This window comes from Kaistella treverensis, from assembly GCF_900114045.1.
Taxonomy (GTDB): Bacteria; Bacteroidota; Bacteroidia; order Flavobacteriales; family Weeksellaceae; genus Kaistella; species Kaistella treverensis.
Genome location: NZ_FORQ01000005.1, coordinates 1 through 57,671 on the forward strand (window position 1 = coordinate 1; position 57,671 = coordinate 57,671).

Genomic DNA, 57,671 nt, shown 5'->3' on the forward strand with positions numbered 1-57,671 from the left:
AAGTAAATTCCATCGTTTGGTTTCCATAATTTTCATTTATGGAAATGTTATTATTAGATTTCATTTGTTTGAGGCGTTTTTTTTAAAATGTCGTATAACGTCGGGGCATTGCCGAAGGATCGGCAAATAGCTCAGGCCTAAGCCCTGGAGCCGATCTTTTGGCAATGCCTTGTTATCTGATTTTTTGTTTTTTATTCACTCTCCTAATCTACAAAAAATTTCCAGTTTTGATTCCGAAAATGTAGGTTTTAATTCATTTTAATATTTTGCAAAATACAGCTTTGCGAGGTTTAAAAATGAAAACGGAAAATAAAAAAGGTCAAAAATGTTCTGAGTGAAATCACCCAAAATTTGCCTAATCATTGCCTTTCTGAAAATTTTCGGGTAACTTAGCCAAACTTAACAGCGAGTATTCGCTTTGAAAGTGAAACTTTCAGACAAAGTCCTCTTTGTAAGTTTGCCAGCGAAATCATTCTTATTTTGCTTTCACTCCGAACATTTTTACCCTTAAAATTCAATTAAATTTTCCGTTTAAAACCACATTTTTGAGATAAAAATTGCAGATAACTCTCAAATATACGCAACTTTTCCATTCCACAAAAATTAATAATTAGGGTGAAAATCACGTATACAGCGGTTTCTTTTTATTCTAAGTTTGCAGTTATGTAAAATGCGCATCTCCAACTATTTTAAATACGCAACCTAATTATGGCAACGCTCCCACTCGTTTTCGATAAAAAATATTTTACTCCACGCGAAGGTTCTCATCGCAATAAAAATGTCATCTTCCTCCAATTTTATAACGACATTGATATGGTCCGAATGCTTAAAAGCACGACAAAATGCCAATGGTCGCAAACCCAAAAATCCTGGCATGTTCCTGATAACACCGCGAACCGGGAACTTTTCGGCCTGCCGCCAAAAATGGTGGGCAAAGAAGTGCTTCAAAAAATTCATCCTGTTAATCTTGCTGAATTTCAAAAATACCAGGACCAGCTCGTGCTCAAAGGTTTCAGCTACAACACCCTGCGTGTCTACTCGTTGGAATTCGCGCAACTTCTTTATGTGCTGAAATCTTTTCCCATAAAAGACCTTTCCAAAGAAAAACTTCAAAGCTATTTCCTTTATTGTCACAAAGAGTTGCACCTCTCTGAAAACCAAATTCATAGCCGCATGAACGCGGTGAAATTCTATTTCGAAAAAGTGCTGCACCAGGAAAAAATATTTTTCGATATTCCGCGCCCGAAAAAGCCTCACTTGCTTCCTAAAGCACTCAACACCTCCGAAATAAAAAAAATTCTGCACGTCACAGAAAACCCAAAGCATAAACTGATTTTACAACTCTGCTACGGCATGGGATTGCGCGTGAGCGAAATCGTAAACCTCAAAATTGCACATGTTGATTCCCACAGCATGAAAGTGCTTATCGCTGCGGCGAAAGGAAAAAAAGACCGCTATGTGAACTTGCCACAAACTGTGCTGGATGATTTGAGGCTTTATTACCGCGCTTTTAAACCCGAAATATATTTGTTCGAGGGCCATGGCGGCGGACAATACTCGGTGCGGAGCGCACAGGCAGTTTTCAAAAATGCCATGAATAAAGCGCGGATAAGAAAAACTGTCGGCATCCACAGTTTGCGCCATTCCTACGCCACGCACCTGCTGGAATACGGCACTGACATCTCGCTGATTCAGAAACTCCTCGGCCACAACGACATTAAGACGACGCTAAGCTATACGCAGGTCAGTAACCGTAGCGTGGCAAAAGTACAGTCGCCTTTGGATCAACTTTAAAAAAAGGCTGTTTTAGGACCGAATTTTTTTTAGGAGCTAATCACGGTTTTGCATCCTTTGAAGATTTCGACCTGCTCTACGTTACAATTCCTCATTTCGGCACTCGCCGCTGCCGCGGCTCGCGCCTCATTCCGGGATTTCCACTGCGATCAGGGCTAGAGAAAGGTTGGTCATCTTTTCACCGGCAACGCAAAAAAATTAGCCGCTAAAAGAGGCAATTTTTGAAAAATGCAAAAAAAGAAAAAAAGGGCTTTTTAGCGGCGAAAAAACAAAGTTCAAGAAGAAGTATGATCCAAAATAAGCCTCCTAACTTCATTATTAAAAATTACCGCTTCAAATGGCAATTTTTTTCAAAATCTAAAAGCAAAAAAAACATGTGTTTAACTCCATATTTTTTCTAAATCAAAAAACGTAAAAAAATGCTCATTTAGCAGCATATTTTTTTAAAACGATTTGCCTACAGAATTTTACAAGAACTACGCTACAACTAGTCTTTTCGACGCTCGCTTCGCTCGCGCACCTCCCACTTCAAAACCGAAAAAAACAATGTATTAACAACAAAAAAATCTCCACCAAAGGCAGAGATTTATTTTTAATTCGGAGCGTTTTGCTTCCGGATGTCGGTTTTAAAAGTGCAGTCTTTATATCGGTCGTTGATGGAAATAAAAATGCTCGGCAGTTTTTCTTTCACCCATTTTTCTACCATCTCGTTTTTCTTTTTATTCAGCGCCATTTGCTTAATCCGGTCGTAATCCGTGGCGATATCCAGCTGGTGCGCTGCGATCACGTCATCCACTTTTACAATGCTGACGGTCTTGCGCTCCTGCGCTGCAGTGTCCTGGAAAACATCGGTGATGTCACCTTTGTTCAAACCTGCAATCTGGTAAGAAATGGTCGGTGGCAGATTCAATTTTTCAATTTTATCAGATCCGTCTTCCGGCGAGGTCATGATTCCTGCATTAAATTTCGTTTGCTTGTCATCAGAAAAACGGAACGCCGCGTCTTTAAAGCTTAATTTCCCTTCTATAATTAAAGTTCGGATGCTGTCCAGCTCTTTTTTCGCTGCCGCGATTTCTTCCTCGTTTGGTTCGGCTTTCAAAAGAATGTGGCGCGCGTCGTAATTTTTACCGCTTTTTTTCACAAGCTGAATCAGGTGATACCCAAAATCTGATTCTACAGGCTCGGAAATTTCACCTTCCGCCAAATTCAGCGCTGCAGCTTCAAACTGTTTTACCATTTTCCCTTTCGAAATATTGGTGTACAAACCACCTTTCGAAGCAGAGCCCGGATCATCGGAATAAATTCTTGCCTGACTTTCAAAAGATTCACCTGCAAGAATGTCCTGTTTGATTTTATTCAGCTTTCCGATGATTTCATCTTTATGAGCAGTCGTAAGTTTCGGATACATGGTGATTTGCGAAAGCGAAACCTCATCTTTTACCGCCGGCAGCTGAAATTTGAACGTGTTGTAGAAGTCGGTTACCTCATTTGGAGTAACGTCGGCTTTTTCGGTAATTCTCGCAAATTTGCTCTGTCCGTAATAATTGTCAGTATCAATTTTTTCGATGGCATTTTTCATCTCGTACGAGGTACGGAATTTATATTGCGCCAACATTGTTTTTTCGTCCGGAAACTGCCCTAAAATCTGGTTGTATTTCTGGTTCGCATTTTCTTTCAGCATTGCAGAACGGTTTTCAATCAAGGTATCGCGTTTTGCTTCGTAGATCAAAAGTTTGTTGTTTACAATACTTTCCACGAAATCGCAGCGATTCGGCACCGCGCCACCCTGCAGTTTTGCATAGTTCGCCTGCTCTGCGATATCAGATTCCAAAATAATTTCGTCACCAACCACCACAGCGATTCCGTCGACCAAATCACCCGCTTTCAACGTAGATTGCGCCTGGATTGTGATGCCGAAAAACACCATCAGTACGGTGAGTAGAAAAATATTTTTAATGTTCTTGTTCATATCTAATTTTTAGGGACTTGCAAAATTATCATTCTAATCGAAATAATCTGCATTTTTTATTATAATTATTTCTTAAAGTTCTTCTCCAAATCCTTCATAAATTCGGGCTGAACGGTGATTTTCGTCTTCGCTTTCTGCGTTGCAATAATCTCATTCATCTTCTGCTCGTTCACCGCATCTTTTATTTCTTCAATGGCGTCCTGCTGAGACATTTGCTCCGGCGCCAAAATTTTATCAATTGCAATGACCAAAGTTCTTACGCCAACTTCAGCTTTAAAAACTCCGGTTTTAAACGGCACTTTATATTTCGTGAAAACTTCGGCTTCTTTTGACATTTCACCCGTTTCGAAAGCCACCAAAACCTGCTTCTGATCGTTCAGTTTTCCGGCATATTTGGTTTTTAAGGCTTCCCAGCCTTTTAAGGTTTTAATCTCTTTCGAAATTTCTTTAACCAACTTCGGATCGGCAACAATGGCCACGCGGCCGTCTGCCCTTTCGCCCCACATAAATTTGCTCTTGTTCTGGTTGTAATATTCGGTGAGCCATTCCGGGTGTTTCGCGATTTCTTCGGAAAGATATTTGGTTAAAATAAAATCCGAATACAATCCTTTTTTAAATTCAGCCAGCTGCGCTTTTACTTCTTTTATTTCAGTAAAATTCTGGCTGTAAATACGCAGTAAATCCTGAGAATTTACATTGGTTAAAGCTTCAGACCACATGGTGGGCGAAAGTTTTGCAGCTTCCGCTTTTTTGTCGCCAAGCATTTTGCGCAAATCTCCAACTGTGATTTTCTGCCCCTTATATTGGTATAAAATTTCAGAATCTTTAGCTGCGGCAAAGTTCGCATACGATTTTTTTACCTGCTGAAAGGCCGGAAATTCTTTAAATGTCGCATCGCTTTTCAGGTATTCAATCATTTTATCCTGCACCAGTTCCGCATACAGCGTACTGTTCATTTCGCGCAGTAAAAAATCGCGATTCTTTTCATTTAAAACATAAGGATCTACGCTGTACAGATTGAAAACGTAATAATTGTCGTTGTACAAAACCGGTTCCGGCGTATAATAACCTGCTTTCTGACCTTTGAAAAGTTCGTAAACTTCATTAGGTAAAGTTGGTGAACCCAGGATTACACCGCCGTTTTGCTTTTCATTTTCGTTCGCACCGTATAATTTAGCGACTTCCTGAAAACTTTTTCCGGCTTTTAAATCCGCATAAATTTTTTGCTGCAATTCGGATGCATTTTCATTTTTTGGAAAAGTAATCGTGCCGAAAACCAAATAACCCAAACTTGGCCGCGAGTTCAGAACTTTAGCAAAACCAACATAAGACGGCGTATCGAAAAACTTCGTGTACGTATTGTTCGGGGCGGTTTTCACCTCGTTGTACATCAGATTGTCCAGACTTCCGGGTTTGATGTAAAGCGCTTTTCCACTGCCCTGCGTGTATTTGGTAATGGCCTCTTCCATCGTCAGCTTTCCGGCTTTCACATCGTTGTAAACCTGCTGATAATTATTGGTGTCGCCAGCTTTTTTCTCTAAGATAAAAACCTGGACTTCCTTTTCGGTTTGGTTGTCTTTGATATAACCATTCAAAATCGGATCGATGACCTGAGATGGAAAGAAAAATTTGCTGCGTAATTCTGCCTCCTTTTCGGCCATTTTTTCCCGGAAACTTGCCAAAGTATCAGCTTTTTTCTCCGCTGCAAACTGCTGGAACAAATGGAAATTCTGGGTAGAAGCGATGGTTTTTTCAATTCCGGCATTTTCCAGGCCATATTTGTATTCGGTTTTAAATTGGTTCAGCGAAATACTGTCGTTCCCGATGATCATATATTGCGCAGAAAGCGTGCTGGCAAGACCAAACAGTGCAACGAAGCCAAAAAATTTATTCATATATTCTTTCTTAATTAAATTTAAAACAGAAAAAATGCTGTTTTAGCAGGTAAAATTTATCTTTTAAAGATGCAGATTGTTGCGGAAGGTTAAACTTCAACTTCAAAAGCGGTTAATTCTTTAAAATCCTGGATTCTAGTTGTCATTTCACTTTGCGTAACTTCCTGCAGTCTGTCCGTCCCGAATTTTTCCACCGCGAATGACGCCATTGCAGAACCAACAATCAGTGCAGATTTCATGGTTTCAAAACTGAAGTTTTCTTTTTTCGCCAGATAAGCTGCAAAGCCGCCCGCGAAAGTGTCGCCCGCGCCGGTCGGGTCGAAAACTTCTTCCAGTGGCAAAGCCGGAATGGCGAAAATTTTGTCGTCACCGAAAAGCAAAGCACCGTGTTCTCCTTTTTTAATGATGACAAACTGCGGTCCCATTTTGTGGATTTTTTTCGCAGCTTTAACCAGAGAATATTCTCCAGTCAGCTGGCGCGCTTCTTCATCATTAATGGTAATAACGTCGGTTTTACCGATGATTTTCACCAAAAGATCCCAGGCGGTATCCATCCAGAAATTCATGGTGTCTAAAATCACCAATTTCGGTCGCGCTTCCATTTTTTCCAAAACTGAAAGTTGCACTCCGGGATGCAGATTTCCCAAAAGTAAAATCTCTGCGTCCTGCATCGATTCGGGAATTTTCGGTTCGAAATTTTCCAGCACGTTAACTTCGGTAACCAAAGTGTCGCGGGAATTCAAATCGTTGTGATATTTTCCGCTCCAAAAGAAGGTTTTTCCGTCTTTTACAATTTCCAGTCCTTCAATGTTGATGCCGCGGTCGGTCAGCATATCAAGGTCTTTTTGCGGAAAATCGCCACCGACTACAGAAACAATGCCGGATTCTACATTTAAAATGGAGGAAGTTAAACTGATATAGGTAGCGGCACCGCCCAGAATTTTGTCGGTTTTCCCAAATGGAGTTTCGATCGCATCGAAGGCAACAGAGCCCACAACTAATAATTTCATATAATTTCTTTTATTCTATTTTATTTCCACTCGAAAGTATCGATCAAGTGAAGTAAGTCTTTTTTAATATAATCTACCGCCGGCGCCAGAGAATCTGGTTTTGGCCGCGAATTGAAATAGAGATTTGCCGTAACGTAATGACGCGTAGAATCTGTCACGAAAAACTGCAGATTGCTCGCCGTAGGACCTTTCAGCTCATAAAAATTGCCGTACACCTTACGTTCCGGATAGCTGAAAGATTTGGTATCGATGGCGCTGGCTTTTATGGTATGTTCGTAAACCATTTTCTCGGATTCCTTCACGTGACGGTCGAAATCGTTTTTTATGGGAAAATAGGTCACAAAAACTTTGGCTTTCATCGCCGGATATTCTATGTAATACCAGCACGGCTGTTTCGCGTCGCGCACTGTTGCAAAAGTCGAATAATCGAAAGAAAAATTGCACGGGGAGATGAAAGTCTGGTATTTAGCTTCCGGATATTCCAGCCGAAGTTCACCTGAAGGTTTTGGTTTTGGGTCTTCCGCACAGGAAAACAAAACGAATCCTAAAAAAGTGAAAATGAGTTTTTTAAACATTGCGCAAAAATACGAATTACTTTTAAATTTAAAGTACCAATATATGGAGTGATTTCGGGAAAATTTAAACCATTTCGGTTTGCTGAAATATCCCCTCTAAAAAATTCTGTAAAGGTTTCGGGAAAGATTTTTGCTGCGCTTCTTCAGCTGAAATTAAAAAATATCCTTCTTTAGCGGCAAATTTTTGTAAAATCTGCAAAGACGGAAGTTGAATATGATCGAAAGTGATTGTCAGGTTTTTATGTGTGAGCTTATGAAAAACCGTTTTCTGAGAAATGAGAAATTCTGCCCATTCAGCGGGGATTTTTTCCGGAAATTCATACAGTTTTTTCCAGATGAAATCTTCTGCTCTCTGGCGGACTAAAAATGTTCCTTCGAATTCGACAAAGAAATATTTCAATTCCAAATCTGTAGCTTTTGTCTTTTTGGTTTTCACCGGAAAATCCTGAACTTTCGCCAGCTGAAATGCGAGACAGTCATCATTTAAAGGACAGCTTTCACAGAGCGGATTTTTCGGTTTGCAGATGGCGGAACCGAGATCCATCATCGCTTCATTAAAATGGCCGGCTTCGCCTGCGGGCATCATTTGCAAAGCCAATTGCGAAAAATAATCAAAAGCTTTCGAGCTGGAAACATCGAAATCATCGGCGAAAATCCGGGATAAAACGCGGTAAAAATTGCCATCTACAGCCGGAATATTTTCACCGAAACAAATACTGGAAATAGCGGCTGCGGTGTACTTTCCCACTCCTTTCAGGCTTAAAATATCTTCATATTTTTCGGGAAAATTGCCCTGAAAAGCGGTTAAAATTTGCTGCGCCGCGTGGTGTAAATTCAAAGCGCGTGAATAGTAACCTAAACCTTTCCAATACAATAGCACTTCATCGGTGGAAGCTTGCGCTAAAGTCTGCACATCGGGAAATCTTTGGATGAAACGGTTGTAGTGATTTAAACCCTGTTCGATGCGGGTTTGCTGAAAAATGATTTCACAGATCCAGATTTTGTATGGATCGTTGGTTTTTCGAAATGGCAAATCGCGTCCGTGGATGTGATACCACCCGAGCAGCTTGCGACCAACGTGAAGAAAATCAGCATTTTGTTTTTTTGTTTTCAAAAATAGTTATTATATTTGCACACCAAAAATATAAATAAATAAAGGAATGACAAAGGCAGAATTGGTGAATACCATATCAAATAAATTGGGGACTGAAAAGAATGAAACACAGAAGGTTATAGAAGCTTTTATGCAGGAGATCAGAACATCAATGTACAATGGGGACAATGTTTATTTAAGAGGTTTTGGATCATTCATCATCAAAACTAGAGCTGCGAAGACCGGAAGAAACATTTCTAAGAACACAGCAATCGAAATTCCTGCACACAATATACCGGCTTTCAAACCTTCAAAAACCTTTGTAGAGAAAGTAAAAACGAAAGTTGCAGTAAAATAGTCTTTATAATACGAATTCAACAATTAACAAAAGAAATATACGTTACAAACCTAAAAAATTAAATTATGCCAAGCGGAAAGAAAAGAAAAAGACATAAGGTTGCGACCCACAAAAGAAAGAAAAGAAGAAGAGCAAACAGACACAAGAAAAAATAATCTCTTTGCGATTTACAATATATTAATATAGTTGGTGTTTTTATTCGTATAAATTTCACCGACTATATTTTTGTTTTTATCCAGCGGTAAACGGCGAATATTTAGTATTTTTACGACGGATTTTTGCTTTTCCTTACCCAAAAACAAAAGAAAACACATCTATTAAAAAAATTGAGTGATTTTGTTTTGAATTTTCGAAATGAAAGTTATCCTCAATTATTTTAATCACTACCAAACAGAATGAAAAAAGAACTGATAATATCACATGAAGGTACGCAGTCCAAAATAGCTCTGCTCGAAGACGGCCGCCTCTTTGAACTTCACGAAGAGGAAGACAAAAGAGATTTCGTGGTGGGCGACCTGTTTATCGGTAAAGTAAAAAAACTGGCTCCGAACCTTAATTCGGCCTTCGTAAGCATCGGTTATGAAAAAGATGCCTTTCTGCACTATCAGGATCTCGGCCCACAATTTCTGACCTATAAAAAATTTCTGCAGGATACCGTTTCGAAAAAACAGCAGACTTCTTCGCTGAAAAATTTCGAAGTTCAAAAGGAAATTCCTAAAAACGGAATTATCGAAAAAGTTCTGGCTAAAGACGACAGCGTAATCCTGCAAATCACCAAAGAACCAATTTCCACTAAAGGTCCGCGGATTTCAACACAAATTTCCCTTACCGGAAGATTTCTGGTTTTAATTCCGTTCGACAAAAGTGTTTCTATTTCGAAAAAAATAGGAAGCGGCGAAGAAAAAGAAAGACTCCGTACGCTGATTGAAAGCATTAAACCCGAAGGTTTTGGTGTTATTATCCGAACCGTAGCCGAAGGCAAAAAAGTAGCAGAACTCCACAACGACATGAATCAGCTGATTCAGAAATGGGAAACTGCTTTTATAAATCTGCAGAAAAACAAGGTTCCAAGCAAGGTTTTAAGCGAAGAAGATAAAGCTTCATCGATTTTGCGTGATAATTTTAACGCAGATTTCGTCAATATTTATTGCGATGATGAGCAGATGGTGGACGATATGCGCAATTATCTTGAAGTCATTGCACCGGAACGCAAGAATATCGTGCAGTTTTACGATAAACCAATTCCTTTGATGGAATATTATAACGTGGAAAAACAGCTGAAACAGAGTTTCGGTAAACACGTAAATATTCCGAGCTCCAAAGGCGCTTATTTGGTTATTGAACATACCGAAGCTTTGCACGTCATCGATGTAAATTCCGGAAATAACCTTTCCGGCGGCGGCGCATCTAGCAAAGAACACGCACTGAACGTCAATAAAATGGCGGCGACAGAAATCGCGCGTCAGCTGCGTTTACGCGACATGGGCGGAATTATCGTCGTAGATTTTATCGACATGATTAACCCGGATCACCGCCGCGACCTCTACGAACATTTTAAAACCGAAATGCAGCGCGATAAAGCAAGACACAAAATCTTGCCTCCGAGCAAATTTGGTCTCATTCAACTTACTCGCCAACGTACACGCCCAGAAAAGCAGATTAAAACCAAGGAAGACAACCCGAACATCGACGGTGAAATCCTGGCACCAATTGTAGTTGTAGAAAGAATGGAAGAAGTGATCAGAAACCTCATTCAAACCGAAAAAGGCAAAGTTTTCCTTCATGTTCACCCGTTTGTGGAAGCTTATTTAACCAAAGGCATGATGAGCATCCAGATGAAATGGTACCTGAAATACAAAAAATGGGTCACTATCATCCCCCGCGATTCATTTAAATATTTAGAATACAAAATGGTGAATTCTAAAAAAGAAGAACTGATGAGCTATTCCAACTAAAATAGCAAATCACAATAAAGCACAGCTTCCGAATTACGTTCGGAAGTTTTTTTTGGCCTTATTTGGGCAAATTTTTGTTACATTTATAAATCACAAAAATTACCTGCTATGAAGACCAAATTTTCCATTTTGCTGTTTCTATTTTCATTCATGATGATCAATGCGCAAAGTTTTGAAAAACTTCTGTTTTCGAAAAAAGATATTCCAACAGTTATTATCAATGGAAATATTATAGCGAGTTCTGAAATTGTTAAAGAAATTCCTTCGGATAAAGTTAAATTTGTTGCCATGAAAGAGCCAACGGCGAAAGTGACTGAAACGTATAAAAGCTTCAGCAATTTAAGCGAATATGGTTTTATGCTCTGGAATATTGAAAATGTTGATATTAACACGAAAACTCAGGACGAAATCCGCAATTTTTTAGCGGCCGATGCAAAAACAAAAATTTATGTCGATGGATATTTGCTTTCCGACGGCAACTTGAACATCGCCACAAAAGCCATCAAGGAACTGGAAATCATCAGCCCGAATGAGCGCGACCTTCTCGCTGAAAAAATTATCAATATCTGGACTTTGGAAAAAGACAGCCGTATAGCGGGCATACAATCCGGCGGAGTAAATATTATTAAATAGTTGGCATAAAATTTCATGACTTCTTTCCTTGACCAAACTTTTACCAAAATCAATTTTGCGGAAAATCCTTTAATTAAAGGTGATTACGAAAACTGTATTTTCCAGAACTGTAATTTCAGCGACGCCAATCTTTCGGAATTTAAATTCCATGATTGCGAGTTTCTGGACTGTAATTTAAGTTTAGCACAACTGAACGGTACGGTTTTCCGCGGAATTCAATTTAAAGATTGCAAAATGCTCGGTCTGCAATTCGAGCGCTGCAATGATTTCGGCCTTGCTTTTTTCTTTGAAAATTGCCAGCTGAACCACTCCTCTTTTTTCCAGCTGAAAATCCGGAAAACGGTCTTTAGAAAATGCCAGCTTCGAGAAGTCGATTTTTCTGAAGCGGATTTATCTTCATCAACATTTGAAGATTGTGATTTGGCGCAAGCCATTTTCGACCAAACTATTTTAGAAAAAGCAGATTTCCGCACTGCTTTTAATTATACTTTAGATCCGGAAAAAAACCGCCTTAAAGCAGCAAAATTTTCCGCCGCGGGAATTTCCGGGCTTCTACAGAAATATCGGATTATAATCGAAGATTAGTTTAATTCATTAAAAAAATTCCGAGCTATTTCGCCCTTTTTTTTGATTTTTAAAATTCCACATTTTTCTTATCGTTTTTTGCTTTCATCGTGATTTAAAAATGGAATTGATTAGCCATTTTCTTGGACTTATATTTGCTGCTATGGAACAGGTTTTAAATGGTGAAAACGGAAAAATTCCTGCCTAAAACGGCATATTTTTCCGGTTTAGCTTTAAAACCGTTTTATGATACATTTCGTATTTATAAAAAAACAGAAAGTGAGAGAAAATGGAAAAGAGGAAACACAGCGATTTTAATTTCGAGAAAGGTTTTACGTTCAGTAAGCACGTACCGGAAGAAATTTCGCATTTCGACCGGGTTTTTGATGTTTTTAAGGATCTTCTCACGCATACTTCCGGTGATATAGAAGAAGCTTTTGAATGGCTGGACATGCTCGATAAAGAATACGATATTTTCACCGATGAATATACGCTGGAAGATTTTGAAGAAGACCTGAAAAAACGCGGCTACATCAAAGAGGAAACCGACGATAAAGACGGAAATACCGGCACAGGAAAAGGTAAAAACATTTTAACTGCGAAACTGGAAGCGGCTTTGCGTGAATTTGCTTTAGACCAAATTTTCGGCAAGCTGAAAAAGTCCGGCATCGGAAATCACACCACCAAAAAATCGGGTATCGGCGACGAGCGCGACGGCGAAAACCGAAATTTTCAATATGGCGACGACCTGAACGCCATCAACATGACCGAAAGTTTGAAAAATGTGCAAATCAACAACGGAATTTCAGATTTGCGCCTGACGGAAGATGACCTCATCGTAGAGGAAACCAAACACAAAGCACAAATGAGCACCGTGCTGATGATCGACATCAGCCATTCCATGATTTTATACGGCGAGGACCGGATTACGCCAGCGAAAAAAGTCGCCATGGCGCTTGTGGAGCTCATCAACCGAAAATATCCGAAAGATTCTATCGACATTATTGTTTTCGGAAATGAAGCCTGGCCGATAAAGGTGAAAGATTTGCCGTATTTGCAGGTCGGTCCGTATCACACGAATACCGTGGCTGGTTTGGAACTCGCAATGGATATTTTGCGCCGAAAAAGAAACACGAACAAGCAGATTTTCATGATCACGGACGGAAAACCGAGCTGCATCACTTTGCCGACCGGCGAATTTTATATGAACAGCGTTGGTCTTGACGAAAAAATTGTGGCGCAATGTTTAACCAAAGCTGCGCAGGCAAGAAAACTGAAAATCCCGATTACGACTTTTATGATTGCGCAAGACCCGTATTTGCGGAAATTTGTAGAAGCCTTTACGGCAATGAATAAAGGCAAAGCTTTTCTCACCGGACTGTCAGGCTTAGGACAAATGATTTTTGAAGATTACGAAAAAAACAGAATTAAACGTATTTAAAGGGAAGATGAAGGATGATGGTTAATTGTTAATTGTTAATTATTCCCTGACCACTAACATCTGATTACTGATTACTGACAACTAAATTTATGAACGATACAACATTTAAAGAATTAAAAGAATCCGGATACCGTCAGAAGACGATTACCCAGGAACTCCAGGAGAATTTAATAGCTAGAATTAAAGCAAAAGTACCGGTTTTTGAAGGACTATGGGGCTACGAAGACACCGTGATTCCGCAGCTTAAAAAAGCGATTTTGGCCGGACATCATATCAATTTACTTGGACTTCGCGGTCAGGCAAAAACAAAAATCGCGCGCAGCATGGTAAATCTCCTCGATGAATTTATGCCGATTATAAAAGGATCGGAAATAAATGACAGTCCTTTTGAACCGATTTCAAAATTTGCGCGCGATCTGATTGAAGAAAAAGGTGATGATACGCCGATTTCCTGGGTGCACCGCGACAACCGTTTTTTTGAAAAACTGGCGACGCCGGACGTAAATGTTGCGGATTTAATTGGCGACATCGATCCGATAAAAGCCGCAACTTTGAAACTTCCCTACTCCGATGAGCGCGTTTTGCATTACGGAATGATTCCGCGTGCAAACCGCTGTATTTTCGTGTTGAATGAATTACCGGATTTACAGGCGAGAATTCAGGTTTCGTTATTCAATATTCTTCAGGAAGGCGATGTGCAGATCCGTGGTTTTCAGCTTCGGATGCCGTTGGATATTCAGTTTATTTTCACCGCGAATCCGGAAGATTACACGAACCGCGGAAGTATCGTAACACCGCTGAAAGACAGAATTGGATCTCAGATTTTTACGCATTATCCAAAAACCATTGCCTTGGCGCGGGAAATTACGGAACAGGAAGCCCGGATTTCTGCTGAAGACAAAGAAAAAATCCAAATCCCCGACCTTGCTAAAGATTTGCTGGAAGAAGTTGCATTTGCCGCACGTAATAGCGAATATGTAGATGCAAAAAGCGGCGTAAGTGCACGGCTTACCATCAGCGCGATGGAAAATCTGGTCGCTGCAGCAAAACTTCGCCTTATCGAATCTGGTGAAAACAAAACTTCAATTCGCTTGATGGATTTCATGTCTATAATTCCATCGATCACCGGGAAAATTGAGTTGGTGTACGAAGGCGAACAGGAAGGCGCTGACCACGTTGCAAAACTATTGATTGATCAGGCGGTGATGACGCAGTTTGAAATGATCTTCCCTAGAATACCTAAACTGGAAAAAGATGGCGTGAAAACCGCGTATACGGATTTGATACAGTGGTTTAATCAAAAATCTATTCAGCTGAATTACAGCGATTCGGACGATGAGCTGAACCGAAAACTGGACAGCATTAAGCCTTTAAATGAAATTATTTCGGAATATGCCAAAGAACTGGAAACCGAAGACCAGAACTTCTGCAAAGAGTTGATTTTATGGGCTTTAACCATCAGCAAAAAACTCGATAAATCTGAAAGTGAAAACACTTTCACTTTTGATGGCGCGGGCATCGGGCAATACTTCCGGAATTAAGCAGCTCTCAATTTAGTTATTAAAAATACCCGGAAAAAGCAGGCAAAATTTGACTTTTAAAATTTTAAATGCAAGCCTGAATTGATGATTGCTAAAATCAAAAAAAAGGCAAGAAAAGAAGCTAAAAAATATTTTTGTAATTTTAAGTTAATCTTTTAAACACACTATTATGAAAAATCAGAGTTTAATTAATGCTTTAAATGAATGTGTGGCAGCCTGCAACGATTGCGCAAGCGCCTGCTTAGCCGAAGATGATGTAAAGATGATGGCGCGTTGCATTCAGACGGATATTGTTTGTGCCGAAATATGTAGTGCAACCGCAAAAGTGGTCGCTTTCGAATCATCTGTTTCGAAAGAAATGGTCGATTTATGCCGGAAAATCTGTGGAGAGTGCGCGGCAGAATGTGAAAAACACGATATGGAACATTGCCGCTATTGTGCTGAGATTTGTCGCAAATGTGAAGAAGCCTGCGGCGCTTATGCGGCGTAAGCAATCAAGACAAAACAGAAAAAAGCCTTATTTCAGGCGGAAAAAATAATATAGGATAAATTTATCCTAATTAATTGCCCAAAAGTTTTTATCTTCAAAACAATATTTCTAACTTTGCTTAAAATTAAAATAAATGAAACGTTTACCATTAAAAACAATGTTTGTTGCCGTCGCTTTAAGCGGGGCTTTGTTTACCTCTTGTAGTGATAAAAAGGATACTGCGGTAACCACAGATACTACTGCAGAAACTACAGCTGCACCGGAAGCGGCTGTTGAAGACGAAGCTGCAAAGCAGGACACTATTAAAATTACTTTAAATGCCAATGACAAAATGCAGTTCGACCAAACTGAACTTAATGTTTACGCTGGACAAACTGTAGAATTAACATTGAACCACACGGGTACAATGCCGAAAGAAGCAATGGGTCACAACTTTACCCTTTTGGCAAACGGCACTGATATGGCAAAATTTGGAGAAGAGGCTGCTAAGAATAAAGAGAACGACTATTTGCCAACAGACATGAGTTCTGTGCTTGCACACACCGATTTGATTGGTGGCGGAGAATCGACAACAATCACTTTTGCGGCTCCGGAAAAAGGTACTTATGATTTCCTTTGTTCTTTCCCAGGTCACTACTCTATTATGAAAGGTAAGTTTAACGTGAAATAAAAAAGTTCACATCATCTGAATAATAAAAAAAAACGGCACTAAAGTGCCGTTTTTTTCATTTAATTCAACTTAAAAAATACTATTTAAAATCTTCAGGTTTTGATTTGTTAAGCTCGTAAGATTTTACATCCAGCTGCATGTCCTGCCCCATTTGGTTTACTTTGATGGTAAACGGCAACTTCACGCCGTCAACCTCTTTGTAATTAGAATAGTATGTAGGGACTTCAACTTCTTTACCCTGCATTTTCTGCTTTTTGATTTCAGCTACTTTTAAACCGGTTTTAACGTCGTAATAGTAAGTTGCATCTGCGGTTTTCACTGCATACGCATCTTCACCACTAATTTTCTCAATACCGGCTAAAGTGTAATCTTTCGAAGTTCCAAAAGTCAATTCCGGGAAAAGATTTTTCTCTTTTGCGTAAGTTGCCGCCATTTCTGCTGGCATATCCATTTTATTTCCCTGTGCCGACATGCTGCCTTTCGTTCCGTCGAAAGTAATTTTCTGCACGGTGTTTCCCATCATAGAAACTTCCATATTCATTTTTCCGCCAAGTGCCTGGGTATTTTTAATTCCCAATTCCATTCCCTGCATTTTGGTTGAAGAATTTGAAGAGATAGAAGTCACTTTTGAAACTTTGTCTTTACCGCCGATTGCTGTTAAATATTTATCAGCAACGCTGGCAACCGTTACATTTGCGTCAGCTTTTTTTACTTCAGGTTTTGATGTGGGATTTCCGTATTTATCGAAATATTTCACCGGATAACCCAAAGTATCTAACTGATCTGCAAACTGGCTCGCTTTTCCTGCCACAAATATTCTCATATTATTTGGCTTGATGAAGCTGTCTGAAGCTTTTTGAACCTGCTCAACGGTCAATGCGTCGACGGATTTCAAATAATTGGTATAAAAATCTTTCGGTAAATCCTGAGTAATCAGGTTTAAGGCAAAACGCGCCACGGTTTCCGGTCTTTCAAGGGAAAGAATGAAAGAACCTTTCAGTTTTTCTTTTGCGTTGCGCAATTCTTCCGGTTTAATGGTTTTAATTCCGTTAATTTCCGTCATGAATTCTTTAATGGCTTTGTCGGTAACTTCACCACGCACGTTGGCTGTTCCACCAAAACTGGAATCATATTTCGACGTATCCAAAGAAGTATAGGCGCCGTAGGTAAATCCATTTTTCTCGCGGAGATTCATATTTACGCGGGTTTCCAAACTTCCGCCACCCAAAATATAATTCGCTGTTGTAGCGGCAAAATATTGTGGATCTTTCATTTTCAAGTTATGCAGATCACCTAAAAGCACAACAGATTGCGCCGCAGTCGGCACATCTACGACATCAATTTCTGTTTTCGCAACATTAGCAAAAGTGGGCATCGCCGGATATTTATAATCCGATTTTTTCCAGCTGCTGAAGGCATTTTCTATCATTTTCTTTACCTCAGCATATTTCACATCGCCGATGACAACTAAATAAGCATTGTTTGGCGCGTAAGATTTTTTGTAATAATCCTGAACATCAGCCAAAGTGATTGCGTTCAAGGTTTCTTCAGTTTCAAACTCGCCTTTCGCGGTATTTTTTCCGTAAGTTAAAACATTGAAAACGCGGTTTCCGATCGCCTGTGCGCTCAGCTCACTGGATTTCAAACCTGCAATTCCTCTTTCTTTGGACTTACTTAATTCTTCAGCAGAAAATTTTGGGTCAATGACTCCAGACGCAAAAAGCGACAAGATTTCCGGGTAATATTTTGAAAGCGTGTTTGCGCTCGCACCGTTTGGTCCATAATTAATGGAAGCACCTAAGAAATCTACTTTTTTGTTGAAGTCGTCTTTGGAAATTTTTGAAGTTCCGCTTCCCAACAAATCCGCCATAATTCCGCTTACACCGGCTTTATTTCCTTCTACCATCGGTGGATGATCGAAAGTTAAAGTCGTGTTCACGCGTGGCAGCTTGTGATCTTCCACCACCATCACCGTTAAACCGTTTTTCAGTTTAAAGGATTGTGGTTTTGCGATATTTACAGTCGGAGTGGGTCCCGGCGTCGGCATTTTGTTCAGGTCGATCGTCTGTGCGCTCAGAAAGCCAGAAACAAAAAATACGGCCGCAATACTATATAATGATTTTTTCATTTTCGTTTATTTTTTTTCTGGTAAATAGTTAATAATAACGCGCTGGTTGCTGTTCAGGTATTTTTTTGCCGCTTCGCGAATGTCTTCACGCGTAATATTTCGGTAAATATCAATTTCTTTGTTGATAAGGTTCGTGTCGCCTTTTAATACGTGCGCTGTGGCGAGTGAGCTCGCTATTCCCTGAATACTTGAATTTGCATTTACAAACTGATTTTCAAACTGATTCTGAAGTTTCTGGAAATCTTCTTCGCTGATAAGCGTCGTCTGTAATTTTTTCACTTCTGCATCAATGTCAGCGCGCAAAGCAGCTTCAGTAGTGTTTCCTAACGGAATGGCAAAAAATGCAAAAACGCTGTAATCTTCCTGACCAAGATTTATTGCCTGCACCTGCAGCGCTTTTTTATCCTGATCAACAAGTTTTTTGTAAAGTACAGAGGATTTCCCGTTGCTTAAATAAGAAGAGATCATATCTAAAACTTTAGAATCGCGCGTTTTATCACCCGGTGTTCTGTATGTGTACAGGTAAGCCGGCAGCTGAATATTCGGATCGGTGTAAGTCATTACCGTTTCCTGCGTAATCGGATCTTCTTTCGGCAAATTTCTTACAACCGGCGCACCTTTCGGAATTCCCGCAAAATAAGCGTCAATTAATTTCTTCGCTTCAGCGGTTTTAAAATCTCCGGCAACGACCAAAGTGGCGTTGTTCGGCACGTAATATTTTTTGAAGAAAGTCAAAAATTCTTCCAGTTTAGCAGAATCCAGATCTTCCATTTCACCAATCGTGGTGTTTTTGTACGGGTGATTTTTAAACAAACCGGTTTTTATGGCTTTCATGATATTCCCGTACGGCTGGTTGTCCACACGCATTCTTTTTTCCTCTTTCACCACTTCGTTTTGTGTATCAACGCCAATTTGGTTAATTACCGGATGTCTCAACCTTTCAGATTCCATCCACAAACCGAGTTGAAGGTTGTTAGACGGGAAAGTTTCGTAGTAATACGTTCGGTCATCGGTCGTGTTCGCGTTGTTAGAACCGCCGTTTGCGCCCACGATTTTCATCCATTCACCGCGCTTGATGTTCGGCGTGCCTTCAAAAAGCAAATGCTCAAAAAAGTGCGCAAAACCCGTACGGTTTGCAATTTCATCTTTGGCACCCACGTGATACATCACCGCGGTGGTAACTACAGGCGCTTTGTTGTCCTGGTGCAGAATCACATGCATGCCGTTGGGCAAATCATATTCTTCAAACTTAATTTCCTGAGCCTGTGACAAAACTCCCAAAAGCAGGAGGCCAAAAGCTGAAAAAGATTTTTTTATCATAATATTATATTAATTCTATCATTAATAAGTAGTGCATTTGTCGTAATCGTTACACAATTTATAAAGATTTCTGCAAGCTGCCGCGAGGTTTGCAGAAAAAGTTGCTAAAAGGGAAAAATTTGCGCTTTTAGCAGCATATTTTTCTGGGTGCCTTTTTCCGTCTTCCAGTCCCTCCCGATTTTACATCGGGCTCCGTTCAAGCCGGGGAGCAGATTCCGCAACAATCCAAACTGATTTTTCAAAAAAAAAGACTTTATATTTGTTAAAATTTACATTTTATGCAGCTGGTAAAAGTGGGGCTTTGCGCCTTCGGGATGAGTGGAAAAATCTTCCACGCGCCGTTTATTAAAGAACATCCGGGATTTTTTCTTTCCGCAATTGTGGAACGCACCAAAAACGACTCGAAAGCAGATTATCCCGACGCTGAAATCTTTCGTTCCGTTGAACAAATGCTCGCAAACGCCGACATCGATTTGGTTGTGGTAAATACGCCGGTGCAGACGCATTTCGAATACGTAAAATTAGCCCTTGAAGCAGGTAAAAATGTAATCGTAGAAAAACCGTTTACCGTAAATTCCGCAGAATCCGAAAAATTGGTCGAAATAGCGGCAAATAAAAATCTATTTCTCAGCGTGTACCAAAACCGCCGCTTCGACCGCGATTTCCTTCAGGTAAAAAACGTTCTGGACTCCGGAAAATTAGGAAACTTAAAAGAAGCTGAAATCCGTTTTGACCGTTTCCGTCCGGAGCCAAGTTCTAAGGAACACAAAGAAAATCCCGACTTGCCGGGTTCCGGTGCGCTACACGATTTGGGTTCCCACCTCATCGATCAGGCGACGCAGCTTTTCGGTTTTCCGGAAAAACTTTTCGCGGACGTTTTCTCCATGAAAGGTTCCAAGTTTGCAAATGACTATTTTGAGATCATTCTGTATTACAAAAAGAATTTGCGCGTGCGCCTAAAATCCTCCGTTTTCAGCAAAGAAGCACACAACGCTTATATTTTTCACGGTGAAAAGGGCAGTTTTTTGCAGGAAAGAACCGATTCTCAGGAAGCGGAACTGGTAGCTGGCGCGCGACCGATATTCAATGAAATCTGGACAAAATCTTTATTTGAACCCGATGGAATTCTGACTTTCATTAATGAAAATTCCGACACGGAAAGAATCCTGACTTCCAGCGAAGCGGGCGATTATATGCAGTATTACGATGAAATTTATGAACATATTGTTTTTGGCGCTGCACTTCCTTCACCCGGAACGCAAATCATTCAAAACATGAAAATTATCGATGCAGCTTTAGAAAGCGCTGAGAAAGAAAAAGTAATCGATTTAAAAAACTTTTAAATTGAAAAAAATGCCACTTTAATGGCGTTTTTTTTGTTTTAACTTCAAAAATAAAAACCGAAGAAAAACCACAATTTCCTGCTGGAAATTGTGCATTTCAATTTTATAAATCGAAAGGAACGGATATTGTTGCAAAACCCATTAATTAAAATAAGTATATATGAAATGTCCAAATTGTAATGTCAGTTTAGTGATGACTGACCGCAGTGGTATCGAAATAGATTATTGCCCAGATTGTAGAGGCGTGTGGCTGGATCGCGGCGAACTCGATAAAATTATTGAACGTGCGACCCCTGAAACTCCAGCACCGCAACAGCAACAATACCAACAGCCAACACAAAGTTATACCGACCGTCGCGACTATTCCAGAAACGACGATTATCGTTATAAAAAGAAAAAAGGCTTGTTAGGAGATCTTTTTGATTTTTAAATTGAGACTCAATTTGTCTGGTGTGGGATGATTTATCAAAAAATGGTTCTTATTATACCGCTCTAAAATTTACCCGCTATTTCAAAAAAAGCACAATTTCCTGTCGGAAATTGTGCTTTCATTTAATATAATATGAAAAATTAATCGGTCATTACCTCACCGCTTTTGCGGTAGGTGTAATTACCGTAGATATGTCGGCGCGCAAAACGGCTCGGCGAATCAGAATTCACCATTTTATTGTAGGTATTTCGAGGAACGCCAATGTATTCGTACATTTTCCCGTTAAAATGCTGCACTTTAAGAATGGATTTTTCCAGATAAAAATCCTGAATTATCGAATTTTTAATGGTTTCGGTATATTCTTCCTTATATTTTTCCTGAGTTTCCGGATTGATGCTCACCAAAAAATGATACGCTTCAATCACCGATTTACTCACTTCTTCCGCTTCCAGTTTTGCCGCTTCATCATTCACAAATTTATCAGGATGCGAATCTTTCATCGTATTCCGGTAAATTGTTTTGAGTTCTTTTAAAGTTGCTGTTTTGTCAACGCCCAAAAGTTTTCTGTGTTCTCCGATTTTTTTCATAACCTGTGCGTGTTTTTTGCGCGTGCAAAAGTAAGCAATTAAAATTTAACAGGTTACAGTAATTTTTATAAAAATTTTTAAAATCAATTTTGCATTTTTCGGCTTTCGGTGTTCATCCATTTATCCCAAAAAGTAAAAAATAAGCCGTAATTGGTATTGAATTCTTTGTGGTGATAATGATGATGTGTGGCGTCAATCCACAATTTACCAAAGGAACTTTTCCGAAAAAATTCAGGATAAATTTCAATATCCAAATGATTTACAAAACTGCTGAAGGTCATAAACAGCAGGTAAAAAAGCAAAACATAAACATTTAATGGAATGATTAAAAGCAGAATTGGTAAAATTAAAGCTTCCAGAATACTTTCCCACGGATGAAACGAAAACGCCGTCCACGGCGTGGAACTCAAGCTGTCATGATGTACTTTGTGTACCACTTTGTAGATTTTCGGAACGTGCATCGCGCGGTGAATCCAATAATAATAAGTTTCGTGCAAAAGCAAAATTATAATTAAACTTACGGGCAAATACCAGTATCCAAATTTAGCCGGATCGAGGTAAATTGCCGTAAAATCATTGAGCCAAAGCCAATACGTAATAGCGCCAAAAAAGGCAAAAATGCCCGAAGAAATTACGCTCCAGTAAATTTCTTTCCGCACCTGATTTTTTTTCAAAGGCCGCTGACTCAGGATTTTTTTTTCGGTTTTATTGTTTTTGGTTTTCAAATAATAAGAAAAGAAAAATCCGGCCGTGATGAAATAACGGATCAGAAGTATCGCGAAAAAGATGAAAACAAAACCAAAAAAATTTGCCATTTAAACCCGATATTTTTTCAAAATTACAAATTACTTTTTTAGCGTTTCACACCTTCCGGAAACTGAACTTTTTCCGGCGCGTTATTTAAAACCGGCAACACCGCTTTCAAAATCCTGGTTCTGCGCCCGGTTGTATCAGAAGGTTCTACGGGATAACTGATGACAGCTTCCAGCCACGCAAAAGTGTTGTTCCGGAAATAAACCGAAGCTTCCCACTGGCTGTATTTCCACTTTTCAAATTTCGGATATTTTGTCGCGAAATCCTGCTTCGCGGCATTGAGCAAACATTCTTCCACATAAGGCAAATCACTTGTAAAAGCAATTTGCAGCGCCGTTTCATTCCAAATAAAAGGCATTTGTGGCCCGGAATAATTCGTGATTTCTTCCTTTAAGATCAAACTATTCGGAAAACGGATGGTTCGTCCGCTCCTCCGGTCATTTCCCAGATAATCGCCACTGATTTCTAAAATCGAAGTATCCAAATAATTGATTTCCACCACATCGCCGCGGAAATTTTTAATTTGTATTCGGTCTCCGACCAAGTATGAACGCCGAAAAATGAGGTAAATCCACGCGATAAAAGAAGCAATCGGCGCCTGCAGTGCAAAACCGACAACCAAGGAAATTAAACCAAAACTGACTGCCGCCGCATATAAATTTTGAAACAGAAAAGACGCCGCCACGATGACGCTAAACATTATCGCGAGAAATCTCACAATGCGCAATAAATTGTAGCGGTCACCTTCCAGATTATCCTGACTGTTGATAAGCCGCTCTAAAACCTTGCTGATGAGAAAAATTACTGCAATCAAAAAAAGACTGAAAGAGAATTTTCGCACAAACGGTATATATTCCCGGAATGGCTCGAAAACCGGTAACATCACCAAATAATAAGTCGCGATCAGCAACAGGGCAAATGACCCGTAAATCATAATCCATTTTTTATTATCGCGATTTCCCATTTTACTTTTTCTGAGAAAAAGGTAAGAAAAAAAGTGTGCAGGCGCAAACTTTAATTAAAGTAAGAAAAAGTTATTTCGAAAAAAAATGCTGTTTTAGCAGCAAATTTTTTAATTAAATGACAGAAATTCCTGCTTTTTCAGCAGAATTTCATTTAGAGTCTTCCGCGCAGTCCCGGCAAAAAACTTATCTTTGCACCTGAAAAAATTGCAACAAAAATGAACGCTTTTATTGAAGAATTGAAATGGCGCGGCCTTTTTGCCGACATGATGCCGGGAACCGAAGAACAACTGAATAAGGAAATGACTACGGCGTATATCGGCTTCGATCCTACCGCAGATTCGCTTCATATCGGAAGTTTAATTCAGATAAAAATATTGGCGCATTTTCAGCAACACGGTCACAAACCAATCGCTTTGGTGGGCGGTGCAACGGGCATGATCGGCGATCCTTCCGGAAAATCAAGTGAAAGAAATGCGCTTGATGAAGCAACATTAAATCATTACGTGGACTGCCTGAAAAATCAACTTTCCCGCTTTTTAAAATTCGACGGAACGGAAGCCAACAGCGCAGAAATGGTGAATAATTACGATTGGATGAAAGATTTTTCCTTCCTGGAATTTATCCGCGAAGTCGGCAAAAACATCACCGTAAATTACATGATGGCGAAGGATTCAGTAAAGAAAAGAATTACGGGCGAAGGCGGTGCAGAAGGCATGAGTTTCACCGAATTTTCTTACCAGCTTTTGCAGGGTTATGATTTCTTTCATTTATATAAAGCGAAAAATGTGCGTCTGCAAATGGGCGGTTCCGACCAATGGGGAAATATCACCACCGGAACTGAACTGATCCGCCGAAAAGCGCAGGGCGAAGCTTTTGCCCTCACGGTTCCATTGATTACAAAAGCCGACGGTTCGAAATTCGGAAAATCTGAAGCGGGTGAAAATTACTGGCTGGATGCTAAAAAAACGTCGCCGTACAAATTCTACCAGTTCTGGGTAAATGCCACCGACGCTGATGCGGAAAGATTCATTAAATTCTACACTTTCTTGTCAAAAGAGGAAATTGAAAATTTAATTGCAGAGCATCAAACCGCGCCGCACGAAAGAAAACTACAGAAAAAACTTGCAGAAGAAGTAACCGTTTGGGTTCACAACCGTGAAGAATATGAAAAAGCTGTAAAAGCTTCGGAAATTCTGTTCGGCCGCTCCACTGCAGAAGATTTGGTAAATCTGGATGAAGCCACTTTTTTGGAAGTTTTTGAGGGTGTGCCGCAAAAAGAAATCGCTGTTGATGAAGTTGTGGGCGGAAATCTTATCGATTTGATTTCCGAAAAATCCGGATTTTTAAAATCAAAAGGTGAAGCGCGCCGTGAATTAGCAGGAAATTCTATTTCCATTAATAAAGAAAAAGTAACCGAAACTTTCCAAATTGAAAAAAAAGATCTTATTGATGGCAAATTTTTGCTTTTACAAAAAGGGAAAAAGAATTATTTCATTGTAAAAGCCATTTAAAATCTGAAAAGAAATATTTAACATAATATTATGAGAGCCGGAAGATTTCCGGCTTTTATTTTTAAAGATTTCACCTTATCTTTGTCTTTAATATTTTATTATGGTTATCCTTCTATTTATCGTAGTTCTGTGGTATTCGGGACTATTTTTCCAAACCTTTTTTCTGCACCGTTACGCGGCACATCAAACCTTTAAAATGTCCAAATTCGGCGAAAAACTGTGCTATATTTTAACGTGGGTTACACAGGGTTCCAATTATCTTTCAGCTTACGGCTACGGCGTTATGCACCGCATGCACCACGCCTATGCAGACACTGAAAAAGATCCGCATTCCCCGAAATACGACGAAAATCTCTTTAAAATGATGTGGCGCACGAAGAAAATTTATGCCGACATCAATGCGCAAAAAGCAATCATTGAAGATAAATTCACCAAAAATGTCCCACAATGGGAAAAATTTGACAAATTCGCGAGCTCCTGGGGTTCTCGAATTGGCTGGGGAATCGCGTACACTGCATTCTTTTACTTTTTCGCAACTGCGTGGTGGCAGTGGCTTTTGCTTCCGGTTGCATATATGATGGCGCCGATTCACGGCGTGATTATCAACTGGTTTGCACACATTTATGGTTATACCAACTTTAAAGTTTCTGATACTTCCAAAAATCTGCTGCGTTTCGACTGGCTGATGATGGGCGAAGCCTATCACAATAACCACCACAAACACGGTGGCAGAGCCAATTTCGGCGGTGTGAGATGGCACGAAATAGACGTCACTTATTTAATTATGATTTTGCTGGATAAGATGAAACTCATCAAACTGAATCCGGTTGCAGTCGTAAAAAGAGAACATTAAAAATTACCGGGTATTTCCCGGTTTTTTTTGTTTTTTATAAAATTTCCAAAACGTTATCTTTGCTTTATGGATTTACATTACCGCGTTCGCGAACCCGAAAATATCACGTCAGAAACTCCTTTATTAATTCTCTTGCACGGCTACGGCAGCAATGAAGAAGACCTTTTCAGCTTCGCGCCGACGTTGCCGGAAAACTGGTTGATCATCAGTTTCCGAGCGCCGCTTACAAGCGCTTATCAGGGATTTTCGTGGTATGATATCGATCTGATGAAGCTCGAAAACCGAATTGATGTATCACAGGCAAAAGCTTCGGTACAGGCCATTTTAGATCATATTGCGAAAATCAGGCAGCAGTACGGACTTACCGAAGGACCGACCCATTTGGCCGGATTTTCTCAGGGCGGAATTATCAGTTATGCTTTGGCGCTGCAAAACCCTGAACTTTTCAGTAAAGTAGCCTGTTTAAGCTGCTATTACGAGGAGAAATTAGTTGGTGATGTTTCAAAAAACAAAAAAATGATCGAAAAACTCCGGTTTTTTATCTCACACGGAACCGACGACACGGTAATTCCGCTGGAATGGGGACGAAAAGCTGCTGATATTTTGTATGATATGGGCGCATATTTTTCCTTCCGGGAATACATGAATGGTCACGGTGTGAACCAGAAAAACTATATGGATTTAATGGAATTTTTCGGTAAATAAAGAGCAAATTTTCCTACATTTAAAAATCATTTTAATTCAAAATTTATGAAAAGATTTCTCCTTTTTTTAGTTTTAATAGCTGCGCAAATTTCTGCGCAAATCACATTAAAAATCACTGCAGTTCCGGCAAACACGCCCGCGGGAGCTACAATTTATGTTGCCGGAAATTTTAATGGCTGGAATCCGGCGTCCACACCGATGGTTTCCGACGGCGCAGGTAATTACACCTATACCATCCCGGAAGGAAGCGGCACGTTGGAATACAAATTCACGCGCGGCAGCTGGGCGACCGTTGAAGGAAACGCAACGGGCGGACAGTTACCAAACAGAACGGCGACTTTTACCGGGAGCGCACAGACTTTAAATCATACTATTCAGACCTGGGAGGATTTAGGTGCCGGAAATCCGAGTACAGCTGCTTCTAACGTGCATATTTTAAGCACGGACTTTGCTATTCCGCAACTGAATAGAACCAGAAAAATCTGGATTTATCTTCCACCGGATTACGAAACGTCTACCAAAAAATATCCTGTTTTATATATGCAGGACGGCCAAAACCTTTTCGACAACAAAACTGCTTATTCCGGCGAATGGCAGATTGATGAAACTTTAAACAAATTATTTTCCGAAGGTGATTATGGCGCTATTGTTATCGGAATTGATAACGGAGGTGAAAAACGCATCGATGAATATACACCGTGGAATAACCCAAAATACGGCGGTGGTGAAGGTGATCTTTATATGCAGTTTATTGCAGAAACGCTGAAGCCTTATGTGGATTCGCACTACCGTACAAGACCTGAAAAAGAATATAACGCATTGATCGGAAGCTCGTTAGGTGCTTTAATTTCTAATTATGGCGGAGTGAAATACAGCGAAACTTTCGAGAAAATTGGCTCTTTCAGCCCGGCTTACTGGATTGTTTCCCAACAGTTTAATGACTTCATTGCTAATTCTACCGCTGATTTGTCAGGAACACGTATCTATTTTGTTGCCGGTGCCACCGAAAGCACCACGTTGGCAGCCGATATTGCCGCGGTGAAAAACGGCATGGAAGCAGACGGTTTAAAAGCTGAAAATACATTGGTGAAATTAGACAGTTACGGCCAACACAATGAAAATTACTGGAAAGGCGAATTTGCTGCGGCATACCAATGGCTTTTTAAAACCACAACGCTGAATACTAAAAATTCCGTTAAAAAAAAACTCGTTGTTGGTTTCGAAAAAAATCAGATGTACGTTGAAGGTTTAACCCAGAAATCGGAAGCTAAAATTTATGATTTGTCTGGCAGACTGCTTGAAAAAGTTAAACTAAAAAACGGCTGGAACGATATTAAGAACACCTTGAAAAAAGGTCATTATATTCTTCAGACAGAAAACGCCGCGGTGCGGTTTATGTCAAAATAACTAAATAGCGAAGCTGATTTCTCAGCTTCGTTTTTTTTTAAAATCTTAAAAAATGCGGTTTTAACGGCTAAAATTTAAGGCTCAATTACGGTGGAATTTTTCACCTCTTTAATCATAAATGAACTTTGCGTACTCGCGATATGTTGCAAATTGGTCAGTTTACTTACCATAAAATCACGATATTCTGAAATATCGGCAACACAGATTTTCAGGATATAATCGTAATCGCCGGAAACGTGAAAACATTCCAAAACCTCCGGAAACTGCGTAATTTCATTTTCAAACTGTACGATGTACTGCTTTTTATGCTGCGCCAGTTTTACATGACAAAGCACCACAAAACTTTTATGCAGCTTGCCTTTATCCACAAGCGCCACATATTTTTTAATCACCTCGTTTTTTTCGAGCTTTTTAATTCTTTCGAAAACTGCAGTAACCGATAAATCAAGCGCCGCCGCGAACTGTTTCGTGGTTTTTTTGGAGTCATTTTGAAGCAAAACGAGCAATTTTTTATCTTTATAGTCAAAAATCATCGGTAATATTTTCGGCATGTGATTAAATGCTTATCCAAAATTAAAATAAAAATCTAAAATTTACCACTTTAACCGTTAATTTTTCTAAAGTTTAGGCAAACCTTTGTTTTTAAATTGGATTAATAACAATTTTAATCAATACAAAAACAAAGCTTATGAAAAAGTTCGATGCGGCCAATAATATCCAGGATTTGCAATATTTTGGCGAATTTGGCGGTGTAAACCCATCAATTTCAGACAGTTCAACCTACACTTTTCTTTCCGCAAAAACCATGTTCGATACCTTTGAGGGAAACACCGAAGGCTGTTATCTTTATTCACGCCATTCTTCACCGAGCAATCTTTACCTCGGCGAAGCTTTAGCACAAATGGAAGGCACAGAAAGCGCGAACGTTACGGCTTCCGGAATGGGCGCCATCACTTCTACCCTGCTGCAGCTTTGCAAAAGCGACGATCACATCATTTCCAGCCGTACAATTTACGGCGGAACGTATGCTTTTATGAAGAATTTTCTGCCGCAATATCACATCAAAACTACATTTGTTGATATTACCAATCTTTTGTTGGTGGAAAATTCTATTACCGAAAAAACCAAGGTAATTTTTTGCGAAACGGTCAGCAATCCGTTACTTGAAGTTGCCGATTTACGTGGCTTGGCCGCAATCGCGAAAAAGTACAGTATTAAATTGGTGGTCGATAATACCTTTTCGCCGCTTTCAATTTCACCAACGCTTTTGGGCACCGACATTACAATTCACAGTTTAACCAAATTCATCAACGGTAGCAGCGATGCCGTTGCAGGCGTAGTTTGCGCCAGTTCAGAGTTCATCAATGATTTAAAAGACGTAAACACCGGCGCGTGCATGCTTTTGGGGCCAACGCTGGACAGTTTGCGTGCTTCAAGCATTTTGAAAAACCTCCGCACACTTCATATAAGAATTAAAAAACACAGCGAAAACGCCCAGTATTTGGCGGAAAAATTTGAACAGGACGGCGTAACGGTAAAATATCCGGGCTTAAAAAACCATCCGCAGCACGAACTTTTCAAAAGTATGATGAATGAAGAGTACGGTTTTGGCGGACTTTTAACTTTGGACGTAAAAACCGTGGAAAAAGCAAACGAGCTGATGGAACTGATGCAGAAGGAAAACCTCGGTTATCTCGCGGTAAGTCTCGGTTTTTACAAAACGCTTTTCTCCGCTTCGGGAAGCTCAACTTCGTCAGAAATCCCGGAAAACGAGCGAAAAGAAATGGGCCTTTCAGATGGTTTAATCCGAATGTCCGTTGGTTTGGATCACGACATCAAAAGAACCTACGAAAAAATGAAATGGTGCATGGAGCAAGTCGGCGTTCTGCAACCAAGAAAAATGGAAAAAACACTCTAAATATCAGCGAAAAAAACAACCAAAGTGGTTGTTTTTTTATTTCAAAATGTTCAGTTTTAATTGTCAAAAGTGTTCGGATGAATTTTTTTGACTTCAGTCACAGTTCCTAGGACTTTATCTTTCAGCGAAACCTGGTATTTTTCAAGTTTCTGAGCAATTTCCTCATCACAGATTCCGACAATTTTCGCGGCAAGAATTCCGGCATTTGCGGCGCCGTTCAGCGCAACGGTCGCTACGGGAATTCCCGACGGCATCTGTAGAATTGAAAGAACAGAATCCCAGCCATCAATAGAATTCGAAGATAAAATCGGCACGCCGATAACCGGCAAAGTTGTACAACTTGCCACCATTCCGGGCAAATGCGCGGCGCCACCAGCTCCCGCGATAATCACTTTTACACCTCGTGATTTCGCGGTTTTCGCGTAATCGAACATGCGCTCGGGCGTGCGGTGCGCAGAAACTACCGTCAGTTCATAAGGAATTTCGAGTGAATTGAGAAAATCTGCTGCCTGTTCCATGATTTCCAGATCACTTTGGCTTCCCATAATTATTCCGACCATATTGATATTTGTTTTAAAGCTTAAAGGTAAGGAAATTTAAAAATTATTTTTTGGCTGTTAACTGGGCATTTTTTTCAGAATCAGCAATTGCCCGGGCGGCCGCAGCTCCGGTGCTAAAACACGCCTGCAAAAGATATCCACCGGTCGGTGCTTCCCAATCCACCATTTCACCGATGCAGAAAACGTTCGGGAAATTTTTTAATTCAAAATTTGAATTTAACGCTGAAAACGAAACGCCGCCAGCCGTGGAAATTACCTCATCAATCGGGCGAAAATTCCGGATTTCTATTGGGAATTTTTTAATAAAAAGCGCGAGCTTTTTAACACTTAAATAATTTTCTTTGCTTAAGGTTTTTAAAAGATTTAGCGCAGTAGTTGACAATTTTAAATTCCGTTTCAAAACGGGACTAACTTTTTCATTTCCGCTTAAAGCTGCTAAAATTTCTTCTTCACTTAAATTAGGTTTCAAATCGATGTAAAGTGTCAGCGGAAATTCGTGCTGCCGGGTAAAACGGTTCAAAAAATAAATCGGGCTGCCTTCCACGCCGTATTTCGTAAAAACAATTTCGCCGGTTTTGCTGTGATCATTAAAATAAACTTTTATATTTTTCAGATATTGGCCTTGCAAATGGTGAAAACCTGAACTGGTATTGTATCCGGAATTTGCAGATTCTAACGGCTTTATGGCGATTTTTTTCGCTTTTAAAATGTCAATCCATTTGGCATCGGAACCGGTCTTTTTCCAGGAACCGCCGCCCATCGCGAGAATTAATTTTGAATATTTAAGCTTGATTTCACCGTCGTTATTTTTAAGCAAAATAGATGAATCATCGAAATCTAAAAAAGTATGTTCGTAATGAATCTGCACGTCCAACGTTTCCAGTTTTTGCAACCAGGCATTTAAAACCTGAATGGGTTTAAAGTTTTTCGTCGGGAATATCTTGCCCGAACTTCCGACATAAGTAGTTATTCCCAAATCATTAAGCCACGCAATAACTTTTTGATTATCAAATATTTGTACCGATTCACGAATTTCTGGCGCGTCGTATTTTTCAACAAAAGCATTCAGTTCTTCGCTGTGTGTCAAATTAAAACCGCCCTTTCCCGCCACTAAAAACTTTCGTGCGGCAGCTTTATTCTGCTCATAAACGTGAACGTTAAAACCTTTTTCTGCCAGCTTTTGCGCCGCCATAAGTCCGGCTGGACCGGCTCCGATGATGATAATTTGATTTTCGAACATTTGCAGAAAAATAGGTTTTTAGAATTCCGGAAAAAAATGGTGTTTTAGCCGCTAATTTTTGTTCCAGACTTTGAACGGAAAAAGTGTCAGATTCGAATTGTAATATTTTTCGTCGCCGGTCACTTCATCTTCCACCCAAACCGGAATCTGAAAAAGTTCTGCTTCATCTTTCAATTCAATTTCAGCGACGATGAGACCTTCGTTGTCACCGAAAAATTCGTCAACTTCCCAAAGATTATTTCCCACCAGAATTTTATACCGCATTTTCGACAGCGATGTGCTCGCAAACTGATCCAGCAACTCACCAGCTTCATCAAATGGAATTTCGTATTCAAATTCCGCGCGCGTCGCTCCGACAGAAATTCCTTTAATTGTTAAAAAACCTTTGTCCGGAGTCTGCCGCACACGGATTGTTTTTGCGGGATCGGTCAGCAGATAACCTTGCCGGTACATTTCGCCGGCGGGCTTTTCCAGTATTTGCCACGCTTTTCTGTCAACCAAAAATTTTCGCTCAATTTCTACACCCATACTTTTTGCTTTTGTAATTTACAAAGTACACGCATTTCGGCTTTTAAACCAACTTTCACAAAGAAAACACCATACATAATTGGTCAGCACTTTCATAAAATTTACCTTTGCAAAGTTATATTTCGCTCGTTTCTGCAACAATTTTCAAGATTTAAATGTTCAAAGATTCCAGATTAGTTCTCGCCATCGTTACCGTTGCTATATTTTGGGGAACTACATTTTTGGGAATTCGTGTTGCTGTTGAAACCATTCCGCCCTGGTTTGTTGCCGGAATCCGCCAGTTTTTAGCCGGTATAATCCTGTTTTTTCTGCTTATTTTTTCGAAAAAACTGAAGTGGATCGGTTGGATCAATTTCCAAAATCAAATCATTCTTTCCACTTTAATGCTTATCGTCGCAAACGGAATGACCACCGTCGCCGAAAAACACCTCACGAGCAGTCTGGCCTCACTCATTAGCGCCGCTTCACCGCTTTTGGTGTTTCTGCTCAGCATTTTATTCAGCATGCAGAAGTTCAACATCCGCGGTTTAATCGGTGTTTTGCTGGGTTTTAGCGGAATTGTGCTGATTTTCAAAAACGGCTTACAGGATTTGCTAAACGCAGAATATCGGATTGGCGTCATTTGTATGTTTATTGCGATTTCGGGCTGGGCTTTGGGCACAATTTTCACCAAAAAAATCAATCACAGCCCACAAAATATTTCGCTGAATCTTTTTTACCAGTTCAGTTTTGCTGGCGTTGTTCAGATCATTTTCGGTTTTATCGCGGCAGATAATCTCAGTTTTTCTTCATGGTCGCTTACAAGTATTGCGGCAACGGTTTACCTTGCAATTTTCGGCTCTGTAATCGCCTTTTTTGCGTTTCATTACGCTTTGAAAAAAATCAGTCCGACACAGATTTCAATTTTGTCGTACGTCAATACAATTATCGCGATTTTCCTCGGTTGGCTGGTTTTAAACGAAGAAGTCTCAGCCACATTTATCGCCGCCACCGCGCTGATCATCATCGGCGTTTTCATCACCAATTACAAACCCGGAATGTTCAGAAAATCCTGATTTTGGGCGCCTTGATCCGTCTTCCACTCCCGCTTTTTTGCTGCGCTGCGCTCCGCAAAAAGAGCTCCGTTCAAGCCGGGGCGCGGTGTCAAAACTCCAGATTCACCCCAAAAATAAAGTTACGTTTCGCGGCAGGATTGTAAAAACGGCCACCAAAGGCATTAATGTCATAACCTAAAACATATTCTGAATTATATAGATTCTGAATCTGCACGCGGAAATCAGCTTTCGTTTTTCCGAAATTTAACGGATATTTCAGCAGTAAATTGACGATAAAACTCCGTTCAGACCAGACGGAATTTGCGTCATTCAGCGGAAATTTCGAGGTATAAAAATGCGAAAAAGCAACATTCATTTTTTTAAAAAAAACCAAATTAATTAGGCTGGCGAAACTTTCCTGCGGAACGCCGGTCAAATCATTTCCGGAAAAATTCGCTGCTTCCTGACCATATTTTCCGAATTTAAAATCGTAAAAATTACCCGAAAATCTCAGCTTTAAATTGCTGAAAAAAGCATTGTTTAGATCGAAATTTTTTGTTTCAAAAAGAAATTCTACGCCTTTCTGCACTGTATTTCCCTGATTTATAAAATATTCCTGACCGTTTTCATTCTGCCTTCTTACAATTGCGTCTTTCAAGCGGAAATCGAAATAACTTGCTTCAACGAAAAGCAAATCTGCAAATTCTTTCCGGAAACCAATTTCTTTATTCCAGCCGTATTCCGGCACCAGATTCACATTAAATTCCTGATTCGATGAGCGAATTTCCTCATTCGTCGGCGCTGAGTTTCCTTTCCCGATTTTACCGCGCACCGAAAAGCCTTTTCCAAGAACGTAAGTCACACCAAAATTTGGTAAAATCTGATTCTTGAATTTCACTTTTCCGCTTTCAGAATTTGGAAAAATATTCGTCCAATCGTAAGAATTGTAGTTTAAGCTCACTGCAACATCCGTAAAAAGTCTTTGGTTAAAATTTAGCTTTTGCGACAGAAAATAAAATCCGGAGGTATTCTTCAGCTTATCAAAATTTTGAGGCATTCCTTCTTTTCCGCCGTTGTTATCATAATTTTTTATAAAAATCGAATTGGTGGCGCCTTCAAAACCCAGTCGCCATTCCGCATTTAAATTATTCCAGTTTTGCTCGTAATTCAAATGAGTTCTTAGCGCGAAATTATTTTCGTAGCGGTTTTCAAAATTGGTGATAAACGGATTTTCAAAATCCAGGTAAGAACCTTGCACAAGAAAAAAATTGGACAATTTAGGCGTCAATTTTATATCATTTGAAATTCCTGCTAAGATCATTTTATTTCGGATTCCGGCGTTCTGCGCCTTAGCGCCTGGAAGTGATTTGGTCGCAGGTCGCGCTTGTTTTCGATTTTCCTTCATCTGGTCGAAGGTTAATCCGCCCGGAGTTTCGTATGCTAAATCAGAAAACATCAGCATCGATTTCAGCACGCCTTTTTCAGAATAAGAAAAATCATCTTTCAGAAAAAGCTGTTTGCGGTTCATTTTTGATTGTTCACGATAAGAATTCGTGCGGTAAAAATTCTGGAAAATCTGCAGAAAATGTTTGCCAATAGATTTCGAAAAATTGGTACTTTCATTAAAAGTACCGAAACTTCCCGCAGAAAAATTGGCTGCTAAACCGTCCTTTTTTTGCGTTTTAAGCAACAGTGTTCCGCCGGTAACCGCTCCGAAATCACCACTTTCAGGGCCTTTGTAAATTTCGATTCCACTGATGAGTTCCGGTGAAATCACATTAAAATAAGTATTTCCCGAAGCGTCGGACAAAATAAAATCATCGAGGTAAACTTTAATATTTCTGACGCCAAACGGCGAGCGCAGCGAACTGCCGCGAACCGCAATGCGATAACTTCCGGGCGAACGTTCTTCAACGGTGCTGCCGGGATTTTGGTTAATGGCTTCCAGCAAACGTTCGGGCGAATTGGTATCGAGAATATTTTTCGAAATTACACCAACAGATTTGGTGGAATTGAGAAAAGCCGTCGGTTTTTTATAAGCTTCAATGATAACTTCCGAAATCAAAGTCGCGGAATCCTTTTGCTGCGCGGAGATTCGTAGAAAGATGGCGAAAAGGAAAAAAGTGAAAAATTTGCCCATAAACCGCCTAATTTTTTTTATTCCGCAATAACTTTTACCAACGACTTGATGTGAATGAGCTGCTCCAAAAGTTCTTCTCGCGAATTTGCCAAAACATTGATATGACCCATTTTTCGGCCAGGTTTTGTTTCGGTTTTTCCGTAGAGATGCACGTAAGAATTTGGAAGTTTCAATACGTCTTCTAAACCCTGATATTTTACTTTTCCGCTGTAATTTTCTTCACCAATCAAATTCAGCATTCCGGAAAATTGCTTTACGGAATTGTCCGCTAACGGAAAATTTTTCAGGACTCGGTAAAACTGCTCAAACTGCGAATTTGCGTTTCCTTCCTGGGTTTGGTGCCCAGAATTGTGCAGGCGCGGCGCGGTTTCATTCACCCAAATTTTCCCCTCTTTATCGAGAAATAATTCGATGGCGAACAAGCCTGCCGAATCCGCAGCGGACATGAACTGCTCCGCGATTTTATCAATTTGTTCCTGAACTTCCGCGGAAATTTCGGCGGGACAAATATTAAAATCCAGTAAATTCAGTTTGGGATCTGCAATCATTTCGGTCACTGGAAAAGTTTTGATTTCATCCGCTTCATTTTTCGCGATAATAATCGACAATTCTTTTTCGATGTCCACCAAATTTTCTAAAACTGAAGGTTCATCCCACATTATATCCAGATCAATTTCCGAACGAATGACCTGAACGCCTTTGCCGTCGTAGCCACCGGTGTTGAGCTTTTGAACAAACGGAAAAGCAATTTTTATCTCATCTTCTAAACTTTGTATTACCTGAAAATCCGGGCTTGGAATGCCGTTTTTTTTGTAAAATTCTTTCTGAAGAATTTTCTGCTGAATAATTTTAATGATATTGGAATTCGGAATGACTTTTATTCCGTGATTTTCAAGTTCTTCCAAAGCTGCAACGCTTACATGTTCAATCTCAATTGAAACAATATCTTTGTCTTTTCCGAAATCTAAAACTGTTTGGAAATCATTGAAATTCCCTTTTGTAAAAGTGGAAATTTGGGCACAGGAGCAGTCAGAATTTGGATCGAGTGTGTAAAATTCGTCATCATATTTTAAAGCTTCCTGAATTAACATGCGGCCAAGTTGCCCGCCTCCTAGAATTCCGATTTTCATTTATTTTATTTTACTGATTTTTAAATAGCCGATTTGCGTAAAATTTTCCTGATTTTCAGCGTCCGATTTTTCCAGAATGATGGAATATTTTTCCTTCATTTCAGCAGGTAAAATATCGTGGACGTTGTAGATGTCATCAATGTCAACGCCGTGTTTGTCATCAATATGACTGGTTGCATTTTCGAAACCCATGGTTTTGTAAAAAGTGGTTTGCTTTACTCTTTTTACAATTTCCGCCATAGATTTTCCAACCATCAAAAACTGCTCGTGCAGTTCTTCAAATTTTCCGGGTTGATAGCCGCCGAGATTGATGAAAAAAAGCTGCTTTTCCTGCATATTTTTCCGCTTTTCTACAATCTTGATTTCAAAACCGTCCACAAAGCGGACTTCTTGATAACAGTCGATGTGAATCTGACCATTGGCTTCGGACCAGAAATTTTTCATGTCCGGAATGAGGTCTTTCAGTGAAGGGGCAATCCCGAAAAACACGTCGTGCTGCTCGATATTTCTGCCTTCCGGCGTGGCGCCTAAAATGATGTAAAATAATTTCATGGGGTAAAAAAACAAAAATACGGTTTAAAAAACTTTTAGAAAATAAAAAACTGAGATTTAAAGCGCGCAAGCGGCAGCATAAAATATATAATTCTTAAATTTGTGACATGTCGGAAATCTTAATTCTGTTCTTTGGCGCTGTGAGCGCCGGTTTATTAGGTTCTTTAACCGGTCTCGGTGGCGGCGTTGTCATCATCCCTTTATTAACACTCGGTTTTGGAGTTCCCATGCATTACGCGATCGGCGCTTCATTGATTTCGGTAATCGGCACCTCATCGGGTGCGGCGGCGGCTTTTGTGAAAGAAGGTTTCACCAACGTGCGCGTCGGGATGTTTCTGGAAATCGCAACCACCACCGGCGCAATTGTCGGCGCTTTGGTTTCGGGACTTTTAAACCCGAACACTATAGGGATTATTTTCGCGAGTATTTTAATTCTGACTGTTATTTTGAATTTACGCGCAAAACCCGATCATCAGGAGCAATTAATAAAAGGGAGTCTGGAACATAAACTGCAACTTTACGGTTCTTTTCCGGACAAAGGTATTATTAAAGATTATTCCGCGCGCAATACCGTTTCCGGATTTTTCATGATGGCTTTTGCCGGCGTAATGTCCGGTTTATTGGGGATTGGCTCCGGCGCGCTGAAAGTTTTGGCAATGGACAATATGATGAAACTTCCGTTCAAAGTTTCAACAACAACCAGTAATTTTATGATTGGCGTAACAGCCGTGGCGAGTTCGCTGATTTATTTCCAGCGTGGCGAAATTATTCCTGTGATTGTAGCTCCGGTGCTGATTGGCGTTGTAGTCGGAAGTTACATCGGATCAAAAACGTTGATTGTTTCGAAAACCAAAAAATTGAAACTGGTTTTCGGTGTCGTCGTAACAATTTTGTCGATTTATATGATGTATAACGGAATCAGCCAAAATTTTAAATAAATGAAGCGGCATTTTACAGATCTTGATTTAAACCGTTCCGTGGGAAATCTCCTGCGTTTAGGCGTTATTTTGTCGGTAATCACTTCATTTATCGGTTTTCTGAAACTGTATTTTGAAGGTTTTGAAATGCCGAAAAATTATGCGGCGCTGGAAGTTCCTAAAGGTAAAATCTGGGGAAGTTTTTGGCAGTCGCTTTTGAATCTGGAAGGTGTGGCGATAATTCAGCTCGGGATTTTACTGCTGATTTTTACGCCGCTCGTGCGCATTATTTTCGCAATGATCGGTTATCTGAAAGAAAGAGATTACACCTACGTCATCGTTTCGCTGATCGTTTTGGGAATTATGCTGGTGAGTTTCCTGATGGGATTCGCGCATTAAAAATGAAAAATTTACCGTTAGAAGGGCGAAAATTTCAGATTTTTCAAAATAGCTTCGGCTTTTAATTCGGTTTCCTGCCATTCTTTTTCCGGTGAGCTGTCTGCGGTAATTCCGCCTCCCACGTACAGCAAAGCAGCGTCATTAAAAATTTCCGCGCAGCGAAGATTTACGAAATACTGGATTTCCGCAGAAGTTCCAACTTTAATGTAACCGGCGTAGAATTTTCGCGGATGATCTTCAAAATCCAGAATTGCATTTTTACAGAAATCCTTCGGAATGCCGCAAACTGCGGGCGTCGGATGAAGTGCTTCAATCAGTTTTTCAATATTTTCAGCCTCAACATTTGCTTTAAAATCAGTTCGCAAATGTTTGATATTTCCGGAAATATGGTCGTAGGTTTCAGATTGCGTAACGCTTTCAGCAAAATTTTCTACAGTATTTTTGATGAAATCCGTGACGGGTTTTTGTTCTTCGATTTCTTTCGTCGACCAATTTTCGGTCAGCGAAAGTGTGGCCGCTAAACTCATGGTTTCAAATTCCCCGTTTTCTTTATTAAACTTTCCTAAAACCTCGGAAAAAGCGCCGATCCAACAAATTCCGTCTTTCAGAAAAAAATAAACAAAAGCATTTGGATATGTTTCGCAAAGATTCAGAAAAGTTTCGGAAAGATTGAGTCGTCGGTTTTCGAAATCGACAAATTTTCGGCGCGAAATGACCAGTTTTTGGAGATTTTCCTTTTTAACAAAATCGATGACGCGCGAAATTTTGGCGGTATAATCTTCTGTTTTTTCGGGACTAAAAGCCGTTAATTTTCTGGAAATATCCGTGCTAAAAACCGGATTTTCTAAAAACTGTTCTTTCGAAATTTCCTTTATTTCGCCTTTGAAATCGATTTTTTCCAAAAGATCAAAGTTGAAAAACGACACCGCATTTTCCGCTGAAGAATCTTCCGCGGTTAAAATCTGATCTGAAAATGGAAACCGAAAATAAATCATCAATCCAATTTAATTAAAAATAATTGCCGCTAAATTGGCAAAAAGTGCTGTTTTAGCGCGGAATAATATTGTTGGTCATCGTGGTGTGGTTGATGAGCGTGCCTTTCTCATCGCGAATTTCGATTTCGGAAACGTGCATGGTATTGCCTTTTCTGATAAATCGCGCGGTTCCGGTGACGATTCCGTCTTTTTTGCTTCGCAAATGATTTGAATTAATGTTGGTGCCGACCGGCGCAAATTTTTCAATATCGACGTGCAGAACTGAGAGACACGAACCCAACGTTTCTGCCAAAACGCAACTTGCACCACCGTGCATTATTCCGTACGGCTGATGGATTTTCGGCGTTACGGGCATCATGGCAGAAAGCGATTCGTCGGTAACATCGGTGAAAACGATATCTAAAGTTTTGCCGAGCGATTCTTCGCCCCAGGTATTTAGTTTATGTAGAATTTCTTCTCTGTTTTCCATGAAATTTTTTATAATTGAAAATGAAAAATTTGGTCATTTAAGCGCCTAAAAAATTTTAGGATTCCAGTTTTCCGGATATTTCGGGGTAATTTTTTTGTAATACTGTTCCATGTCGGTCATGATTTCTTCGTAGCTGCGACTTTCCAGTTCTTCCACCGAAATTTTCTTGCCCAAATACATGATTTTTTCTTTAAAATCTCCGGCGGCATAAACAATGGGAACTTTTGCGGCAAGCGCCATGTGGTAAAAACCTTTTCGCCATTTCGGTACGCGGCTTCTGGTGCCTTCCGGCGTGATTACCAAGCTGAAATCTTCTTTTTTAAAGAGATCGACAACAAATTTCACCAAATCATTTTTCTGAGATCGGTCAATACCGATTCCGCCAATTGCTTTTACGATAAATCCGTACCAGGCTTTTGTGTGCGCATCTTTTATGATGACTTTCAGCTTTTTTCCCATGGACCAATAGGCGAGATTTCCGAGGAGATATTCGCCATTCGAAGTGTGTGGCGCGACAACGAGAATGCATCTGTCGAGATTGTCGACATCACCTTCGAGAACGACTTTCCAGCCGACAAGTTTGAGAATTAATTTAGCTAAAAGTTTTTTCATAAAAATAGAGTTTTCGGTCAGGTCCGGCAGAGATGCAGGCAACATTAAAACAAAAAAGTATAACCAAACTCAACTGGTTATACTTTACAAAGATATCGAATTAAAATCCGTCTTAAAATAAATTGCTGACGAAATCTACAATCTTAATGGCTATTTCTAATACAAACTGTACCATGGTTTTAAGTTTAAATGTTAATTGCTTTGCTGAAAAATTAACTCTACGAAATTAGGGATATTAAATTGGATATAAAACCCGTAACTGTTAATTTATTATTAAACTTTGCAGATTTTCGAAGACTTGCTGAAGTCTGTTGAATTATCTGCAGTAAAGGCGGCTATTCTGTTTTGATAGAGATTTCTTTTTTGCCGTCTTTAATGGAAATATTTACGTTTTCCATTCGTTTAAAGTTATTTTTCATAGAATCCATAATTTTATCGGCAGCAGCTTTTGGCATTTTGGTCCCGTTGATGATTACGCTGTCCTTGTCGTTAGAATTGTACTCGATGGTGGAACCGTTTACTTTCACTTTATTTTTCTGTATTACAATTCCCTGTGTGTCGTCATCGTTGTCATCCGTTCCATCACCGTTCAAATCGCCATCAAGGTTTAATGCATTTTCTTTTACTTTGAAAACCTGAGTAGCCATCGGAACTACGAGTTCATACTGAACATTGTAATCACGGAAGCGGTCCTGATACGGATATTTCACGAAGTTCGGCAGCAAGATTTTGTTTCCTTGGATTTCTACCGGAACATCAAGCTGAACAGGAACATTATAACCTTCGCCATCTTTTTTGATAATAAGGTAAGGCGCCTGAACGTCAGCTTTTCTGGTTACTTCAACGTATGGATAATCACCTTCGTACACCATTTTCTTATCCGAAAAAATATCGTCATCATAAGCGGTAAAATTCTGCGGAATGGTAATTTGCTTCACATCAACATACAAGCTGTCAGATGTCGTGTTGATCGCCACGTTTTCCACGTCTTCTTTATGACCTTTGTAAATCATATCGCGTTTTGCCATATTTACACCGAAATAGGTTCCGAAAGCTAGTAAAATCAGGAAAAGCGCTCCGACTACATAACCAACATTTCTCAATTGAGTTTTTGGTGAAATCAGTTTAATGGAAAGCAAGCTGAATAAAATTGCCGGAATTAAAACACCGATGAGCATCATCGCGTATAAAACCTGGCTCATTCCATCGTCATCAAAAAGGAAATTAAATTCCTGCATTGGTGGGAAATCTGCCCCACCGAATAAGCCGAAGATGAAAAATGCTCCGATAATGGAACCAAGCGCCATCAGTCCGAAAATTCCGCCTAAAACGAAACGGATTACGTTCCAAATTCCACTCCCTGCTCTGGTGATATAGGGTTTGTTTTCGTTGTAAATTTCGCCTACTCTTTGCGTAGATTCGTTAGCAAACTGCACTACTTTTGTTGATTCCTGCTTTAAATTATCGAAGTTTAAAGGCTTTCCCTTCATTTTCAAAAAATCGGTGGCTGTTTGCGCGTTTGGCAAAACAATCCAAAGAATGATATAAATAATGATGATTAAAGTGGTTGAAATAGCAGCGGTAAAAATTCCCAGCACTGCAATACCAATCCAGATAGCGCGCATGGCGCTGATATCTAAACCTACATAATGTGCCAGTCCGGCGCAAACTCCGGCAATTTTCGCGTGCTCCGGATCGCGGAAAAGCTGTTTGTTGCCTGTAAAGGCAGCGGAAGATTTTTGACTTTTTCTGTTTCCGGATGGTTTTTCAGAAAAATACACTTCTTCCTGCTCTTCAATCATTTCCGGTGAGCCGATTTGTGAAATCACTTTTTCAACATCGCCATCGTTAATAACTTCACGTTTTCCCAAAAGATCATTGAATATTTCCACCATTCGTATTTCGATGTCGTGCATAACTTCCTCAACTTCAGTATCATCAAGTGAGCTTCGCAGCGCGTTCAGATAATCACTGAGTTTAATATAAGCGTGTTCCTCTATGGTAAAAGAGTAGCCCGCAAGTCCTATAGAGAGTGTCTTGTTCATAGTTTTAAGAATTAGGTTGGAACGTACTTTGGGCATCGTTCGCTGGGTTATTGTTTTTAGTGATTTGGTCTACGGATTCCGTCAGTTCCTTCCAGGTGTTTTGAAGTTCGGTAAGGAATAAACCTCCTTTTTCCGTCATCTGATAGTATTTTCTTGGCGGTCCCCCGGTAGATTCTTCCCAACGGTAAGAAAGGAATTCGCCATTTTTCAGGCGGGTAAGCAAGGGGTAGAGCGTGCCCTCCACCACATCCAGTTTTCCGTTTTTAAGTTCTTCGATGAGATCGGAAACATACATTTCGCGGTCATTGATCAAGCTCAAAATACAGAATTCCAGAATGCCTTTTCGCATTTGCGCTTTGGTGTTTTCTGTGTTCATATTATTTTGGTTATTTGGTTCTGTTTTGCAAAATTTTAAAAAATTCCATTTTTCATTTTTTAGAAAAGAGCAGAACTTCATCAATCTTACATTGCAAAGATATAAATAAATAATAGTATTATGCAATACAAAGTAGTAAAAATTATAAAATATTTTAAAATTATTTTTTCCGAAACTTTATTAAACAAAAAAAACCACCCATTTCAGGCAGTTTTTTAGATTTTTCCAATTTGAAAAAAAAGCGGTTAAAAGCAGCAAATTTTTTAAAAATATTTAATTTTTTAAAAAAACAGGCAAATAGCGGCAAATAAATCGGCTATTCTTCCGTCCATTTTACCTGATTGTAATGCAAAGTGCGATTTTCCGCCTGTAATTTTTCTAATTTTCTCAATAGATGATTGATGATTTCCAAGCCCGGTAAATTTACTTCCAGATCGTAATACCAGTTGGTAAACCTCTCGAAAGCGGGCAGCTCATCGTAGAGAAGATATTTAATTTCATTTTCGGTCACCGGAGAAACCAGCCCTGCTTCTTCCAAAGAATCAAAGAAGGTAATTTCTACATTATATATTTTTACGAGTTCTTCTCGGGAAATTCTTTCGCTCATTTCGCTAAATTTTTAAGTTTCAGGAATAATTCTTTTTCCTCTTCGGAAAGATTTTTCGGCAAATCGACGTGATAAGTCACGAGCAAATCACCAAATTCTCCGTCTTTTTTATAAACCGGGAAACCTTTTCCCTTCAGCCGCACGGTGGTTCCGTTCTGGATTCCGGGTTTTACTTTCAAGTTTACATTTCCGTTCAAAGTCTGTACGTGCACTTCGCCGCCTAAAATTGCGGTGTATAAATCAATGTGCAGTTGTGCGCTCAGATTATCGCCCTTTCTTTTAAAATGTGAATCTTCTTCGATATTAAAGGTGATGAAAAGATCGCCGTTCGGTCCGCCATTGTGCCCTGGATTTCCGTGACCTTTCACTTTGATTTTCTGACCGTCTGCGATTCCGGCAGGAATGGTGATGCGCACTTTTTTACCGTTGATTTCAAAAGTTTGCTGATGCGTTTTTGCCGCTTCGCGAAGTGGTAAATTCAGAGTTGCTTCCACATCCTGGCCTTTAAATTTCCCCGAAGCGCTGCCGCGCGTTCTGCCACCAAAACCACCGCCACCGCCGAACATACTTTGGAAAAAATCTGAGAAGTCTGCGCCGTCCGCAAAATCTTCCGAACTGAAACCGCCATACGCGCCTTGCTGGCCGCCAGCCTGTCCGCGATATTGCTGTTGCGCTTTCTGATATTCCTCGCCGTGCTTCCAGTTTTCGCCGTATTTATCATATTTTGCGCGGTTTTCTTTGTGGCTCAGCACTTCGTTCGCCTCGTTGATTTCCTTGAATTTCCGTTCAGCTTCTTTATCGCCGGGATTAATGTCGGGGTGATATTTTCGGGCTAATTTCCGGTAGGCTTTTTTGATGTCGTCCGCAGATGCTTTCGAATCTATTCCCAACACTTTATAATAATCGATAAACGCCATGAAATAATGCTTTTACCAAATTTATGAAATCTAAAACGTAATCTATTTTAAAATTTTGTTAAAAGTCCGGCGGAACATTTTTATAAAACTTTATGAAAAAATTCCGGGCACAATGACACGATTTTTGCTATTCACCTCCAATGAAAAATTACCTGCTGCTTTTTTCAGTTCTCGCGCTTTTAAACTGTTCCAAAGAAAATTCTGCTGTTTCGGAAAGCACGAAAAACAGTACGGTAATCACCGATGAAAAAACCAAAAATTTGCCCGAAAAGCCGGTAAAAATTCCTGTTTCCGCTCAGATAAAAGAGCTGAATTACCAAATTCTCGATACTTTAAAAAGCAGAGAAATTGCTGCTTTTGCACAATTTATTCACCCTGATAAGGGCGTTTTATTTTCAATGTACGGATACGTCGATCCCGCAACCGATAAGCATTTCAGCCGTTCAGATTTTATAAAGTACAGCAACACCAACACGAAGTTTACGTGGGGCGCAAAAGACGGCACCGGCCAGCAACTCGTACTTTCTATCCAGGATTATCTCGCAGATTGGGTTTTCAAAAAAGATTTCTCAGGCGCTGCTTATTATTTTAATGTATTTAAAGGCAGCGGGAATTCCTTAAATAATTTGAAAACCATTTATCCGGGTGCTGTCTTCACAGAAAATTACATTGCCGGAACGGAAGAATATGACGGTTTAGACTGGAATTCCCTGCGTTTTGTTTTTGAAAAATATGAAGGAAAATACTTTTTGGTCGCGGTGGTAAATGATCAGTGGACGGTTTAGTTCTACAACCATCCGGAATTATAAACATTCAGTTATATTTGATTAAATTTTTATAAATGAAAGAAGTTCTGAAAAATTATTCCGGCATTATTTTCCTCTTAGGCGGCATTATCATCGGAAGTCTCATTGGCATATTTGCTCCAGATACAGTGGGATATTTAAAACCACTCGGCGATATTTTTCTGAATTTACTTTTCGTGAGCGTAGTTCCGCTCGTTTTTTTTGCCGTCGCAAATTCCATCAGTCAGGTGGAAAAAGAAGGAAAATTTGGGAAAATCATATTTTCGATGATCTTTACATTTCTTCTTTTCATCATTATTGCAGCACTTTTTACCATTGCCGTTGTTTACTTTTTCCCGACAGAGGCGCTACCTTCTACTTCGCCTGAAAAACTTGATACCGGAGCGGATGTTGGCTGGGGCAACCGAATTGTAAGTTTTTTTACCGTAAGTGAATTTACCGACCTGTTTTCGCGAAAAAACATGTTGGCACTGCTTATTTTTGCCTTCCTCACGGGAACCGCTGTACGAAAAGCGGGTGAAACCGGCAGACCATTCGCTCTTTTTCTCACTTCGGGTTACGAAGTCATGAAAGAACTTTTGCTCATTGTGATGAAAGCTGCACCCATCGGTTTGGGTGCGTATTTTGCGTATCAGGTTGCAACGGTAGGTCCGCAACTTTTCGGCTTTTATGCAAAACCACTGGCCTTGTATTATGTTGCCGGAATTGTTTATTTTCTTCTGTTTTTTACGTTGTATGCTTTTTTCGCAAAAGGAAAAGACGGCGTCCAAAAATTCTGGAAAAACAATATTTATCCAAGTTTAACCGCCATTTCTACATGCAGCAGTTTTGCGACGATGCCCGCCAATTTGCAGGCCGCTGCAAGAATTGGAGTACCGACGGCAATTGCCAATATTGTAATTCCGATTGGCAGTACGCTGCATAAAAACGGCTCCTCTATGTCCTCCATCATTAAAATTTATGTCGCTTTCCTGATTATTGGTGAAGATTTTTTTGATCCAATGAACTTGCTTTTAGCTTTAGGAATCACCGTTTTTGTAAGCATCGTTGCGGGCGGAATCCCGAATGGCGGTTATATCGGAGAAATGCTGATGATTTCAGTTTACCAACTTCCGGTGGAAGCCATTCCTGCCGTAATGATTCTCGGAACTTTAGTTGATCCTTTAGCAACGGTTTTAAATTCTACAGGCGATACGGTCGCGGCGATGTTTGTGACGAAAATTTCCGGAGCAAAGTTTACGGAACCGAAAGATTTTGCGGTGTGAAACTATCTTATTTCTTATAAACAATAAAGGCCGGTTCTCCCGAACCAACTTTTTGTATTGTTGAAATATCAATTATTTATAAGCTTCAATCGTTTTATTTATCAAATCGATCTGCGCATTGATGGTTTTACTGGACGGATTTGCTTTTAAAACCTGCATTTTTTTCAGCAGCCCGTCCTGAAGAATTTTTACAATCATCATTTTCGCCTGCGGATTATTCCCGATCTGACCTTTCACTTGAGTTAAAACTTTGGTCACATTTTCGGTAGCTTTAAGGTTGTCCGAACTCATAATCCAGTTGAAACCATCTTCCGCGGCAGCGCCCAATTCGGGGTTCTGAAATTTCAAAAACGGATAGAATGCTGCCGTTGAAGCAATCGCCGGCATTTGCTTTTCGATTTTGTTTTTCACGATGGTCGGCAAAAGTTCAGCAATCAGTTCATCGCTGGAATTTTCCAAATCAATCTTATCCGCAAGAGATGCAATTCTACTCGGATCAATCGCCGCGATTGCCGAAAGTGAATTTGCTTTCACCGAATTGGAAACAGCATTTATTCCTTTTTCAAAAAGCGGCAAATATTTTTTGTCTTTTGTTTTTCCTAATGCTGAAATCGCCGAACCCTGAACCAAAGTTTTTGGGTCTGAATTTGCCATTTTTTCCACTTCTGCCAAAGCAGATTTTGCCTGATCAGCTTTTGATAAATCCAAACCGCTCAGCGCCTTCATTCTGATTCGGAAGTTCGAATCTTTTAAAGCAGCAGTTAAGGTTTTCACCGCGGCGACATTTTTTGAAGCGTTTTCCGCCGCGTTTTCAACGGCTTTATAGCGGCTTAAAAATTCTTTCGAATTCTGATATTGCATTAAAAACTGTTCCGGGGTTTTGGTATCGGTAAAAACTCCAACCACCGCTCCATCGGCATTAATATTTACAAAATCCGGGTTTTTGGTCACATTAAAGGTGAAATCATTTTTATCTTTTGCGCTTACCCACACATTTTGCCGCGTTGGTTTTCCGTTGTCATAGATATCAATGGCGAGCGGAAACTGGAAAGCGGGTCCGGGCTGCGTTTGGTTGATGGTCACTTTCACCTGTTTTTTCACCGGCTCAAAAGTCGTGGCATAACTCACCGTCGGATGCCCGCTGTTGAAATACCACTGATTGAAAAACCAGTTCAAATCTTTCCCCGAAACTTTTTCCAAAGACAATCTCACTTGCTGCGCTTCGCCGGTGCCGTATTCATTGGTTTTCAAATAATCAGTCAAACCGGCAAAAAATGCCTCATCACCCAGATAATTTCTCAGCATGTGCAGAATTGCGCCGCCCTTGTTGTAAGAAACACCATCAAACATATCTTCGCGGTCATGGTAACTGAAACGCACCAAATCTTTAGTCGGATTTGAAGGATCCATGAAATAGCCTTGCAATGCTTTCATCATTCCATAATCCGCGAAATCTTTTCCGTATTTATGTTCATTCCAGAGGTATTCTGAATAATTCGCAAATGATTCATTGACGGTCAGGTTGCTCCAGCTTTCAGCAGTTACCAAATCGCCAAACCAATGGTGGAAAAGTTCGTGTGAAATTACGTCTTCCCATTTATTTTCATCGATGAGGTCGCCGGGTTTTTGCTGCGCCGATTCCTGATGAAGAACGGCAGTCGTATTTTCCATCGCACCGGAAACGTAATCTCTGCCCACAATCTGTGCGTATTTTGACCACGGAAAATCATAATTCAGTCTTTTAGAAAAGAACTCGATCATTTCCGGGGTGTTGCCAAAAATCTGTTTTGCGTACGGTTCATATTCCTTCTCAACATAATAATCTACGTCGATATTTCGCCATTTATCTTTCACGACGGCGTAATCTCCAACGCCCATAAAAAACAGGTAAGGTGCATGTTTTTTATCCATCACCCAATGGTCAGTGCGCAGTCCGTTGGCTTCTTTGGTAGAAGATTTCATTAAACCGTTGGATAAAGTCACGTATTTGTCGGGCACGGTCATGTAAATTTCCTGCGTGGTTTTCTGGTTGGTTTTATCGATAGTCGGAAACCAGGCCGAGCTGGCTTCAGTTTCACCTTGCGTCCAGATTTGGGTTGGTTTGTCAGCAACTTTTTCCTGCGCGTTGATGAAATACAAACCCTTTGCATCAGAAATCGCTGCGCTTCCCTTCGTTGTTACTTCGTTCGGGCGCGCAGTATATTTGATGTAAACGGTATAATCCTGATTTCGGTTGTAAGTTTTATCGAGATTGATTTTGAGCATATCATCTTTATACTCATATTTTAGGGGGCTTTTTGCGCCATTTTTGTCCAAAGCCACTTCGTGAATCAACATCGCTTTTGCGTTCAGAACCAAAGAATCGGTCGGGTAAAAATAAGGCGACGCGGTAAGCCATTCTTCACCTGCCATCTGCTCTTTTTCGTAATCAAATTTCACCTTAAGTTTCGTATGTTTCAGCTCGGTCATTTTGGTGTGCGAAGCATGGTAAACTTCCGTTCTGCCGGAAATTTTGGTTTGTGCGAAGACATTTCCGGAAAAGAAAATTCCGAGCAAACTAAGGGAAATAACTATTTTTTTCATATGAATTTGGACTATGTTTTAATTTGAAAAAATTTGCCGTTAAAAGCACTATTTTTTTGTTTTTCTTAAGTTTTAAAAAGTTCTCTGAAATGCTGAAAATCAACAATTTTTGGTATAAAAAACTTTTTGAATTTATAAAATAATTGGTAGCTAAATGCACCAAAAAGTTACAAAAAAAAGTGAAGAGCAAACTTCACTTTAAATTTATTTTAAATCGCAACCGGCGCTTTGATTGCCGGATCCGGTGAATAATTTTCAAGTTCAAAATCCTCGAATTTAAAATCGAAAATATCTTTAATTTCGGGGTTTAATTTCATCGTCGGCAAAGTTTTCGGGGTGCGCGAAAGCTGCTCCTGAACCTGGTTGAAATGGTTGTTATAAATATGAACATCACCGAAAGTGTGCACATAATCTCCCACTTCCAGATCACAAACCTGCGCCACCATCATCAAAAGCAAAGCGTAACTCGCGATGTTGAACGGAACACCTAAAAAAACGTCTGCGCTTCTTTGATACAATTGAAGTGAAAGTTTTCCATCCGCGACATAAAACTGAAATAGGGCGTGACACGGCGCCAAAGCCATATTTGGAATCTCCGCCACATTCCAGGCGGAAACGATTAATCTTCGGGAATCCGGATTTTTTTTAATCTGGTCAATCACTTCCGTAATCTGGTCAATCACTTTTCCGTTGGCACCTTCCCAACTGCGCCATTGCGCACCGTAAACCGGTCCAAGATCGCCATTTTCGTCTGCCCATTCGTTCCAGATAGAAACGCCGTTGTCGGTGAGATATTTAATATTGGTATCGCCTTTTAAAAACCAAAGCAATTCATAAATAATTGATTTTAAATGAACCTTTTTTGTAGTCACAAGCGGGAAACCTTCTGCCAGATTATAGCGCAGCTGCGCACCGAAAACACTCCGCGTTCCCGTGCCGGTTCTGTCACTTTTATCGTTGCCGTGATCTAAAATATATTGAAGTAAATCGTGATAATTTTGCATTTCAGAGATATAATTGAAGTTTTCAGGCTAAAAATCAGGAGTTTAAATTAAGCAATTTTCACGAAATATTTTTAATGATTTGCGTGTTGCCGTTCAGCGAGATTTCATCACCGTTTTTCTTTCCGGTTAAAGCATTTGCTAAAGGACTTTCGGGCGAAATCAGAAAAATCTTCTGCTTTCCGAGGGTAATTTCTCCCAGCGAAACCGCGATGTAAAAAAGACCTTTATCGGTTTCCACCAAACTTCCGACGCCAACATTCTGATGCGGATTTACATTAATGAATTGCAGTGAATTCCGGGCTTTTACATTTTCATTGAGCTGAATCTGCAAATTGTTGATTTCCTGCTGCACCATTTCGCGCGAGGTTTCATATTTGTCGCCCATCGAACTTTTGGTTTCGTTGTTCGATGCGCGCGTTTCAGCAATCAGCCTTTCGAGGTTTTCAATCTTTTCCGAAAGCTTCAGGTGAAGAAGCTGTAAAATTTCACTTTTATCCATTTTGAAAAAAAACCTTAAAAGAGCAGCAAATTTTTATTTTTTCAAAACCGCATAACCGCCAACCGGCAGATAAAATTCTTTATTCGTGGCGAAATCTTTCACCGGACCGCTGAAAACATTGGTAAAAGTTCCGGTAGCATTTTCGTCATCAATGCTGAAATTCACGTTTTCTTTCGAGAAATTTAAAACGGTCAAAACCTCATTTTTTCCGTTTTTTCTGATGTATGCAAAAATCTTGTCATCAGCAGAAGTTTTTAAAATCTGCGTTGTCGCTGCCGGATCACCGCCGCGTAGTGCAGGGTTTTCGGATTTTAAAGTAAGCAAAGTTTTATAGAAATCGTGCAGTTCATTTTTTCCGGTCCATGGAATTGGATCTTTTTCGAAAAACTCCAGACGTTTCGTTTTTAAAGGCAATTCCTGACCGTTATAAATAAGCGGAACGCCGTTCCAGGTCACGGAAAAAACCGCTAAAGGCTGCGCTAAATCGCCGTATTTTTCATATTCAGTTCCGTTCCAGGTGTTTTCGTCGTGGTTACTTGTAAACCAGGCGCGCATGGAAGAATCGCCGATTGCAGAATATCTGCCTAATAATTGCTTTAAATCGTCAAATGAAATTTTACCTTCATTATATTCCTGAGTTTTATGCATCCAGGTCCAGACGTAACTTGCATCAAAAACTTTCCCATAGGCTGCATCATCGAGTTCATCAAATTCTCCGAGGAAAAAGAGCGGCTTCAGTTTTTCAACTTCCGGTCTTGCCTGCTGCCAGAAATCCACCTCAACCCAACTTGCAAGGTCACAACGGAAACCGTCAACATCCGCTTCGCGAACCCAAAATTTCATGGCATCGATCATTGCCTCACGCATTTGTGGATTTGAATAATCGAGTTCGATAATATCATCCATGCCGGAAGCGATCTGAAAATCGTTGGTTTTCGGATCTTTTAAATAATATTCCGGATGCGTTTTGGTCCAAACGTGGTCCCAGCCGGTGTGATTCGCCACCCAATCAATGATTACTTTGAAACCCATTTTATGCGCTTCGTCCACCATGTGCTTGAAATCTTCCATCGTCCCGAATTCCGGGTTGATGGCGGTATAATCCTGCGCCGCATATTGGCTGCCCAAAGTGCCTTTTTTATTTTTTTGCGCGATTGGTGTAATTGGCATAAACCAAAGCGTTTTCACGCCCATGTCTTTCAGGCGCGGCATCTCTTTTTCGAAGGCGCGGAAAGTTCCTTCCGGCGTATATTGTCTGATGTTTACTTCGTAGATATTGGTGGTATGTTTCCACTCGCTCGGTACTTCCATTTTTTGGGTATTTTTTTGCGGCGTGCAGGAAACGAGTCCTACACCAAGAATTGCTAAAAGAATCAGTCTTTTCATGGCTAATGATTTAACGCAAATGTAGAGCTTTTAATTGAATTGGTCTTTAAGCAAAGGTTGCGTTTTCTCATATTTAAAGAAAAATTCGCCGTTTTAAGGGCAAATTTTCTCAATAAAAAAACCCTGATATAACAGGGTTTTTTTCTATTTTAAATGAAATTTAATCCAAATCATCTTCATCGAAATTGTCATCTGCGAAATCCTCCTCGTCATCATCAAAAGAATCATCGTCTTCATCTTCAAAACTTCCGGCTGCGTATTCATCTTCGAAAGACCCGAAATCATCATCCGCCAAAGGAATGATGGAATTTTTTTTGCTTTTCGCCGAAGATTTGGACGGTGCTTTTAAAGGCATTTTACCGAAACGGAAAACGGTAATCGGGTAATTAACCGCAGGTTTTTCATCGATGATTTCCACCAGTTCGCAGAAAAACTCCCACAAATCCATAAAACCGTACTGGAAGTGGATTTTGTCTCCAACGTTTTCGAAAACTTCGGTAATATAAACATCAGACATAATCTCGCCGTCACCATCATCGCTCATATCTTCCAGCGGAACCGATTTCACCACCACTCCATCTTCATCCAGAATATTGAAAATAGACAGATCATCGCCCATCAGGGAAAAAGCACTTTTAATCCCCAAATGCAGGTTCCAAAGTGTCTGTTTGCCCCTAATTTCTACATCTCTGAAAATATCCTCCTTGGCGTCTAAAATAATTCGGAGTTTATAAACCATTATTGCTTAAATTTTAATTAATTTTTAGATTTACTTGTGGGTACAAATATAAAACAATTGAGATTTGGCAAAAAAGTTATTCCGCGGATTTTATTAAAAAAGTTTTTCTTACATTTTGCCCAAAATTAAACCTTTGGCAGCGAAAAACTGAATTTTGTACCTTCCAGGTAAACGCTTTCTACATTAATGGTTTCGGCGTGCGCTTCCAGAATGTGTTTTACGATAGCGAGACCAAGACCCGAACCGCCGTCATTACGGTTTCGGCTGGATTCTATGCGGTAAAATCTTTCAAAAATTCTGGGCAAAGTTTCAGGTTTTATTCCCATTCCGTTGTCTTCTACGGTGACCAGAACTTTGGAATTTTGAATGCTTGTTTTTAAAGTAACGGTAGCCTTTTCCCGGTTGGAATAATTAAGGGCATTGGTGATTAAATTCATCAAAACCTGAGAAATTTTCTGCTTGTCGGCATTTACAAAAATTTGGTTTGAAGCGGTTTGCAACAGGATTTTGGTATCTTTTTTCTGAGCTTCAAGATCCAACAAATCGATCATTTCACGAATCTGCAGATTGATGTCGAAACGACTTTTATTTAAGGTAATTTGGTCACTTTCATATTGGTTAATCATGTCCAGATCTTTCACGATAGTTAGCAGTCTTTCCACAGATTTATCGATTCTGTCCAAATATTTATCGCGAATCGCCATATTTTCTATGGCGCCTTCGGTAAGCGTTTCCAGATAGCCCTGAATGGTGAAAAGCGGCGTTTTCAGCTCATGAGAAATATTACCGATGTATTCTTTGCGATACGTTTCCATTTCCTTCATCGTATCGATTTCGGTGGTGTTTCGAAGATTGAGATCCGAAAACCTTTTGCCGAGTTCCTGCAAATTGAGCTGATGATCTTCTTCACCAAATTCTTCCGGCAAAATGGTGGAAATTTTCTGAATTTGTCTTTTTCCGTAATAATTAAAGAGAAAATCTACGACGAGATAATTGATGATAATCAGGAAAAAAGTGCTGATAAAGAGGCCAATAAAAAACGCGCCACTCGTGCTCAGGTATTCACTTTTCACCTCATCAAAAACGAAAATAAGCAGCAGCATAGAAGCCGTGAGGAAAAGCGCGGCGAGAAAAGTAAGACGGTAAATTTTCATGGTTAAAAGGGCAAAAAAATCAGTTTTACCAAACAAATTTAAACAACTAATTTATAACCGATTCCTTTTAAAGTCTGTATGGTTTCCATGCCGAGTTTTTCGCGCAGACGTCGAATGTGTACATCGATGGTTCTTTCACCGACCACCACATCGTTACCCCAAACTTTTTCCAATATTTCCTCGCGTTTGAAAACTTTTTCGGTGTTCGAAGCCAAAAGATAGAGCAAATCAAACTCTTTTTTCGGAAGCAGAAAAAACTGGCCGTTTTTGGTGACTTTCACATTGTCTTTATCAATTACGAGATCACCTATTTTCAAAATTTTTGCTTCATTACTTACTTTTGAAGTCAGTTGCAGGAGCGCATTAATCTTGGAAATGAGGATTTTTGGTTTAATGATTTTCACCACGTAATCGTTCGCCCCCGCCTGAAAACCTGCCAATTGCGAAAATTCTTCGCTTCTGGCCGATAAAAAAACGATGAGCGTGTTCTGTAGTTCTTTAATCGTCCGCAGTTCCGTACAGGTTTCAATGCCGTCTTTTTCGGGCATCATCACATCCAACAGAATAAGGTCAGGAACGATTTCTTTGGCTTTCGCAATCCCGTCATTTCCGTTCGTGGCGGTGGTTACGTGATAACCTTCTTTTTCAAGATTATAAGACAGGATTTCTAAAATATCTTCTTCATCATCGATCAAAAGAATTTTTTTCTGGTTCATTAGTAACAGTTTATCCTTTCAAAATTACTCAATTTAACCGTTAAAAAATGAGGTGAAAAAATTGTTCATCATAAATTAATATTGAGGCGGTTTTGTTAAGACAATCGTAAAGTTTAATTAAAGCTGGCGCAACACCTTTTCAGCGGGTAATTTCTTCCTTTGTTCCGAAAGAAAAACTAAAGAAAGAAGAAAATGAAAATTAGAAAATTGGGTCTTGCTTTTGTATTGCTGAATATTTCCGCAACTTACTTTTACGCGCAGGACACCATTAATAAAGAGAAAAGAATAGATGAAGTTGTCATTACTTCCTCCGCAAATAAAAAATCTGAAAGTGCACTTCTGGTAGATCAAAAAAAAGCCATTATTCAGAAACAGTCGATGGGTTCGGAAGAAATTTCCCGGAAAGGAATTTCAAATATCGAACAGGCGCTGACGAAAGTTACAGGAATTACCAACGTTGAAGGCCGCGGCTTATTTGTTCGTGGTCTGGAAGATCGATATAACACTTTGTTAATTAACGGTTTAGGTTCCCCATCAAACAATCCGTTTCAGAAAATCATTGCATTAAAGCAGTTTCCGACAGACGTTGTGGGAAAACTGAATATCTATAAGACGTTCAATTCTAATTTATACGCCGATTTTGCGGGCGCCACTTTCGATATTGAAACCTTGACTTATGAAAAACCGTTTTCAAAAGTGGAATTTGGAATCGGCATTAATACCTTAAGCACTTTTCGGAACGATTTTAAAATCAATCCGAACGCAAATACCATCGAAGGTTTTATTGGGCTAAATTCCAAAAAAAGGCAATTACCACAGCAAATAAATGGCTACCGTCCGTCGAGTTATAATTTCAGTGCTGAAGAATCCCGAAATTCTTTCGGTGAAGGTTGGAATGTGGATAATATTAAATCTTTACCGAACACCAGCCTTGGATTTACCACCGCGCAGAAATTTAAAATCGGTGAAACTTCAAACCTGGGATTTTTATTTTCACTGAATCAGGGAAATAATTTTCAGTACAAAGAAGGCGAAAAAAACCAGTTCCGCCTGAACGGAAATTCCATCGATTATAACAATTTGCTAAACCGAAAAGAATACATCTACGAAACGGAATCTTCGGTTTTGCTTGGTTTAGGTTTTAAAAATAAAGGAACAGCGGTAAATTTAAACGGCTTTTTCCTGCAAAATTCCGAAAATCTCATCCAGGATTATCAGGGTTACCGAAATGGCGAAACCAATAATCAGCAGTTTATCCGCGTAAATCAGCAGGATATTTCCCGTTTTACCGATTTGCAGTTGACGGCTTCGCAAAAAATTTCTGACAGACATTCCGTAAAAGCCGGCGCGAGCTGGGTGAATAATTTCTACCAGCAACCCGACCGAAAAATCATGTACGGAAGACCACAAGACAATAACGAAATAAATCTCTCTTTTGGCGGGAATAATTTGCTGCGACAATATCTGGACGTAAACGGTAAAAATTACTTTTCAGTTTTCGCAGAATATGCGGTAAATCTTGGTGAAAAAGGCGACAAAAAAGATTTTCCGTGGCAGATTGCTTTAGGTTACAATGGTTTTGCGGATGTACGAAATACTTCATACCGTTTTATTTATTCAGTTTTAGATAATCCAGCGAAGTCGCAAATTACCGTGGACAGAGACGCACCGCAAGCGATTTTTGATCAGTCGCTTCAGGACGGAACTTATCATTACCGCGAAGGTTCTACTTCGGAATATAAAAATAATCTGTACCAGTTTGTAAACGCGGGTTACCTCAACATCAATTATAAACCATCGGAATTATGGGATATTTTGGTCGGCGGGAGAGTTGAAAATAATATCAATATAACGCGGTATAAACCAATAAGTGTCGGGATTAACGATGATTTTGTAACGCTGAGCAAAAATCAATATTACATTTTGCCTTCGTTGTCGGTGAAAAGAAGCTTGAACACGAAATCGAACATCCGTTTTGCGGCGAGTAAAACCATCACGAGACCGATTTTGATTGAATATATGCCGATTACATATATCAATCCGGATAACGAAAACATCTTCGGAAATAAAAACCTGACGAACAGCGAAAATTATAATCTCGACCTGAAATACGAAATTTTCCCGAGCAACAAAGAAATGTTTGCGGTGAACCTTTTCGCGAAGAAAATCGATAAAGCCATCGAACGTTCTTACATCGCTTCAGGAAATTCTAACGGCCAAACGATCACTTTTTTCAATTCTAAAACCGCCAACCTTGCGGGCGTGGAACTGGAAGGAATCTTTTCCTTAAATCGCCTCAGCGACGCATTATCGCGCTGGACTTTCGGTGCAAATACGACACTGATGTATTCTGACGTTCAACGCAGCGCCGACCAATCTCAGGAAACCGACGTAGAAGCGAACCGCAAGCGCGCTTTACAAGGCGCCGCGCCGTGGACGGTAAACGCAGATTTGAAATATGAGTACAAAAACGCCCAAAATTTCACCAAAACCTATTCACTTGTTTACAATGTTTCCGGCAAGAAAATTTACGGAGTTGGCTTTTCCAAACTCGACAATATTTACGAAATGCCTTTCCACCAGCTGGATTTTGTTTACAACAACCAGATTTCTAAAAACTGGAATGTAAAATTCGCTATTCAAAACCTTTTAAATTCTCAGTATAATCTGAAACTCGGCGACAATAGTTTAGTTCAGGTTCAGGAAAGTTCGCTGCTGATGGAAAATTACAAGAAAGGAACTTCTTTGAATATGACCATCGGTTATACTTTCTAATTTCAATAAATCACATTATAAAATAAAAAGAAATGAAAAGAAACATTTTCACATTAATGGCGCTCAGCCTGGTTCTAACTGCAACTTCGTGTACTGTTGACATCCGCGAAGACAATGACACTCCTGTAAACACCGGCGGAAACACTGGAACTACCGGAAACGTACTGGATGGCTCGGGAACTTTGTCAGGTGAAATTACAAAGGATTTGCTCATTAAAAAAGGAAATTATACGCTGAAAGGCATCGTGAAAGTAA

The 57,671-nt window shown here is 39.9% G+C and carries 54 protein-coding genes (1 of these 54 running past the window's edge); 23 read left to right on the forward strand and 31 right to left on the reverse strand.

Translation table 11 applies throughout. The annotated features are described in order from the left end of the window. Window positions 1-708: 708 nt before the first annotated feature. Window positions 709-1,794, forward strand: coding sequence for a tyrosine-type recombinase/integrase (locus tag BMZ55_RS10745; RefSeq protein ID WP_089820357.1), 1,086 nt, complete (start codon window positions 709-711; stop codon window positions 1,792-1,794). A gap of 592 nt (window positions 1,795-2,386) precedes the next feature. Here the strand turns inward: BMZ55_RS10745 and BMZ55_RS10755 are convergent. The 5 genes from BMZ55_RS10755 to mutY all read right to left on the reverse strand — a co-directional run bounded on the left by BMZ55_RS10755 (window position 2,387) and on the right by mutY (window position 8,357). Continuing rightward, the gene (locus BMZ55_RS10755; protein ID WP_089820359.1) at window positions 2,387-3,763 is read right to left on the reverse strand and encodes a peptidylprolyl isomerase; all 1,377 of its coding nucleotides are present in this window, start codon (window positions 3,761-3,763) and stop codon (window positions 2,387-2,389) included. 65 nt (window positions 3,764-3,828) lie between these two features. Further along, on the reverse strand, window positions 3,829-5,658 hold the full coding sequence (locus BMZ55_RS10760; protein ID WP_089820360.1) for a hypothetical protein: 1,830 nt from the start codon (window positions 5,656-5,658) through the stop codon (window positions 3,829-3,831). A gap of 89 nt (window positions 5,659-5,747) precedes the next feature. Continuing rightward, complete coding sequence (locus BMZ55_RS10765; RefSeq protein ID WP_089820361.1) at window positions 5,748-6,668, reverse strand: PfkB family carbohydrate kinase; 921 nt, start codon at window positions 6,666-6,668, stop codon at window positions 5,748-5,750. Window positions 6,669-6,688: 20 nt separating this feature from the next. Further along, on the reverse strand, window positions 6,689-7,243 hold the full coding sequence (gene gldD, locus BMZ55_RS10770) for a gliding motility lipoprotein GldD (RefSeq protein ID WP_089820362.1): 555 nt from the start codon (window positions 7,241-7,243) through the stop codon (window positions 6,689-6,691). A gap of 64 nt (window positions 7,244-7,307) precedes the next feature. Further along, window positions 7,308-8,357, reverse strand: a complete 1,050-nt coding sequence (mutY, locus tag BMZ55_RS10775; RefSeq protein WP_089820363.1) for an A/G-specific adenine glycosylase — start codon at window positions 8,355-8,357, stop codon at window positions 7,308-7,310. Between the two features lie 46 nt (window positions 8,358-8,403). Between mutY and BMZ55_RS10780 the strand changes: the two genes are divergently transcribed. From BMZ55_RS10780 to azu, 8 genes are all read left to right on the forward strand, one after another. Then, on the forward strand, window positions 8,404-8,694 hold the full coding sequence (locus BMZ55_RS10780) for an HU family DNA-binding protein (RefSeq protein ID WP_039346147.1): 291 nt from the start codon (window positions 8,404-8,406) through the stop codon (window positions 8,692-8,694). A 395-nt stretch (window positions 8,695-9,089) separates the two neighbouring features. Continuing rightward, window positions 9,090-10,649, forward strand: coding sequence for an Rne/Rng family ribonuclease (locus BMZ55_RS10785; protein WP_089820364.1), 1,560 nt, complete (start codon window positions 9,090-9,092; stop codon window positions 10,647-10,649). Window positions 10,650-10,757: 108 nt separating this feature from the next. Beyond that, entirely contained in the window at window positions 10,758-11,282 is a 525-nt protein-coding gene (locus tag BMZ55_RS10790; RefSeq protein ID WP_143068777.1) for a hypothetical protein, read from the forward strand. Window positions 11,283-11,297: 15 nt separating this feature from the next. Then, on the forward strand, window positions 11,298-11,867 hold the full coding sequence (locus BMZ55_RS10795) for a pentapeptide repeat-containing protein (RefSeq protein ID WP_089820366.1): 570 nt from the start codon (window positions 11,298-11,300) through the stop codon (window positions 11,865-11,867). Window positions 11,868-12,135: 268 nt separating this feature from the next. Then, window positions 12,136-13,287, forward strand: a complete 1,152-nt coding sequence (locus BMZ55_RS10800) for a vWA domain-containing protein (RefSeq protein WP_089820367.1) — start codon at window positions 12,136-12,138, stop codon at window positions 13,285-13,287. A gap of 89 nt (window positions 13,288-13,376) precedes the next feature. Then, a complete protein-coding gene (locus tag BMZ55_RS10805) occupies window positions 13,377-14,828 on the forward strand; it encodes a sigma 54-interacting transcriptional regulator (RefSeq protein WP_089820368.1) in 1,452 nt (483 codons plus the stop codon). A 169-nt stretch (window positions 14,829-14,997) separates the two neighbouring features. Next, window positions 14,998-15,318, forward strand: a complete 321-nt coding sequence (locus BMZ55_RS10810) for a four-helix bundle copper-binding protein (protein WP_089820369.1) — start codon at window positions 14,998-15,000, stop codon at window positions 15,316-15,318. A 133-nt stretch (window positions 15,319-15,451) separates the two neighbouring features. Beyond that, on the forward strand, window positions 15,452-15,988 hold the full coding sequence (gene azu, locus BMZ55_RS10815; protein ID WP_089820370.1) for an azurin: 537 nt from the start codon (window positions 15,452-15,454) through the stop codon (window positions 15,986-15,988). Window positions 15,989-16,067: 79 nt separating this feature from the next. Here the strand turns inward: azu and BMZ55_RS10820 are convergent, their stop codons facing one another. Together BMZ55_RS10820 and BMZ55_RS10825 are read right to left on the reverse strand one after the other, a co-directional pair. Beyond that, complete coding sequence (locus BMZ55_RS10820) at window positions 16,068-18,116, reverse strand: M16 family metallopeptidase (protein ID WP_089820371.1); 2,049 nt, start codon at window positions 18,114-18,116, stop codon at window positions 16,068-16,070. A 6-nt stretch (window positions 18,117-18,122) separates the two neighbouring features. Beyond that, window positions 18,123-19,436: a M16 family metallopeptidase gene (locus tag BMZ55_RS10825; protein ID WP_089820372.1), complete on the reverse strand. Its 1,314-nt coding sequence runs from the start codon at window positions 19,434-19,436 to the stop codon at window positions 18,123-18,125. Window positions 19,437-19,714: 278 nt separating this feature from the next. Here BMZ55_RS10825 and BMZ55_RS10830 point away from each other — a divergent pair, with 278 nt between their 5' ends. Further along, complete coding sequence (locus BMZ55_RS10830; protein ID WP_089820373.1) at window positions 19,715-20,779, forward strand: Gfo/Idh/MocA family protein; 1,065 nt, start codon at window positions 19,715-19,717, stop codon at window positions 20,777-20,779. 160 nt (window positions 20,780-20,939) lie between these two features. Then, on the forward strand, window positions 20,940-21,209 hold the full coding sequence (locus BMZ55_RS10835) for a TFIIB-type zinc ribbon-containing protein (RefSeq protein WP_039346505.1): 270 nt from the start codon (window positions 20,940-20,942) through the stop codon (window positions 21,207-21,209). A 140-nt stretch (window positions 21,210-21,349) separates the two neighbouring features. On the opposite strand, the gene BMZ55_RS10840 is transcribed toward BMZ55_RS10835, so the two are convergent. The 3 genes from BMZ55_RS10840 to BMZ55_RS10850 all read right to left on the reverse strand — a co-directional run bounded on the left by BMZ55_RS10840 (window position 21,350) and on the right by BMZ55_RS10850 (window position 23,573). Then, window positions 21,350-21,796 (reverse strand): KTSC domain-containing protein, encoded by a 447-nt coding sequence (locus tag BMZ55_RS10840; RefSeq protein ID WP_089820374.1) that lies wholly within the window; start codon window positions 21,794-21,796, stop codon window positions 21,350-21,352. 83 nt (window positions 21,797-21,879) lie between these two features. Beyond that, complete coding sequence (locus tag BMZ55_RS10845) at window positions 21,880-22,611, reverse strand: sterol desaturase family protein (protein ID WP_089820375.1); 732 nt, start codon at window positions 22,609-22,611, stop codon at window positions 21,880-21,882. 38 nt (window positions 22,612-22,649) lie between these two features. After that, on the reverse strand, window positions 22,650-23,573 hold the full coding sequence (locus BMZ55_RS10850; RefSeq protein WP_089820376.1) for a mechanosensitive ion channel family protein: 924 nt from the start codon (window positions 23,571-23,573) through the stop codon (window positions 22,650-22,652). A 216-nt stretch (window positions 23,574-23,789) separates the two neighbouring features. Here BMZ55_RS10850 and tyrS point away from each other — a divergent pair, with 216 nt between their 5' ends. From tyrS to BMZ55_RS10870, 4 genes are all read left to right on the forward strand, one after another. Beyond that, complete coding sequence (gene tyrS, locus BMZ55_RS10855; RefSeq protein WP_089820377.1) at window positions 23,790-25,085, forward strand: tyrosine--tRNA ligase; 1,296 nt, start codon at window positions 23,790-23,792, stop codon at window positions 25,083-25,085. Window positions 25,086-25,185: 100 nt separating this feature from the next. Beyond that, on the forward strand, window positions 25,186-25,938 hold the full coding sequence (locus BMZ55_RS10860; protein WP_089820378.1) for an acyl-CoA desaturase: 753 nt from the start codon (window positions 25,186-25,188) through the stop codon (window positions 25,936-25,938). Window positions 25,939-26,004: 66 nt separating this feature from the next. Further along, entirely contained in the window at window positions 26,005-26,643 is a 639-nt protein-coding gene (locus BMZ55_RS10865) for an alpha/beta hydrolase (RefSeq protein ID WP_089820379.1), read from the forward strand. Between the two features lie 45 nt (window positions 26,644-26,688). Beyond that, window positions 26,689-28,050 (forward strand): alpha/beta hydrolase-fold protein, encoded by a 1,362-nt coding sequence (locus tag BMZ55_RS10870; protein WP_089820380.1) that lies wholly within the window; start codon window positions 26,689-26,691, stop codon window positions 28,048-28,050. A gap of 74 nt (window positions 28,051-28,124) precedes the next feature. Here BMZ55_RS10870 and BMZ55_RS10875 read toward each other — a convergent pair whose 3' ends face one another. Continuing rightward, window positions 28,125-28,583, reverse strand: a complete 459-nt coding sequence (locus tag BMZ55_RS10875) for an Lrp/AsnC family transcriptional regulator (protein WP_039346525.1) — start codon at window positions 28,581-28,583, stop codon at window positions 28,125-28,127. A gap of 155 nt (window positions 28,584-28,738) precedes the next feature. Here BMZ55_RS10875 and BMZ55_RS10880 point away from each other — a divergent pair, with 155 nt between their 5' ends. Next, on the forward strand, window positions 28,739-29,968 hold the full coding sequence (locus BMZ55_RS10880) for an aminotransferase class I/II-fold pyridoxal phosphate-dependent enzyme (RefSeq protein ID WP_089820381.1): 1,230 nt from the start codon (window positions 28,739-28,741) through the stop codon (window positions 29,966-29,968). Window positions 29,969-30,024: 56 nt separating this feature from the next. Here BMZ55_RS10880 and purE read toward each other — a convergent pair whose 3' ends face one another. The 3 genes from purE to BMZ55_RS10895 are packed head-to-tail and all read right to left on the reverse strand — an operon-like array spanning window position 30,025 to window position 32,296. Further along, window positions 30,025-30,528, reverse strand: a complete 504-nt coding sequence (gene purE, locus BMZ55_RS10885) for a 5-(carboxyamino)imidazole ribonucleotide mutase (RefSeq protein WP_089820382.1) — start codon at window positions 30,526-30,528, stop codon at window positions 30,025-30,027. A gap of 43 nt (window positions 30,529-30,571) precedes the next feature. After that, window positions 30,572-31,768: a BaiN/RdsA family NAD(P)/FAD-dependent oxidoreductase gene (locus BMZ55_RS10890; RefSeq protein ID WP_089820383.1), complete on the reverse strand. Its 1,197-nt coding sequence runs from the start codon at window positions 31,766-31,768 to the stop codon at window positions 30,572-30,574. 51 nt (window positions 31,769-31,819) lie between these two features. Continuing rightward, window positions 31,820-32,296 (reverse strand): CYTH domain-containing protein, encoded by a 477-nt coding sequence (locus BMZ55_RS10895; RefSeq protein ID WP_089820384.1) that lies wholly within the window; start codon window positions 32,294-32,296, stop codon window positions 31,820-31,822. Window positions 32,297-32,451: 155 nt separating this feature from the next. Between BMZ55_RS10895 and BMZ55_RS10900 the strand changes: the two genes are divergently transcribed. Then, window positions 32,452-33,351: a DMT family transporter gene (locus tag BMZ55_RS10900; protein ID WP_089820385.1), complete on the forward strand. Its 900-nt coding sequence runs from the start codon at window positions 32,452-32,454 to the stop codon at window positions 33,349-33,351. An 88-nt stretch (window positions 33,352-33,439) separates the two neighbouring features. On the opposite strand, the gene BMZ55_RS10905 is transcribed toward BMZ55_RS10900, so the two are convergent. Genes BMZ55_RS10905 through BMZ55_RS10915 form a run of 3 tightly spaced genes read right to left on the reverse strand, consistent with a single transcriptional unit; the run spans window position 33,440 to window position 37,152 of the window. Further along, window positions 33,440-35,470, reverse strand: a complete 2,031-nt coding sequence (locus tag BMZ55_RS10905) for a TonB-dependent receptor (RefSeq protein ID WP_089820386.1) — start codon at window positions 35,468-35,470, stop codon at window positions 33,440-33,442. Between the two features lie 17 nt (window positions 35,471-35,487). Continuing rightward, window positions 35,488-36,600 (reverse strand): 5-(carboxyamino)imidazole ribonucleotide synthase, encoded by a 1,113-nt coding sequence (locus BMZ55_RS10910; RefSeq protein ID WP_089820387.1) that lies wholly within the window; start codon window positions 36,598-36,600, stop codon window positions 35,488-35,490. Further along, window positions 36,601-37,152: a DUF1543 domain-containing protein gene (locus BMZ55_RS10915; RefSeq protein WP_089820388.1), complete on the reverse strand. Its 552-nt coding sequence runs from the start codon at window positions 37,150-37,152 to the stop codon at window positions 36,601-36,603. Between the two features lie 107 nt (window positions 37,153-37,259). Here BMZ55_RS10915 and BMZ55_RS10920 point away from each other — a divergent pair, with 107 nt between their 5' ends. Further along, the gene (locus BMZ55_RS10920; RefSeq protein WP_089820389.1) at window positions 37,260-38,090 is read left to right on the forward strand and encodes a sulfite exporter TauE/SafE family protein; all 831 of its coding nucleotides are present in this window, start codon (window positions 37,260-37,262) and stop codon (window positions 38,088-38,090) included. Further along, complete coding sequence (locus BMZ55_RS10925) at window positions 38,091-38,468, forward strand: DUF1634 domain-containing protein (RefSeq protein WP_089820390.1); 378 nt, start codon at window positions 38,091-38,093, stop codon at window positions 38,466-38,468. Between the two features lie 17 nt (window positions 38,469-38,485). Here BMZ55_RS10925 and BMZ55_RS10930 read toward each other — a convergent pair whose 3' ends face one another. The 7 genes from BMZ55_RS10930 to BMZ55_RS10960 form a co-directional block, all read right to left on the reverse strand. Continuing rightward, window positions 38,486-39,463, reverse strand: coding sequence for a chorismate-binding protein (locus BMZ55_RS10930; protein ID WP_089820391.1), 978 nt, complete (start codon window positions 39,461-39,463; stop codon window positions 38,486-38,488). A 52-nt stretch (window positions 39,464-39,515) separates the two neighbouring features. After that, window positions 39,516-39,932: a PaaI family thioesterase gene (locus tag BMZ55_RS10935; RefSeq protein WP_089820392.1), complete on the reverse strand. Its 417-nt coding sequence runs from the start codon at window positions 39,930-39,932 to the stop codon at window positions 39,516-39,518. Window positions 39,933-39,977: 45 nt separating this feature from the next. Next, window positions 39,978-40,544 (reverse strand): 1-acyl-sn-glycerol-3-phosphate acyltransferase, encoded by a 567-nt coding sequence (locus BMZ55_RS10940; protein WP_089820424.1) that lies wholly within the window; start codon window positions 40,542-40,544, stop codon window positions 39,978-39,980. Between the two features lie 335 nt (window positions 40,545-40,879). Next, window positions 40,880-42,589, reverse strand: coding sequence for a PspC domain-containing protein (locus BMZ55_RS10945; RefSeq protein ID WP_089820393.1), 1,710 nt, complete (start codon window positions 42,587-42,589; stop codon window positions 40,880-40,882). A gap of 4 nt (window positions 42,590-42,593) precedes the next feature. Then, on the reverse strand, window positions 42,594-42,965 hold the full coding sequence (locus BMZ55_RS10950; protein ID WP_052252208.1) for a PadR family transcriptional regulator: 372 nt from the start codon (window positions 42,963-42,965) through the stop codon (window positions 42,594-42,596). A gap of 316 nt (window positions 42,966-43,281) precedes the next feature. Beyond that, window positions 43,282-43,572, reverse strand: a complete 291-nt coding sequence (locus BMZ55_RS10955) for a chaperone modulator CbpM (protein WP_089820394.1) — start codon at window positions 43,570-43,572, stop codon at window positions 43,282-43,284. After that, the gene (locus BMZ55_RS10960; protein WP_089820395.1) at window positions 43,569-44,489 is read right to left on the reverse strand and encodes a DnaJ C-terminal domain-containing protein; all 921 of its coding nucleotides are present in this window, start codon (window positions 44,487-44,489) and stop codon (window positions 43,569-43,571) included. The genes BMZ55_RS10955 and BMZ55_RS10960 overlap by 4 nt, the downstream gene beginning before the upstream one ends. A gap of 140 nt (window positions 44,490-44,629) precedes the next feature. Here BMZ55_RS10960 and BMZ55_RS10965 point away from each other — a divergent pair, with 140 nt between their 5' ends. After that, window positions 44,630-45,274 carry a hypothetical protein gene (locus BMZ55_RS10965; RefSeq protein WP_089820396.1) on the forward strand — a complete coding sequence of 215 codons (645 nt, stop codon included), beginning with the start codon at window positions 44,630-44,632 and terminating at the stop codon, window positions 45,272-45,274. A gap of 56 nt (window positions 45,275-45,330) precedes the next feature. Then, entirely contained in the window at window positions 45,331-46,560 is a 1,230-nt protein-coding gene (locus BMZ55_RS10970; RefSeq protein ID WP_089820397.1) for a dicarboxylate/amino acid:cation symporter, read from the forward strand. A 72-nt stretch (window positions 46,561-46,632) separates the two neighbouring features. On the opposite strand, the gene BMZ55_RS10975 is transcribed toward BMZ55_RS10970, so the two are convergent. The 7 genes from BMZ55_RS10975 to BMZ55_RS11005 all read right to left on the reverse strand — a co-directional run bounded on the left by BMZ55_RS10975 (window position 46,633) and on the right by BMZ55_RS11005 (window position 54,641). After that, window positions 46,633-49,143, reverse strand: coding sequence for a M1 family aminopeptidase (locus BMZ55_RS10975; RefSeq protein ID WP_089820398.1), 2,511 nt, complete (start codon window positions 49,141-49,143; stop codon window positions 46,633-46,635). Between the two features lie 209 nt (window positions 49,144-49,352). Next, entirely contained in the window at window positions 49,353-50,147 is a 795-nt protein-coding gene (locus BMZ55_RS10980) for a thymidylate synthase (RefSeq protein ID WP_089820399.1), read from the reverse strand. Between the two features lie 58 nt (window positions 50,148-50,205). Then, complete coding sequence (locus BMZ55_RS10985) at window positions 50,206-50,646, reverse strand: GreA/GreB family elongation factor (RefSeq protein WP_089820400.1); 441 nt, start codon at window positions 50,644-50,646, stop codon at window positions 50,206-50,208. A 33-nt stretch (window positions 50,647-50,679) separates the two neighbouring features. Beyond that, the gene (locus tag BMZ55_RS10990; RefSeq protein ID WP_089820401.1) at window positions 50,680-52,032 is read right to left on the reverse strand and encodes an alpha-amylase family glycosyl hydrolase; all 1,353 of its coding nucleotides are present in this window, start codon (window positions 52,030-52,032) and stop codon (window positions 50,680-50,682) included. Window positions 52,033-52,192: 160 nt separating this feature from the next. Continuing rightward, window positions 52,193-52,771: an IS1096 element passenger TnpR family protein gene (locus BMZ55_RS10995; protein WP_089820402.1), complete on the reverse strand. Its 579-nt coding sequence runs from the start codon at window positions 52,769-52,771 to the stop codon at window positions 52,193-52,195. 125 nt (window positions 52,772-52,896) lie between these two features. Then, window positions 52,897-53,925: a sensor histidine kinase gene (locus tag BMZ55_RS11000; protein WP_089820425.1), complete on the reverse strand. Its 1,029-nt coding sequence runs from the start codon at window positions 53,923-53,925 to the stop codon at window positions 52,897-52,899. 38 nt (window positions 53,926-53,963) lie between these two features. Further along, window positions 53,964-54,641 (reverse strand): response regulator transcription factor, encoded by a 678-nt coding sequence (locus BMZ55_RS11005; protein WP_089820403.1) that lies wholly within the window; start codon window positions 54,639-54,641, stop codon window positions 53,964-53,966. Window positions 54,642-54,833: 192 nt separating this feature from the next. Between BMZ55_RS11005 and BMZ55_RS11010 the strand changes: the two genes are divergently transcribed. Both BMZ55_RS11010 and BMZ55_RS11015 read left to right on the forward strand, forming a co-directional pair. After that, window positions 54,834-57,416: a TonB-dependent receptor plug domain-containing protein gene (locus BMZ55_RS11010; RefSeq protein ID WP_089820404.1), complete on the forward strand. Its 2,583-nt coding sequence runs from the start codon at window positions 54,834-54,836 to the stop codon at window positions 57,414-57,416. A 32-nt stretch (window positions 57,417-57,448) separates the two neighbouring features. Then, on the forward strand, window positions 57,449-57,671 hold the 5' portion of the coding sequence (locus BMZ55_RS11015) for a hypothetical protein (protein WP_089820405.1). The gene runs 1,001 nt beyond the window's last position; 223 of the gene's 1,224 nt are visible here — the first part of the coding sequence; the start codon lies at window positions 57,449-57,451; its stop codon lies off the right edge, out of view.

Coding starts and splice junctions, on each gene's coding strand:
- BMZ55_RS10755 (WP_089820359.1), bottom strand. CDS start 3,763: ATGAACAAGAACATTAAAAATATTTTTCTACTCACCGTACTGATGGTG.
- BMZ55_RS10840 (WP_089820374.1), bottom strand. CDS start 21,796: ATGAAAAAAATCGGAGAACACAGAAAACTTTTGGGCGTTGACAAAACA.
- BMZ55_RS10970 (WP_089820397.1), top strand. CDS start 45,331: ATGAAAGAAGTTCTGAAAAATTATTCCGGCATTATTTTCCTCTTAGGC.
- BMZ55_RS10890 (WP_089820383.1), bottom strand. CDS start 31,768: ATGTTCGAAAATCAAATTATCATCATCGGAGCCGGTCCAGCCGGACTT.
- BMZ55_RS10940 (WP_089820424.1), bottom strand. CDS start 40,544: ATGAAAAAACTTTTAGCTAAATTAATTCTCAAACTTGTCGGCTGGAAA.
- tyrS (WP_089820377.1), top strand. CDS start 23,790: ATGAACGCTTTTATTGAAGAATTGAAATGGCGCGGCCTTTTTGCCGAC.
- BMZ55_RS10780 (WP_039346147.1), top strand. CDS start 8,404: ATGACAAAGGCAGAATTGGTGAATACCATATCAAATAAATTGGGGACT.
- BMZ55_RS10905 (WP_089820386.1), bottom strand. CDS start 35,470: ATGGGCAAATTTTTCACTTTTTTCCTTTTCGCCATCTTTCTACGAATC.
- BMZ55_RS10975 (WP_089820398.1), bottom strand. CDS start 49,143: ATGAAAAAAATAGTTATTTCCCTTAGTTTGCTCGGAATTTTCTTTTCC.
- BMZ55_RS10785 (WP_089820364.1), top strand. CDS start 9,090: ATGAAAAAAGAACTGATAATATCACATGAAGGTACGCAGTCCAAAATA.
- BMZ55_RS10920 (WP_089820389.1), top strand. CDS start 37,260: ATGTCGGAAATCTTAATTCTGTTCTTTGGCGCTGTGAGCGCCGGTTTA.
- BMZ55_RS10985 (WP_089820400.1), bottom strand. CDS start 50,646: ATGGATAAAAGTGAAATTTTACAGCTTCTTCACCTGAAGCTTTCGGAA.
- BMZ55_RS10795 (WP_089820366.1), top strand. CDS start 11,298: ATGACTTCTTTCCTTGACCAAACTTTTACCAAAATCAATTTTGCGGAA.
- BMZ55_RS10895 (WP_089820384.1), bottom strand. CDS start 32,296: ATGGGTGTAGAAATTGAGCGAAAATTTTTGGTTGACAGAAAAGCGTGG.
- BMZ55_RS10935 (WP_089820392.1), bottom strand. CDS start 39,932: ATGGAAAACAGAGAAGAAATTCTACATAAACTAAATACCTGGGGCGAA.
- BMZ55_RS10805 (WP_089820368.1), top strand. CDS start 13,377: ATGAACGATACAACATTTAAAGAATTAAAAGAATCCGGATACCGTCAG.
- BMZ55_RS11010 (WP_089820404.1), top strand. CDS start 54,834: ATGAAAATTAGAAAATTGGGTCTTGCTTTTGTATTGCTGAATATTTCC.
- BMZ55_RS10880 (WP_089820381.1), top strand. CDS start 28,739: ATGAAAAAGTTCGATGCGGCCAATAATATCCAGGATTTGCAATATTTT.
- BMZ55_RS10980 (WP_089820399.1), bottom strand. CDS start 50,147: ATGCAAAATTATCACGATTTACTTCAATATATTTTAGATCACGGCAAC.
- BMZ55_RS10945 (WP_089820393.1), bottom strand. CDS start 42,589: ATGAACAAGACACTCTCTATAGGACTTGCGGGCTACTCTTTTACCATA.
- BMZ55_RS10800 (WP_089820367.1), top strand. CDS start 12,136: ATGGAAAAGAGGAAACACAGCGATTTTAATTTCGAGAAAGGTTTTACG.
- BMZ55_RS10995 (WP_089820402.1), bottom strand. CDS start 52,771: ATGGTTTATAAACTCCGAATTATTTTAGACGCCAAGGAGGATATTTTC.
- BMZ55_RS10875 (WP_039346525.1), bottom strand. CDS start 28,583: ATGATTTTTGACTATAAAGATAAAAAATTGCTCGTTTTGCTTCAAAAT.
- BMZ55_RS10965 (WP_089820396.1), top strand. CDS start 44,630: ATGAAAAATTACCTGCTGCTTTTTTCAGTTCTCGCGCTTTTAAACTGT.
- BMZ55_RS10900 (WP_089820385.1), top strand. CDS start 32,452: ATGTTCAAAGATTCCAGATTAGTTCTCGCCATCGTTACCGTTGCTATA.
- BMZ55_RS10925 (WP_089820390.1), top strand. CDS start 38,091: ATGAAGCGGCATTTTACAGATCTTGATTTAAACCGTTCCGTGGGAAAT.
- BMZ55_RS10865 (WP_089820379.1), top strand. CDS start 26,005: ATGGATTTACATTACCGCGTTCGCGAACCCGAAAATATCACGTCAGAA.
- BMZ55_RS10765 (WP_089820361.1), bottom strand. CDS start 6,668: ATGAAATTATTAGTTGTGGGCTCTGTTGCCTTCGATGCGATCGAAACT.
- azu (WP_089820370.1), top strand. CDS start 15,452: ATGAAACGTTTACCATTAAAAACAATGTTTGTTGCCGTCGCTTTAAGC.
- BMZ55_RS10860 (WP_089820378.1), top strand. CDS start 25,186: ATGGTTATCCTTCTATTTATCGTAGTTCTGTGGTATTCGGGACTATTT.
- BMZ55_RS10955 (WP_089820394.1), bottom strand. CDS start 43,572: ATGAGCGAAAGAATTTCCCGAGAAGAACTCGTAAAAATATATAATGTA.
- BMZ55_RS10950 (WP_052252208.1), bottom strand. CDS start 42,965: ATGAACACAGAAAACACCAAAGCGCAAATGCGAAAAGGCATTCTGGAA.
- BMZ55_RS11000 (WP_089820425.1), bottom strand. CDS start 53,925: ATGAAAATTTACCGTCTTACTTTTCTCGCCGCGCTTTTCCTCACGGCT.
- BMZ55_RS10960 (WP_089820395.1), bottom strand. CDS start 44,489: ATGGCGTTTATCGATTATTATAAAGTGTTGGGAATAGATTCGAAAGCA.
- BMZ55_RS10870 (WP_089820380.1), top strand. CDS start 26,689: ATGAAAAGATTTCTCCTTTTTTTAGTTTTAATAGCTGCGCAAATTTCT.
- BMZ55_RS10910 (WP_089820387.1), bottom strand. CDS start 36,600: ATGAAAATCGGAATTCTAGGAGGCGGGCAACTTGGCCGCATGTTAATT.
- BMZ55_RS10745 (WP_089820357.1), top strand. CDS start 709: ATGGCAACGCTCCCACTCGTTTTCGATAAAAAATATTTTACTCCACGC.
- BMZ55_RS10820 (WP_089820371.1), bottom strand. CDS start 18,116: ATGAAAAAATCATTATATAGTATTGCGGCCGTATTTTTTGTTTCTGGC.
- BMZ55_RS10850 (WP_089820376.1), bottom strand. CDS start 23,573: ATGGGAAATCGCGATAATAAAAAATGGATTATGATTTACGGGTCATTT.
- BMZ55_RS10845 (WP_089820375.1), bottom strand. CDS start 22,611: ATGGCAAATTTTTTTGGTTTTGTTTTCATCTTTTTCGCGATACTTCTG.
- BMZ55_RS10930 (WP_089820391.1), bottom strand. CDS start 39,463: ATGATTTATTTTCGGTTTCCATTTTCAGATCAGATTTTAACCGCGGAA.
- gldD (WP_089820362.1), bottom strand. CDS start 7,243: ATGTTTAAAAAACTCATTTTCACTTTTTTAGGATTCGTTTTGTTTTCC.
- BMZ55_RS10825 (WP_089820372.1), bottom strand. CDS start 19,436: ATGATAAAAAAATCTTTTTCAGCTTTTGGCCTCCTGCTTTTGGGAGTT.
- BMZ55_RS10835 (WP_039346505.1), top strand. CDS start 20,940: ATGAAATGTCCAAATTGTAATGTCAGTTTAGTGATGACTGACCGCAGT.
- BMZ55_RS10830 (WP_089820373.1), top strand. CDS start 19,715: ATGCAGCTGGTAAAAGTGGGGCTTTGCGCCTTCGGGATGAGTGGAAAA.
- purE (WP_089820382.1), bottom strand. CDS start 30,528: ATGGTCGGAATAATTATGGGAAGCCAAAGTGATCTGGAAATCATGGAA.
- BMZ55_RS10790 (WP_143068777.1), top strand. CDS start 10,758: ATGAAGACCAAATTTTCCATTTTGCTGTTTCTATTTTCATTCATGATG.
- BMZ55_RS10810 (WP_089820369.1), top strand. CDS start 14,998: ATGAAAAATCAGAGTTTAATTAATGCTTTAAATGAATGTGTGGCAGCC.
- BMZ55_RS10760 (WP_089820360.1), bottom strand. CDS start 5,658: ATGAATAAATTTTTTGGCTTCGTTGCACTGTTTGGTCTTGCCAGCACG.
- BMZ55_RS11005 (WP_089820403.1), bottom strand. CDS start 54,641: ATGAACCAGAAAAAAATTCTTTTGATCGATGATGAAGAAGATATTTTA.
- BMZ55_RS10915 (WP_089820388.1), bottom strand. CDS start 37,152: ATGAAATTATTTTACATCATTTTAGGCGCCACGCCGGAAGGCAGAAAT.
- BMZ55_RS10990 (WP_089820401.1), bottom strand. CDS start 52,032: ATGAAAAGACTGATTCTTTTAGCAATTCTTGGTGTAGGACTCGTTTCC.